Source organism: Thermoanaerobacterium butyriciformans, assembly GCF_017874545.1.
Taxonomy (GTDB): domain Bacteria; phylum Bacillota; class Thermoanaerobacteria; order Thermoanaerobacterales; family Thermoanaerobacteraceae; genus Thermoanaerobacterium; species Thermoanaerobacterium butyriciformans.
On the sequence record NZ_JAGGLT010000027.1, the window covers coordinates 1 to 47,319 of the forward strand.

The 47,319-nt window shown below is 33.6% G+C and carries 45 protein-coding genes and 1 other annotated feature; of the genes, 32 read left to right on the forward strand and 13 right to left on the reverse strand.

Annotated features, from left to right (window positions below; all coding sequences use genetic code 11):
• Nucleotides 1-111 precede the first annotated feature (111 nt).
• Entirely contained in the window at nucleotides 112-879 is a 768-nt protein-coding gene (locus tag J2Z80_RS11170; protein WP_209454460.1) for an SDR family NAD(P)-dependent oxidoreductase, read from the reverse strand.
• 445 nt (nucleotides 880-1,324) lie between these two features.
• Here J2Z80_RS11170 and J2Z80_RS11175 point away from each other — a divergent pair, with 445 nt between their 5' ends.
• Nucleotides 1,325-1,528: a hypothetical protein gene (locus J2Z80_RS11175; RefSeq protein WP_013297499.1), complete on the forward strand. Its 204-nt coding sequence runs from the start codon at nucleotides 1,325-1,327 to the stop codon at nucleotides 1,526-1,528.
• 68 nt (nucleotides 1,529-1,596) lie between these two features.
• On the forward strand, nucleotides 1,597-1,773 hold the full coding sequence (locus tag J2Z80_RS15395) for a hypothetical protein (RefSeq protein WP_432422722.1): 177 nt from the start codon (nucleotides 1,597-1,599) through the stop codon (nucleotides 1,771-1,773).
• A 112-nt stretch (nucleotides 1,774-1,885) separates the two neighbouring features.
• On the opposite strand, the gene J2Z80_RS15400 is transcribed toward J2Z80_RS15395, so the two are convergent.
• On the reverse strand, nucleotides 1,886-2,068 hold the full coding sequence (locus J2Z80_RS15400) for a hypothetical protein (RefSeq protein WP_432422723.1): 183 nt from the start codon (nucleotides 2,066-2,068) through the stop codon (nucleotides 1,886-1,888).
• The gene (locus J2Z80_RS11185) at nucleotides 2,058-2,303 is read right to left on the reverse strand and encodes a DUF6364 family protein (RefSeq protein ID WP_045410794.1); all 246 of its coding nucleotides are present in this window, start codon (nucleotides 2,301-2,303) and stop codon (nucleotides 2,058-2,060) included. Before J2Z80_RS11185 ends, J2Z80_RS15400 begins: the two co-directional genes overlap by 11 nt.
• A gap of 209 nt (nucleotides 2,304-2,512) precedes the next feature.
• Between J2Z80_RS11185 and J2Z80_RS11190 the strand changes: the two genes are divergently transcribed.
• From J2Z80_RS11190 to J2Z80_RS11225, 8 genes are all read left to right on the forward strand, one after another.
• Nucleotides 2,513-3,115 (forward strand): TetR/AcrR family transcriptional regulator, encoded by a 603-nt coding sequence (locus J2Z80_RS11190; RefSeq protein ID WP_209454461.1) that lies wholly within the window; start codon nucleotides 2,513-2,515, stop codon nucleotides 3,113-3,115.
• Nucleotides 3,116-3,251: 136 nt separating this feature from the next.
• The gene (locus J2Z80_RS11195) at nucleotides 3,252-3,971 is read left to right on the forward strand and encodes an ABC transporter ATP-binding protein (protein ID WP_284697880.1); all 720 of its coding nucleotides are present in this window, start codon (nucleotides 3,252-3,254) and stop codon (nucleotides 3,969-3,971) included.
• The gene (locus J2Z80_RS11200) at nucleotides 3,972-7,223 is read left to right on the forward strand and encodes an FtsX-like permease family protein (protein WP_209454462.1); all 3,252 of its coding nucleotides are present in this window, start codon (nucleotides 3,972-3,974) and stop codon (nucleotides 7,221-7,223) included.
• A gap of 135 nt (nucleotides 7,224-7,358) precedes the next feature.
• Nucleotides 7,359-7,709 (forward strand): phenylpyruvate tautomerase MIF-related protein, encoded by a 351-nt coding sequence (locus tag J2Z80_RS11205; protein WP_209454463.1) that lies wholly within the window; start codon nucleotides 7,359-7,361, stop codon nucleotides 7,707-7,709.
• Between the two features lie 12 nt (nucleotides 7,710-7,721).
• On the forward strand, nucleotides 7,722-9,206 hold the full coding sequence (locus tag J2Z80_RS11210; RefSeq protein WP_209454464.1) for a TIGR02677 family protein: 1,485 nt from the start codon (nucleotides 7,722-7,724) through the stop codon (nucleotides 9,204-9,206).
• A 17-nt stretch (nucleotides 9,207-9,223) separates the two neighbouring features.
• Nucleotides 9,224-10,360, forward strand: coding sequence for a TIGR02678 family protein (locus tag J2Z80_RS11215; protein WP_209454465.1), 1,137 nt, complete (start codon nucleotides 9,224-9,226; stop codon nucleotides 10,358-10,360).
• Nucleotides 10,353-14,525: a TIGR02680 family protein gene (locus J2Z80_RS11220; RefSeq protein ID WP_209454466.1), complete on the forward strand. Its 4,173-nt coding sequence runs from the start codon at nucleotides 10,353-10,355 to the stop codon at nucleotides 14,523-14,525. The genes J2Z80_RS11215 and J2Z80_RS11220 overlap by 8 nt, the downstream gene beginning before the upstream one ends.
• Nucleotides 14,526-15,812, forward strand: a complete 1,287-nt coding sequence (locus tag J2Z80_RS11225) for a TIGR02679 family protein (protein WP_209454467.1) — start codon at nucleotides 14,526-14,528, stop codon at nucleotides 15,810-15,812. It begins immediately after the preceding gene.
• 62 nt (nucleotides 15,813-15,874) lie between these two features.
• On the opposite strand, the gene J2Z80_RS11230 is transcribed toward J2Z80_RS11225, so the two are convergent.
• A complete protein-coding gene (locus J2Z80_RS11230; RefSeq protein ID WP_209454468.1) occupies nucleotides 15,875-16,702 on the reverse strand; it encodes an Rpn family recombination-promoting nuclease/putative transposase in 828 nt (275 codons plus the stop codon).
• 251 nt (nucleotides 16,703-16,953) lie between these two features.
• Between J2Z80_RS11230 and J2Z80_RS11235 the strand changes: the two genes are divergently transcribed.
• From J2Z80_RS11235 to galU, 6 genes are all read left to right on the forward strand, one after another.
• On the forward strand, nucleotides 16,954-18,324 hold the full coding sequence (locus tag J2Z80_RS11235; protein WP_209454469.1) for a phosphomannomutase/phosphoglucomutase: 1,371 nt from the start codon (nucleotides 16,954-16,956) through the stop codon (nucleotides 18,322-18,324).
• A gap of 156 nt (nucleotides 18,325-18,480) precedes the next feature.
• Nucleotides 18,481-19,044: an antiterminator LoaP gene (gene loaP, locus J2Z80_RS11240; RefSeq protein ID WP_209454470.1), complete on the forward strand. Its 564-nt coding sequence runs from the start codon at nucleotides 18,481-18,483 to the stop codon at nucleotides 19,042-19,044.
• Nucleotides 19,045-19,125: 81 nt separating this feature from the next.
• Nucleotides 19,126-19,809, forward strand: coding sequence for a YveK family protein (locus J2Z80_RS11245; protein WP_209454471.1), 684 nt, complete (start codon nucleotides 19,126-19,128; stop codon nucleotides 19,807-19,809).
• Nucleotides 19,810-19,822: 13 nt separating this feature from the next.
• A complete protein-coding gene (locus J2Z80_RS11250) occupies nucleotides 19,823-20,545 on the forward strand; it encodes a CpsD/CapB family tyrosine-protein kinase (RefSeq protein ID WP_209454472.1) in 723 nt (240 codons plus the stop codon).
• The gene (locus tag J2Z80_RS11255) at nucleotides 20,545-21,321 is read left to right on the forward strand and encodes a tyrosine-protein phosphatase (protein ID WP_209454473.1); all 777 of its coding nucleotides are present in this window, start codon (nucleotides 20,545-20,547) and stop codon (nucleotides 21,319-21,321) included. Before J2Z80_RS11250 ends, J2Z80_RS11255 begins: the two co-directional genes overlap by 1 nt.
• Nucleotides 21,322-21,375: 54 nt before the next feature.
• Complete coding sequence (gene galU / locus J2Z80_RS11260; RefSeq protein ID WP_209454474.1) at nucleotides 21,376-22,290, forward strand: UTP--glucose-1-phosphate uridylyltransferase GalU; 915 nt, start codon at nucleotides 21,376-21,378, stop codon at nucleotides 22,288-22,290.
• Here galU and J2Z80_RS11265 read toward each other — a convergent pair.
• The 4 genes from J2Z80_RS11265 to J2Z80_RS11280 all read right to left on the reverse strand — a co-directional run bounded on the left by J2Z80_RS11265 (nucleotide 22,276) and on the right by J2Z80_RS11280 (nucleotide 25,508).
• Nucleotides 22,276-22,473 carry a hypothetical protein gene (locus tag J2Z80_RS11265; RefSeq protein ID WP_209454475.1) on the reverse strand — a complete coding sequence of 66 codons (198 nt, stop codon included), beginning with the start codon at nucleotides 22,471-22,473 and terminating at the stop codon, nucleotides 22,276-22,278. The genes galU and J2Z80_RS11265 overlap by 15 nt on opposite strands.
• Before the next feature lie 50 nt (nucleotides 22,474-22,523).
• Nucleotides 22,524-22,709: a hypothetical protein gene (locus J2Z80_RS11270; RefSeq protein ID WP_209454476.1), complete on the reverse strand. Its 186-nt coding sequence runs from the start codon at nucleotides 22,707-22,709 to the stop codon at nucleotides 22,524-22,526.
• A 252-nt stretch (nucleotides 22,710-22,961) separates the two neighbouring features.
• Nucleotides 22,962-23,534 (reverse strand): hypothetical protein, encoded by a 573-nt coding sequence (locus J2Z80_RS11275; RefSeq protein WP_209454477.1) that lies wholly within the window; start codon nucleotides 23,532-23,534, stop codon nucleotides 22,962-22,964.
• Between the two features lie 60 nt (nucleotides 23,535-23,594).
• On the reverse strand, nucleotides 23,595-25,508 hold the full coding sequence (locus tag J2Z80_RS11280; protein ID WP_209454478.1) for an S-layer homology domain-containing protein: 1,914 nt from the start codon (nucleotides 25,506-25,508) through the stop codon (nucleotides 23,595-23,597).
• Between the two features lie 345 nt (nucleotides 25,509-25,853).
• Between J2Z80_RS11280 and J2Z80_RS11285 the strand changes: the two genes are divergently transcribed.
• The 3 genes from J2Z80_RS11285 to J2Z80_RS11295 all read left to right on the forward strand — a co-directional run bounded on the left by J2Z80_RS11285 (nucleotide 25,854) and on the right by J2Z80_RS11295 (nucleotide 30,416).
• Nucleotides 25,854-26,909 carry a YkvI family membrane protein gene (locus J2Z80_RS11285; protein ID WP_209454479.1) on the forward strand — a complete coding sequence of 352 codons (1,056 nt, stop codon included), beginning with the start codon at nucleotides 25,854-25,856 and terminating at the stop codon, nucleotides 26,907-26,909.
• 92 nt (nucleotides 26,910-27,001) lie between these two features.
• The gene (locus J2Z80_RS11290) at nucleotides 27,002-27,655 is read left to right on the forward strand and encodes a DUF2225 domain-containing protein (protein ID WP_209454497.1); all 654 of its coding nucleotides are present in this window, start codon (nucleotides 27,002-27,004) and stop codon (nucleotides 27,653-27,655) included.
• Nucleotides 27,656-27,719: 64 nt separating this feature from the next.
• A complete protein-coding gene (locus J2Z80_RS11295; RefSeq protein WP_209454480.1) occupies nucleotides 27,720-30,416 on the forward strand; it encodes a calcium-translocating P-type ATPase, SERCA-type in 2,697 nt (898 codons plus the stop codon).
• A gap of 2 nt (nucleotides 30,417-30,418) precedes the next feature.
• On the opposite strand, the gene J2Z80_RS11300 is transcribed toward J2Z80_RS11295, so the two are convergent.
• Genes J2Z80_RS11300 through J2Z80_RS11310 form a run of 3 tightly spaced genes read right to left on the reverse strand, consistent with a single transcriptional unit; the run spans nucleotide 30,419 to nucleotide 32,632 of the window.
• Nucleotides 30,419-30,751, reverse strand: a complete 333-nt coding sequence (locus J2Z80_RS11300; protein ID WP_209454481.1) for a hypothetical protein — start codon at nucleotides 30,749-30,751, stop codon at nucleotides 30,419-30,421.
• A gap of 54 nt (nucleotides 30,752-30,805) precedes the next feature.
• A complete protein-coding gene (ndk, locus tag J2Z80_RS11305) occupies nucleotides 30,806-31,222 on the reverse strand; it encodes a nucleoside-diphosphate kinase (RefSeq protein ID WP_209454482.1) in 417 nt (138 codons plus the stop codon).
• The gene (locus tag J2Z80_RS11310; RefSeq protein ID WP_209454483.1) at nucleotides 31,223-32,632 is read right to left on the reverse strand and encodes an MFS transporter; all 1,410 of its coding nucleotides are present in this window, start codon (nucleotides 32,630-32,632) and stop codon (nucleotides 31,223-31,225) included.
• Nucleotides 32,633-32,799: 167 nt separating this feature from the next.
• Here J2Z80_RS11310 and J2Z80_RS11315 point away from each other — a divergent pair, with 167 nt between their 5' ends.
• The 4 genes from J2Z80_RS11315 (at nucleotide 32,800) to J2Z80_RS11330 (ending at nucleotide 36,770) form a co-directional block, all read left to right on the forward strand.
• Nucleotides 32,800-33,609 carry a lipid II flippase Amj family protein gene (locus J2Z80_RS11315; protein ID WP_209454484.1) on the forward strand — a complete coding sequence of 270 codons (810 nt, stop codon included), beginning with the start codon at nucleotides 32,800-32,802 and terminating at the stop codon, nucleotides 33,607-33,609.
• Between the two features lie 82 nt (nucleotides 33,610-33,691).
• The gene (locus J2Z80_RS11320; RefSeq protein WP_209454485.1) at nucleotides 33,692-34,168 is read left to right on the forward strand and encodes a ribonuclease H-like YkuK family protein; all 477 of its coding nucleotides are present in this window, start codon (nucleotides 33,692-33,694) and stop codon (nucleotides 34,166-34,168) included.
• Nucleotides 34,169-34,316: 148 nt separating this feature from the next.
• On the forward strand, nucleotides 34,317-35,504 hold the full coding sequence (locus tag J2Z80_RS11325) for an FprA family A-type flavoprotein (protein WP_209454486.1): 1,188 nt from the start codon (nucleotides 34,317-34,319) through the stop codon (nucleotides 35,502-35,504).
• A 78-nt stretch (nucleotides 35,505-35,582) separates the two neighbouring features.
• Complete coding sequence (locus tag J2Z80_RS11330; protein WP_209454487.1) at nucleotides 35,583-36,770, forward strand: NAD(P)/FAD-dependent oxidoreductase; 1,188 nt, start codon at nucleotides 35,583-35,585, stop codon at nucleotides 36,768-36,770.
• Between the two features lie 18 nt (nucleotides 36,771-36,788).
• Here the strand turns inward: J2Z80_RS11330 and J2Z80_RS11335 are convergent, their stop codons facing one another.
• Nucleotides 36,789-37,652, reverse strand: coding sequence for a phosphatase PAP2 family protein (locus J2Z80_RS11335; protein ID WP_209454488.1), 864 nt, complete (start codon nucleotides 37,650-37,652; stop codon nucleotides 36,789-36,791).
• Nucleotides 37,653-37,816: 164 nt separating this feature from the next.
• On the opposite strand from J2Z80_RS11335, the gene J2Z80_RS11340 reads away from it, so the two are divergent.
• From J2Z80_RS11340 to larC2, 6 genes are all read left to right on the forward strand, one after another.
• Entirely contained in the window at nucleotides 37,817-38,287 is a 471-nt protein-coding gene (locus J2Z80_RS11340; protein WP_209454489.1) for a GNAT family N-acetyltransferase, read from the forward strand.
• A gap of 83 nt (nucleotides 38,288-38,370) precedes the next feature.
• Nucleotides 38,371-38,886, forward strand: coding sequence for a CDP-alcohol phosphatidyltransferase family protein (locus tag J2Z80_RS11345; protein ID WP_013297527.1), 516 nt, complete (start codon nucleotides 38,371-38,373; stop codon nucleotides 38,884-38,886).
• A gap of 68 nt (nucleotides 38,887-38,954) precedes the next feature.
• On the forward strand, nucleotides 38,955-39,782 hold the full coding sequence (larE, locus tag J2Z80_RS11350; protein WP_209454490.1) for an ATP-dependent sacrificial sulfur transferase LarE: 828 nt from the start codon (nucleotides 38,955-38,957) through the stop codon (nucleotides 39,780-39,782).
• Nucleotides 39,772-40,524 carry a nickel pincer cofactor biosynthesis protein LarB gene (gene larB, locus J2Z80_RS11355; protein WP_209454491.1) on the forward strand — a complete coding sequence of 251 codons (753 nt, stop codon included), beginning with the start codon at nucleotides 39,772-39,774 and terminating at the stop codon, nucleotides 40,522-40,524. The genes larE and larB overlap by 11 nt, the downstream gene beginning before the upstream one ends.
• Before the next feature lie 4 nt (nucleotides 40,525-40,528).
• Nucleotides 40,529-41,260, forward strand: a complete 732-nt coding sequence (gene larC, locus J2Z80_RS15195) for a nickel pincer cofactor biosynthesis protein LarC (protein ID WP_209454492.1) — start codon at nucleotides 40,529-40,531, stop codon at nucleotides 41,258-41,260.
• 35 nt (nucleotides 41,261-41,295) lie between these two features.
• Nucleotides 41,296-41,700: a nickel pincer cofactor biosynthesis protein LarC2 gene (gene larC2, locus J2Z80_RS15200; protein WP_280953191.1), complete on the forward strand. Its 405-nt coding sequence runs from the start codon at nucleotides 41,296-41,298 to the stop codon at nucleotides 41,698-41,700.
• A gap of 30 nt (nucleotides 41,701-41,730) precedes the next feature.
• Here the strand turns inward: larC2 and J2Z80_RS11370 are convergent, their stop codons facing one another.
• A complete protein-coding gene (locus J2Z80_RS11370) occupies nucleotides 41,731-42,297 on the reverse strand; it encodes a biotin transporter BioY (protein WP_245301289.1) in 567 nt (188 codons plus the stop codon).
• 141 nt (nucleotides 42,298-42,438) lie between these two features.
• Nucleotides 42,439-42,639, forward strand: a binding site (T-box leader).
• Nucleotides 42,640-42,690: 51 nt separating this feature from the next.
• On the opposite strand from J2Z80_RS11370, the gene J2Z80_RS11375 reads away from it, so the two are divergent.
• The 3 genes from J2Z80_RS11375 to J2Z80_RS11385 are packed head-to-tail and all read left to right on the forward strand — an operon-like array spanning nucleotide 42,691 to nucleotide 47,227.
• On the forward strand, nucleotides 42,691-45,327 hold the full coding sequence (locus J2Z80_RS11375) for a valine--tRNA ligase (protein WP_209454493.1): 2,637 nt from the start codon (nucleotides 42,691-42,693) through the stop codon (nucleotides 45,325-45,327).
• A 28-nt stretch (nucleotides 45,328-45,355) separates the two neighbouring features.
• Nucleotides 45,356-45,892, forward strand: coding sequence for a GNAT family N-acetyltransferase (locus tag J2Z80_RS11380; protein WP_209454494.1), 537 nt, complete (start codon nucleotides 45,356-45,358; stop codon nucleotides 45,890-45,892).
• Nucleotides 45,893-45,949: 57 nt separating this feature from the next.
• Complete coding sequence (locus J2Z80_RS11385; protein ID WP_209454495.1) at nucleotides 45,950-47,227, forward strand: bifunctional folylpolyglutamate synthase/dihydrofolate synthase; 1,278 nt, start codon at nucleotides 45,950-45,952, stop codon at nucleotides 47,225-47,227.
• Nucleotides 47,228-47,319 lie beyond the last annotated feature (92 nt).

Here is a 47,319-nt window from a genome sequence, read left to right on the forward strand (position 1 = left end):
TCTGTGCCGTACACTCTAATTATACCACGATTCCTACTGTCTATCGTGATAGTTTTCGTTTATCGTGATGCTGTCAAAGCATGATGTTTATTTTGAATTTTTGAGTATTATTTATGCAGTCATTCCGCCTACTACTTCTAAAGCAATTCCTGTGATGAAAGAAGCTTTTTCTGAAGCTAAAAATAGTACTGCTTCAGATACATCTTTAGGCTCACTATAGCGACCTAGAGGAACTGATTTAGTTAAAAATTCTTTAGCAGCTTGCGAATCTTCTGGATTAAATTCTTTTTCTAAAGATCTCATCATGCGTGTATTAACTAATGCAGGGCATACAGCATTGACGCGTATTCCAAGACCTGCATATTCTATTGCAGCTGTTTTTGTGAGAGCTATGACGGCAGCTTTTGATGCATTATAAGCACTTGTATTAGGCATACCTTTTAAACCTGCAATAGAAGACGTATTTATAATTGAACCGAATCCTTGCTCTTTCATGACACGCAATACGTACTTTAATCCGTAAAAGACGCCTTTTATGTTTACATCAATGATTAAATCAAGTGAATCCGATGGGTAATCTGTTATTGGCGCAACTTTTCCTTCTACACCTGCATTGTTAAAAAACACATCAATCTTTCCAAAATGATCTTTTGCTTTTTTTACATATTGTTGAACTTGCTCTTCTTTGCTTACATCTGCACATATTAGAAGGTAATTTTCTTTTTGTAAATTCAGATCTTGTGCTGCTTTTTCAAGGGCATCCATGTTTAAATCAACTAAAGCTAATTTAGCTCCCTCTGCAGCAAATGATTTAGCGGTTTCTTTGCCTATTCCACCAGCAGCTCCTGTAATCAATACAACTTTATCTTGAAAAGTCATTAGTAAATTCTCTCCTTTTAAAATTAATTTGCAAAATCAATACTATACAATTTTTTCTAATTTGTCAATAGATGTTTAGTGTTATGGTAAAGATAATCGATACCTTGCGTCGATATGGCGTGACAGCAATAATGTGTGGATTAGACTATCTGGAAGAGTTGAATTTTCAGATGATGTAAATTTTCAGGTCAGCCGCTTAAGCAATATACACTTTGATTAATGTAATGATAAGTTATGTGGCATTTTAAAAGATGCCTTGTAACTTATCATTATTGATGCTTGATAGATTGGATGAATGGTAAGTTGTACTTTACAAGATAGACTTTAGGTGATGACTTAATTTGACCATTGCATATGTTATAATATTAATATAAGTATAAGGATGCATTTCGACTGTGTACATTGATAGTAAATAATTTAGATTGTGGGTTAGGAGGAATTGCCAATGAAGTACGGTATTAGAAAACCAAGCCTTAAAAAGAGCATTGCAGCAAGGACAAGTGTAAAAAGATTTATAAGGCATAATCTTGGCATAAAGGCTCCAAGAGGATATGGATGGTTGACAAATCCTAAAAAAGCAGCATATAATCGGATATATAATAGAACTAGCATAAGTTTGTTTAAGCTCTTGAAAAGTATTTTTAAATAAATTTTTTACATATCAGTTATTAACTTTTGGGAGACTAGCGTGTATATTGGCTTATCGCATGGGACAATTTGGCCTTAAAGCCTGCTGCAGGCTATATAGTTGTAAGTCCATATTACAAAAATGGATTTACAACTTTTACTTTATCAAAATACTGCCCAGAATTTAAATTTTCGATCCATATTATACTGCAATCAAGATTTATAGCACTGCAGACTATAAGAGAATTCCAAAATGAAATCATATAACGCTGACTTATTTGGATCGCATCAAGTATATCCTCGACATTCGATGTATCTAGTTTTCAAAGTCCAAGATCTGAGATAATTTGTGACGCTTGCGAAGGAGATAATGGTCTTTTTACTTTTTTGTAATAGTTACATAAAACTCTGATAAAACTTGAGTGCCCAGACAGCCATTTCTCGTATTCCACAAATCTTTTAATAATTTTTTAGCAATTTCATGTTTTCTGCCGGCAGATATGTCGTGGGAACAGACCAAAATATTCGTATCAACAAATTGCAAACCAATATTATCTTTCATATAAATCCTCTCTATTCCATGTTGTTTTACCTTCTGTGCCTAAATCAATGTTATTTTCTAATATGTCAATATGGTGCAATCTTGCTTTTTCATACAAATCCTCTTTTTTAACTATTTCTTCTAATGTCTTAGTTAGAAGACCAGATACAGATGTTTGTTTATTTATAGCTATATGCTTTATCTTCTGTAATAAATCTTTAGGTAATGATAATGTAATGTTTTGTGTCTTGTTCAATGATATCACCTCCACGTAATTTAGTATAGCACATATTTACGTGTATATTAATGCATTCATTTATCAATGGTTATTTAAAAATACTTAGATTTATGTCATTTCGCAATAGTTTTTAAAATTATTCAGATATTATTGTATTTTATGAATTATTGAATGCCGCATTTCGGTATGATATTATAATTTTAGATTTTAAAGAAAGAGTGAATATTATGAATAGCGAACAATTAGAGACAAAAGAAAAAATACTTAATGCGACGATTGATATAGTTGGCATGAAAGGCGAGGCTACTATTAGGGAAATTACCGAAAAGGCAGGTGTGAATGTAGCATCCATAAACTACTATTTCGGCAATAAAAATAATTTGCTAAAGGAAGTGGAAAATTACTATGCCGAGAAACTCTTAAAGTCTGGATATGATATTTTAAGGGATGACAATTTAAAATCTAAAGACAAACTTTTTAAATGGGCCTTAAATTTAATAGAGTACATGTATAAATACCCTGCATTGATTGCAATCATAGTAAAACTGACAAATGATGATAAAAGCTATAATCCGGTAATGATAAAAAAGATATATTTTAATGATGAAATACGTGAAATAATAGAGGATATAATAAAGGAGATAACAAAAATAGAAGATAATAGAATCTTAAATTTTAAATATCTACAACTTTTTTCTGGTATTTTAGGTACAGTTATAAACCATGTCGTTGTAAAAATATACGGAGATAAAAAAAGCGTTTTGAATATAGAAAACACGGATGAACTGAAGCAGTACATAAAGCTTTTTATAGACAGTATTTTAACATAAATAAACTTTTGTGTTTTTTTTTGTCTTTTAGCATAAGATAATTAAAAGATTGTTATTGCGATTATGTTGACTCATTAATTTTAATATGCTAAACTTAAAACAAATATTTAAAACAATTGTTTAATTATAATTGTAAATGGAGATAGATAAGATGGGAAGCTTTGTAGAAGTAAAGAATATTTCTAAAAGATATAAGATGGGTGAAATTATAATTACTGCAGTTTCAGGTGTAAGCTTCAATATAGATAAAGGGGAATTTACAGTTATAGTAGGTGAAAGCGGTGCTGGTAAGACGACGATTCTTAATATGCTTGGTGGAATGGATACATGTGATGAAGGACAAATAATTGTAGATGGAAATGACATAAGCAAATACAATCAGCGACAGTTGACGACTTACCGCAGGAAGGATATTGGGTTTGTGTTTCAATTTTATAATTTGGTCCCCAATCTTACTGCTTTAGAGAATGTAGAGCTGGCAACGGACATCTGCGATAATCCAATGGATCCTGTAGAAGTTCTTAGAGATGTAGGACTTTCTGAAAGACTGAATAATTTTCCATCACAGCTATCTGGTGGAGAACAGCAAAGGGTTGCTATAGCCAGAGCACTGGCAAAGAATCCTAAATTGTTATTATGTGATGAACCAACAGGGGCTCTAGATTATAAGACTGGAAGGGCAATTTTAAAGTTGCTGCACGAGACGTGCAGGAGATTAGGAATGACAGTCATAATAATAACCCATAATAAGGCTATAACTCCGATGGCAGATAAGGTTATAAGCCTTAAAAATGGCAGTGTTGAAAATATAGTTGTCAACGATTCTCCAGTCCCTATAGAAAGGATAGAATGGTAAATGGGAAAATCTCTATTAAAAGATATATTTAAAGAAATTGCCAATACAAAAAAGAGATTTTTATCTTTGTTCTTTATTGTTTTGATGGGTGTTGGAGTTTTCGGTGGAATAAAAGCAGCAAGCCGAGATATGAAACTAACTGCTGACAAATACGCTGATGACTACAATCTTTTTGATGTGCAAGTTTTCTCAACAATGGGGCTGACAAAAGGCGATGCAGAGAGCATAAGCAAGGTAAAAGGTGTTGCGGCTGTCAATCCTTTTTATACGGTTGATGCGGTTGTAGATAAAAATAATAAGGGCTTTGTCATCAAAGTCATAAGTATAGATCCTTCAAAAATAAAGAATGATAAAAATTATGTAAATAAACCTAAGCTTCTTAAAGGCAGATTTCCTGAAAACAATTCTGAATGTGTTGTAGAGACGAAATTTCTAAAAGATCTTGGCTTTTCTATAGGTGATACTGTAACTATAAATTTGGATTCTCAAAATAAAGACAATATAAAAAGCAAAAAATTTAAAATAGTTGGAGTTGCTGAAACGCCTTATTACATCTCAAGAGACAGAGGTTCCAGCAATGTCGGAAATGGGCAGATACAGGCTTTTATGATGGTACCTCAATCTGATTTTTCAATGGATGCATATACAGAGATAGATGTGCTAGTAGATGGCGCAAAGAAATTTTCTACTTTTTCAGATGAATACTACAATTTTATTCGTCCCGTAAAAGATGATTTAACAAAATTAGGAGAAACAAGAAGCAAAATTAGATATGAAGAAATTAAAAATAAAGCCCAGAAGGAAATAGACGATGCTAAGAAAGAGCTTGAAGACAAAGAAGCTAAATATAATAAAGAATTGGCTGATGCTAAAGCAAAGCTGGATGAAACAAGTGTTATGCTTTCAAATTCAAAGATACAATTAGATAAAAAACAAGCCAGTTTTAATGAGCAGATGGCTTTAAATCAGAAAAAAATTGATGATGGAAAAAGGCAGATTGCAGAGACACAGGCGAGTATATTACAGAATGAAATAGATTTAAATAATGCAGAAGCTGAGATACAGGCAAAAGAAAAAGAATTAAATTACGATGAAAACATGAAAAAATTAAGTTCGACATACGACGAACTTAATAGTTCGCTAAATCAATTGAATTCAGAGATAAACAATAACCCATCTTTGAAAGATCAGTTAAAACCAAAGATAGATGAATTAAATGCACAAATCGCCAGTGTATCTAAACAAATAGATACACTTAATGCAAACAAACAGGCATTAGACTTAAACTTGGCGCAGTTAAATGAGAAAAGGTCTCAGCTTGAAAGTGCCAAAGCGCAATTAGCTGTGTCAAAGGATAATATAGCGAAACAAGAAGCTGCACTTAATAAAGCTAAGATTGATGGTCAAAGACAGCTTGACAGTGCAAGAGAACAATTAAATAATGCTTTAAAAGAATTGACTGATAATGAGAAAAAGTATCAGGAAAACAAAGCAGAGTTTGACAAGCAGATAAGTGATGCTAAAGAAAAAATAGCATTTTCTGAAAAGAAACTTAATGACTTAAAAAAGCCTAGCTGGTATGTTTTAGATAGGAAATCAAATATAGGCTATGTAGAGTATGGAGAGGAAGCAGATAGGATAAAGGCGCTGGGAAATGTATTTCCGACCATATTCTTCCTTGTTGCAGCACTGGTAAGCTTAACATCCATGACTAGGATGGTAGAAGAGCAGCGTACGCAGATGGGCATATTGAAAGCATTAGGATACGGCAAGTTTGCCATAATGTTGAAATTTTTAATATATTCATCAGTTGCAACAATCTTAGGTGGTCTTGCAGGACTTATCTTAGGCTTTAATATACTGCCAAGAATAATATTTAATGCATACAGCATGATGTACACACTGCCTTCGGTTATAACAGAATTTAATATCTATTATGCCGTTGTGGGAATTGTTGCTGCATTGATATCTACTACAGCCGTAACTGTTTTGGTGTGCCTTAGCGACTTAAGAGAGACTCCTGCATCTTTAATGAGACTGAAATCACCTATGGCAGGGAAGAGAGTTTTGCTGGAAAAAATAAATTTTATTTGGTCACGACTTGATTTTATGCAGAAGGTAACTGCTAGAAACATATTTAGGTATAAGAAAAGATTTTTCATGACTGTAATTGGCATAGGCGGCTGTACGGCACTGCTGCTTACTGGTTTTGGAATTAGAGATTCCATAAATATCATTGTAGATAAACAATTTAATGATATTTTTAAATATCAGATGGTTACGACCTTTAAGAGTGATGCTTCTTCAAATGACATAAAAGAGCTTTCTGTAGCTATTAATAATGACAAAGATATAAAGGAAAGCATCATGGTTAATCAATCCAGCGTAGATGTTACAAAAGGTAAAATTAAAAAAAGCGCATTTCTAGTTGTCACTGGCGATAAGGAAAAATTTAAAGATTTTATAGTCTTAAGAAGCAGAACTACTGGTGATAAAATACCATTGACAGACGAAGGAGTTGTCGTAACTGAAAAGCTTGCAAATATGCTTGGAGTGAGGAGTGGCGATTATATCTACTTAAACATCGGTGATGGCAGGAAAGCAAAAGCAAAAGTTATTGGCATAGCAGAAAATTATTTGCAGCATTATATTTATATGAGTTCTTCTTTGTACGAAAAGCTATTTGATAAAAAAATAGCTTCAAATGAGATATTGTCGAAGATTACTAGCAGTTCAAATTCAATAGAAGATAAGCTGTCTCAAAGAATATTGAAATCAAAAGCAGTAATGACCATTAATTTTATATCATCTGTTAAAAAGACACTTCAAGACGTCGTAAACAATTTGTTGTCAGTCGTATTAGTCTTGATTGTATCTGCAGGAACACTTGCTTTTGTGGTCCTTTATAATCTGACTAATATAAATATAACAGAGAGAATAAGAGAACTTGCTACGATGAAAGTGCTGGGATTTTACGATGATGAAGTTTCTATGTATGTAATGAGAGAAAATTTCATACTTACTGTCATCGGAATTTTATTAGGATTTGTGATGGGAATTTTCCTGCACAGGTATCTTATGACGACGGTAGAAGTAGAGATTCTCATGTTTGGACGCAATATTGAACCGATGAGCTTTTTGTATTCTGCACTTATCACAATGGGATTTTCTATCCTTGTAAGCATTGTAGTGCACTTCCAGCTTAAGAAAGTCGATATGGTGCAGTCATTAAAAAGTCCAGAGATTGATTAATGAATAGTATTGTGCTATCATTTAATGAAGATTTCAATGATAGCACAATATTTTCTATTTTTATTGATGAATTCTGCACATTAATTTATAATGTTAATAAGTTATTAAATCTTTATAATCAAAGGAGTGGGTTATATGCCGATAATCAATTCAATAACAAAGGAAAAATTAAGTGACAACGTAAAAAATGCTATAAAGACAGAATTTGCATCTATGATGATGGATGTGGCTGGTAAAAGTGAAAATTGGCTTATGGTGAGATTTGCAGAAGGTGACGACATATACTTTCACGGAGAACCTTTAGATAAAGGGGCAATCGTTGAGATACAGTTAATAGGGAAACTGACTAAGGAACAAAAGGAAAAAATTTCAGCGAAAATCTGCGATATTTTTGAAAATAATTTAAAATATCCTAAGGACAATGTATACATAGTCATTCAAGAATTTACTGGTGAAAATTGGGGATACAATGGCAGCACATTTTAAAGGTGAAAAATTATGTCTGATAAAATAAATTTTAATGTTATAAAGCCTATTGATGAGGCAAGATATCTTACTGCTGAAAATGCATCAAGGTATCGCCTCATCATGCGATATTTTTACCAGAACTATGAGCAGCTTAGATACTGGTTATCTAAAGAGGATGTATATAATTATGTAAAAGGTTTTGATTTGTTTTACGATTATACGATGGAAAAGTGTGAGCAGGATTTAAAGTCTCTGACAGAGTGGAAAAACTTAATAGCTGAGCAGGACACTGGAAGAGCTCAATCTGCAGAAGAATTTAAAAATAAGAAATTTAGATATATGCTTAGCGAGTATTCGATAGAGATAGAAAGGATGACAATTAATCTAGAAAAAATAAAAGGCTATGGTGGTTCCCTAGATCCATCTTTATTTCAGAGATTGTATGAAAACTTAAAGAAAATTGATGATATATCTAAAAGCGATGACTTAGAAGCTGTGTACCGCTGGTGGAAAGATTTTACTTCTGATTTTGAAAATATTTATCACAATGCTATAGACTACATTGCTAGTTTGCAAAGTTCAAATGCAGATGAACTCATGAAGACTGATGCTTTCTTAATATACAAAGACAAACTTACTGAGTATTTAAGAGGATATATAAAGGATCTACAGAGATTCTCTCAGGTTATTGTATCGCTTTTAAATAAGATTGATAAAAAGTCATTAGATAGTATCGTAGAAAAATTGCTGCTTTATGAGGAGAATATACCGAGGTTGGATAAAGACTTTGATATTAATGACGTCAAAGAAAATATATTAAGCAAGTGGGAGAACATAGTATTTTGGTTTAGAGGAAATGGCGATGAAGATAGTGAGGCATATAGGCTTCTTGAGATATCAAATGAGATAATAAGAAAGATTACAATGTATGCAGCTAGAATTTCTGAAAACAGGTTAAGGACTGCCAGCAGGAAAAGTGAATATATAAAGCTTTCAAAGATATTTGCAAATACCGATGATATAGGATATGCACATAAGCTTTCATCAGCCGTATTTGGAGTTTTTCACACGCGACATTTGTACGGCGATTTTGACAAAAGGACTGAAAGCATAAATGAAAGCGTATGGGATGATGTGCCATGTAAATTCTTGATAAGGCCTAAGACGAGAAGTTATACACAATCCACAAAGACAAATGCTATAATAGATAGGGTAGAAGAAAAAGAGATGTGCTTAAGGCAGTACCTTGAAGAAAGACACAGTGAGATTGAGGAAATATCAAAGTATATTATTGACGGAAAGATAGTTTTAAAAGAGTTACCAATAATTAAGCCTTTTATAAGGACAACCCTTTTAAATTGGATAAGCAAATCCTTAAATCAGCCTAAAAATATAGCTAAATCAGAAGATGGCAGGACATACAAAGTCAGCATTTCAAGGAACAAGACGATAACTTTAAATTGCACAGATGGTGTCCTTGAAATGCCTGATATAACGATAGAGTTTTTAGATTGATACGGTGGTGTTTTTAGTTGGAGGAACTTAAAATACTTTTAGAGAACTTTTGGGTTACAAAAGATGATACAGAAATTTTTAATAGAATACGTGACAATGAAAAGAAATTAAGATTATTTGTAGAAGATAAGTTAGGATATCGGCTTATTGTGAATCCGCTTCTTATAAAGTTGGAGAAGATACCGAGCGATGCTGAAGAGTGGATGGGGATCGAAGAATTTCAAAGTCCTATGGACTATGCGTTTTTATGCCTTCTCCTTGCATTTTTAGAGGATATGGGCATAGGTGATCAATTTATACTATCAAATATAACTGAGTATATCGAGATGCAGTATGATGGCATAGAAAGCGTTGACTGGACCCTTTTTAAGCATAGAAAGTCCCTTGTAAGAGTACTTAATTTTGCAGAAAAAATGGAAATGATAAAAGTCGATGATGGAGAGCAGGAAAGATTTACTGATAATCGTGATATAGAGGTTTTATATGAAAATACAGGACTTTCTAGGTATTTTATGAGAATTATGAACAGCGAAATAGGCGAAGAAATGACGATGAAAGATTTTATGAAGGACGACAGGTATGAAGACAACAAGGTTCTTGAGAGAAGGCATAGGGTTTACAGAAAACTTCTTTTATCACCAGCCGTTTACTATGAAGGACCTGACGACCAAGATTTTATCTACATAAAAAATTATAGAAATACGATAGAAAAAGATTTTGACGATTATCTCGATGCGAAGCTGCACATTCATAAAACATCTGCATATATAATTTTCAATGAAAATAAGTTTGCAACATCTTATTTCCCAGACAATAAAAATATATCTGATATAGTGCTTCAAATCGCCTATGTTTTAAGAGAGATGATAGATTCAGGCAATTTAAATATAGGAGTAGATGACACCATTGAAATTACAGAAGGACAATTTATGAATATCATATCTGATGTGAAGAATAGGTTTAAAAGCGGATGGAGCAAGATATACGCTGATATGAATGATGATAAATTATTTAGTGAGATTACAGAATTTATGAAAAGCTGGAAAATGGCGATATACAATGATGATACACACTCATATACTTTGATGCCGATCTTAGGAAAGTTTATTGGCGAATATCGAAGTGATTTTAAAGGAGCAATTCAAAATGGATGATAGATGGATAATTAATAGAGCTGGTCTTCTTAACTTTTGGTATTATGATGATGAAGTATTTGAGTTTTCTGGAGGAAGGCTTCTTCTAAGAGGTTCCAATGGTTCAGGAAAATCTGTAACTATGCAGAGCTTCATACCTCTTCTTTTAGATGGCAATAAAAGCCCTGAAAGATTGGATTCATTTGGTTCAAGGGCTAGAAGGCTTGAAGACTATCTCCTAGGTGAAGAAGATGTAAATGGAATTGACGAGAGAACTGGCTATCTTTATATGGAATTTAAGAGGGAAAATAAGGATAATTATATCTCTATAGGCATAGGCCTTAAAGCAAAAAGACATCAAAGTATGGATTTTTGGGGATTTATTATTAAAGATGGACGGCGTATAGGCATTGACATATTGCTTTACAAGTTAGAGACAGGAATGGATGGGAAAAGAGTCAAAATACCTCTATCCAAAAAAGAGCTTAAAAATTGCATTGGAAGTGGAGGAGAAGTAGTTGACACACAAAGAGAATACATGGAATTAGTAAATAAAAATATATTTGGCTTTTCAAGCATTGATGATTATGATGAACTTATAAAGCTTTTAATACAGCTTAGAAGTCCAAAGCTTTCTAATGATCTAAGACCAACGCATATTTACGACATATTGAATGCGTCTCTTTCACCTTTGACAGATGATGATTTAAGACCTATGTCTGAAACGATAGAAAATATGGATCAGATAAAGCTGCATCTGGACTCGCTGAATAAAAACATGAAATCTTTAAAAAAGCTGAAAAATGAATACGACAGGTATAATAAGTTTATGCTTTATTATAAAGCAGAGAAACTTTTGATGCAGAAAAATGAGCTTTCTAAAGTGCAAAAACAAAGCGAGGAAATAAAGCAAAGCATCGAAAAAAATAATCAGGATGTTTTACAAGGAGAAGGTAAAATATCGGAACTTGCAAGCGAGCTTCAGGCATTGAAAAATAAAGAATTTCAATTAAGGAAAAATGATGCTTTTAATACACAAAGAGAACTTGTTGAAGAAGAAAATATTTTAAAACAATATAGAAAAGACAAGGATTTAAAAGAGATTCAGCTTAAAAAGAAACAAGAGAGATATTTTGAAATAGAAAAAGAATTAAAGAATCTTGAAAACAGAGAATATTCAATTGATAAAAATATAAAGGACAATCTTGAATGTATGGCATCCATATCTGAAGAAGTTAATTTTGATGAGCACAGTTTCTCAGAAGAAGAATTGAAGAAGTCGTATGGCAAAGATTTTGACTTTGACTTTTGGAACAACTCACTAAAAGAGTATACAGGAAAAGTGAGAAAGGCATTAGATGCCATAAATGAGGAGGCAGAGGCAAATCAAAGGTACAATGATGCATTGTTAGAAGAAGATAGATTGAGAAAGGCAAATGAGGATTTAAAGCGAAAAGTCAATGAAATTGAGATTTTATTTGATGAAGAAAAGAACAGGTTTATCGATAAAATTTATGATTGGTCAGATACGAATAAACTTTTGAAGCTTAATAGAGAGGACATTGAAAAACTTGCTAGGCTTGTACTGTCATATGGTGAGACAAGCGTCTACGAAGATCTGATATCATCTATAAGGAAGCCATACGATGATATCAGGGGAAGACTACAGATGGATATGCTTAAAGTCGAAAATGAGTTGGACTTAAAAAATTCCCAGCTTGATGAAAAAGAAGAGGAACTAAGAAAATGGAAAGAGATGGAGGATCCTGAGCCAGAGCGCAATACAGAAGTTTTAGAAAACAGAAAAAGACTGGATAAAGCAGGAATAGCATATGTACCCTTTTATAAAGCGATTGATTTTAAAAATGATATAGATGATGATACAAAGGGGAATATCGAATCAGCTCTTATAGATATGGGAATCTTGGACGCACTTATTGTTTCAAGAAGTGATTTAGACAGAGCAATGAAAATGGATAAGGGCATGGCAGACAAGTATATTGCTCCGGGGACTTTTAACATGAAGCTTAATGTATTGCAGTATTTTAATGTTGTCGATTCAAATAGCGGTGTCAGCTTAGATGAAATTTCAGATGCCTTAAGCAACGTATTTATCTATGAGGAAGAAAATGCAACATATATAAATGATGATGGTACGTATGGAATAGGGATTTTAAAGGGGAAAGCAGCAGGAAATTTAAAGTCAAGATATATAGGTTTTGAATCGAGAAGGCGCTTTAGAGATGAAATGATATCATCAATAGCCAAGGAAATAAGCGCCATAAAAGATGAAATAAGAGAACTAAACGATAGACAATTGTCGATAAAGTCCCAATTAAGTGACCTAGATATTGAATATAAAAATTTTCCAAAAAAAGATGATTTGGAAGAAGCGCTAAGAGAATTGAAAGAAGCACAATCGAATCAAAAATTTACTGAGATTAAGTTGAACGATGCAATACTTACTGCTAAAAAGTTTTTTGATGTGCTTCAAGAAAAGAGAGCAGTTGTAAGGAAATTGACATCGGGAATTGGCATACATGTAGATGTGAAATCTTACGAAGATGCTTTAGGCGAATTAGATGAGTACAAAAATCTTCTACAGAAATTACAGATAAATTACAATAGCTATATTACTGTTTTAAGAAGCATAGAGACTAGAAAAATGCAGAAACAGGATATCGAGTATGACATTGATAATTACAAGTTTGAGATTGATGTATTAGATACGAAGATAAAAAACAGCGTAGAAAAGATCAATGTATTAAAAGAAACCATTGAAAAACTTGGTATAGAGGACCTTCAAAATGAACTTTCACAGTGCATGAAGAGGATTGACGATATACCAAAGGAAATAAATGATTTAACTGCTAAAAATGCTGCTCTTAAAGAGAGAGTAGTCCTGCAAGAAAAAGAATATGAAAGATTGAGAGAAGAACTAAGAAAAAACCAGGATATTCTAAACATATACGATAAAGGATTAAAAGGTGAAATAGCGCTGGGATTTATTGATGAGTTTACAAATCTAGATGATATGTATAAAGCAGCGAAGACCATTCAATCACAGTACAAAGAGATGTTTGCAAAGTTTGATAAAGATAGTGCAACAGAAAAGCTTAGAAATGCATTTTACGTTTGTATAAATGAACTTGTGGAATTTGGTCTTTCATTAGATGTAGTAGAAAATGAACAAAGTGATGTTGGTATTGATAATTATCAGGAAATATATAAAGATTTAAGAAGATATCAGATAACAGCAAAAGTAAATGACAAAAAGATATCTCTTTATGGGCTGTACAACATGATCGATGAAGATATAAAGATAAACGAAAACCTTATGAAGGAAAAAGATAGGCAGCTTTTTGAGGACATAATCATGCACAATGTAGGACGCAAGATTAGAAGCAGAATCTTTAAAGCAGAAGAATGGGTTAAAAAGATGAATAACTTAATGTCTCAACGTGATACTTCAAGCGGTCTTAAGTTTCAATTAGAATGGAAGCCAAAAGCTGCTACAAATGAGCAAGAACTTAATACGAGGGAGCTTGTGGAACTTTTGAAGCTTGATGCAGATATGATGAAAGAAGAAGATTTTAATTTAGTAGTTAATCACTTTAGATCAAAGGTTGAAAGTGCAAAGAAAATATATGAAGAAAACAGCAGCAGTGATACATTCCACCAAATAATGAAGAGCATTCTCGACTATAGAGACTGGTTTGAGTTTAAGCTGTATTTCAAAAAAGAAGGGGAAAATCGCAAAGAACTTACAAATAATGCCTTTTACAAGTTTAGCGGCGGAGAGAAAGCCATGGCTATGTACATACCTCTTTTCTCAGCCGTGTACTCAATGTATCAATCAGCGTCATCACAAGCTCCAAAGATTATATCACTTGATGAAGCTTTTGCGGGAGTGGACGACAACAACATAAGGGATATGTTTAAGCTTATAGAAGACTTAGGATTAAATTTCATCATGAACTCTCAAGTTCTGTGGGGAGATTATGATACGGTGCCAGAGCTATCTATATACGAGCTTATAAGACCTAAAAATGCAAGTTATGTGTCTTTGATAAAGTATAAGTGGGATGGAAAGATTAGGCATTTAGTTACTGGAATTGAAGAAAATGTTGAAGAAGCAGATGATTTTTCATATGATGAGGTTGCATTTACAAGAGTAGGTGAGTAGATGAAAGCTGAAGACATAGATTTCTTTAAAAGAAACAAAGGGTATAAAAGGATATTTAAAGCTATTAGGGATAAGTATAAAAGCATAGGAAGGATAGGCGGTGTAATCAAACTCGATGATTTGACGGATTCGGAAAAAGAAATTTTGTCTAGTCATTTTAAAAAAGACTTTAGCAAGCGAAAATCGGTAAATATCGAGGTCAATAAATTTGCAGAGACATTTTTAAATACGAGATTTGAAGAGTACAGCTTGATTGATATATTAGAATCATATTTTGATGAAAAGCTGACCAGCAAAAAAGATGATATGTACCAGTATGCAAATGAAAAAGAAAAGTTCTTTAATAGATTTTTGTCTGATTATGAGGGGTCAAAGTGTTGGCAATGGTTGAAATCTGTTTATGAAAATAAGGCTGTAGGAGCAAGAACGATAAACCAAAGATATGATAGTGATCGCACTTTGTTAAGCAGAGATATAAAATACGTTTGTGATGCATTGAATAGACTTCCAGTTTATGAAGGAAAGAAGCTAAGGTTGCCGGTCTTTTCATCGTATATCACTAGAGATCCGCATGGATTTGATGTAAACACTGACTGCGGTAAAATGCTCATAAATGCATTGGCTACGATTTTTGGAGTTACTGATATAAAAAATTCCGAGGAAGTTGCTGAGCTTTTTTATAGAGCTGGCATCGTGATTGATGAGATATCGAATTTTGTGACGCTTAAAGGGCTTTTGGCTTATAGTACAGACGAGTGTAACAAGGTATTTAAAGCAGCGTATGAGTGCAATGAAGTTTTGCAAGTACCGCTTTACAATCTTAGTGAGATGGACAGGGTTGAGAGTCCCTCAAAAAAAGTATTTGTGTTAGAAAATCCAGGTGTTTTTTTGTCCGTATGTGACTTTATAAAGAAACCTGTTCCACTTGTCTGCGCATATGGCCAGCCCAGATTATCACTGCTTGTCCTCTTAGATATGCTATATAAAAATGGTACAGACATATATTATTCAGGTGATTTTGACCCTGAAGGAATACAAATAGCGCATAGACTTTTCAAGAGATATCCTGACAGATTTCATTTTTGGAGGTATGATGTTGAGGACTACATAAAAGCCTTGTCAGATAAGACATTGACGGAATCAAGGCTTAAAATGCTAGATAAAATCGATACGGCTCAATTAAAGCCTTTAGCAGACAAAATGAGATTATTGAAAAAAGCTGGATATCAAGAGCTTATTCTTGATGATATTATTAAAGATGTATTGTCTATAAATTCATTATTTTAAGTGTATAATAAAAAATGAGCATAACATTTAATTTTATGGATTGCTATGCTCATTACTTATTTTTAATTTATCAATTTTTTTATTTCTTCTTTTGCTAATTCTGTAATCTTGGCTATTTTATCAATGTCCATACCTTCTTCTAATAATTTTTTTGCTATTGCAATTTTTTCTTCTTTTGCGCCTCTTTCAATACCTTTTTCAATACCTTTTTCAATTATCATTTTATACGTCTCAGATTCTTCAATTCTAAACATTCTTACCACCTCCGAAAAAACTTTCTCAATAATTTCTCTTTTAAAAACTATACCTGATAATATCTCTGCCTTAAATGCTATGTCCTTCTTTTTGTTTATGTCCAAAGGAATGTCTTTTATGGCTTCAAGACATCTTTCCAGATATTTTTCCCCTTCTTCTTTCCTTCTATTTTGGTCCATCAATGGAAGAAGTGAATATAAGTCATAATAATCTGTTTCTACGACATCAGTATATTTTATTTCACCAACGTTTATGATCTTATATCTATAGTCTAATGTGTTTTGTTCTCCAAAGTCGTAACTTAAGCTATTTGCCATTTTCACATTGTTTTTTCCTATATAAACGACTATCTGATACGGTAAGAGATTGTGCTTTTCCATTATCTCAAGCGAATATCGAAGCATCCTATAAGGCATTTTTTCGTCATTATCTGATTGAAACTCTATATGCACAGCTACATTTCCTTTGTCTGTAGTACATTTGAATATCATGTCGCTGTCTCTCCGTTCAACTCTTGCAAATTCTATATTAAGTTCATCGATTTTTGTATATTGCAATCCGAGAAAATAGCTCATTATGTCATCAGCCATATCAGAAAAAATATTTTTCATCGTTATATCGTATTTTTGGCTCATATTTCTTCCTTCCGTTTCTCTTTTTATTATAAATATTATATCATATAGTTTTATAAAAAGACATGGTTAAGAAATGACAATGAAATATAATATCACAGTTATAGCATTAATTACGGGCTTTTTGATAATAATGAACAAAATTTATAGATAATTCAAGGTTAATTTGATAAAATTTTAATGATGCGACTTGTGAATGTAATATTTTAGTATATAATATTATATGAAACGCTAATTTTAAAGGAGGGAGTTTTATGGCTCTAAATCAAAACATGTTTAGGATGTACGATATACGTGGTGTATGGAATGATGACCTTACCGAAGAAACAGCAGAGCTTATTGGTAAAGCCTTCGGTACATATATTCAAAATGAAAAAGGCATAAAAGACGTAATTGTAGGCAGGGACAACAGGATATCATCAAAGCCTATAAGGAATGCAGTAATCAATGGACTTGTCTCTACTGGCTGTAATGTGCTGGATATCGGTGTTCTATCGACGCCTGCTTTTTATTATTCACGTATACTATTTAATTACGATGCAGGGCTTATGATAACAGCAAGCCACAATCCACCGCAGTTTAACGGATTTAAAGTTGCATTTGGACCATCAACTATTTACGGCGATGAGCTTAAGAAACTATATCATATTGCGGAAAAAGGCGATTTCAAGACAGGGACAGGTTCTTTGAAATACGCATATCCCATACAAAGCTATATTAAGATGATACAGGACAAAGTAAAACTTGGCAATAGAAAGCTTAAAGTTGTTGTAGACTGCGGAAACGGTACATGCTCAAATATATATCCTGATATTATATACGGCCTGGGGTGCGAAGTATACCCTCTGTACTGCGAATCAGATCCAACATTTCCAAACCATTTTCCTGACCCAGTCAATGCAGACAATTTGAAAGATCTGATAAAAGAGGTTAAAAGACTTGGTGCAGACGTTGGCATAGCTTTTGACGGCGATGGAGATAGGATTGGCGTCGTTGACGAAAAAGGCAATATAATATGGGGCGATATGCTGATGGTGCTTTACTGGAGAGAAATCATGAAAAAGCATCCTGGTGCAGATGCCATAGTTGAAGTAAAATGTTCAAAAGCATTACCTGAAGAGATAAAGAAACTTGGTGGTAATCCAATCTTCTATAAGACTGGCCACAGCCTCATAAAAGCTAAAATGAAAGAAATCAATGCTGTCTTTACAGGTGAGATGTCAGGCCACATGTTCTTTGCAGACGAGTATTACGGCTATGATGATGCGGCATATGCTGCAGCAAGGCTTTTAAGAATACTTTCCAATACGGATAAGACATTATCGGAGCTTCTTTCTGATGTTCCAAAATATCCGTCAACGCCGGAATTGAGATTGCACTGCGATGATGAAAAGAAATTTGATGTTGTAAAGGGCGTGACAGAGTATTTCAGAGAAAAGGGATATGATTTAATAGATATCGACGGTGCAAGAGTTATGTTTGACGGTGGATGGGGACTTGTCAGAGCTTCAAATACAGGACCTGAACTGATTGTAAGGTGCGAAGCTGATACAGAGGAAAGGTTAAGTGAAATAAAAGGTGAACTTGCAGAGGTATTGAAGAAATACGGTGTTGAGCTTAAGTAGATATAAATGGAAGGGACAGTGCTTTTAATGAGATACCTGTCCCTTTTACAATGGGAAAGTTTCTAAAAAAATTGTTGTAAACGGTCACTAAAGAAGGAATTTCAGCAGATAATGTCGAATACATTCTAGAAATGCATAAAAAAGGAGGCAGCATATGTGGAAGATGGTGAAAAATGGTACGTCATATACACAAGAACGGGGGAGGAATTAAAGGTAAAAAGGTTGATCGAATTATTATTTAATAAGCTCAATAAGAAATCTATTAGAGTATTGATACCTAAAAGAGCGATAATTGAAAGGAAGGGTGGAAAGCGAGTAGAGAAGATCAAGTTTTTATTTCCTGGATATGTCTTTATTAAAACTAATATGTGCTTTGAAATATATTATGAGATTTCAAAGTTACCTCATTTTTTGAAATTCTTAAAAGATGATATAGAACCTGCGGAGGTTAGAGATGACGAAATAAGAATTATACTTTCACTTATAGGTGATTCTGACATCGTTGGATTTTCAACAGGAATCAAGATAGGGGGGAAAGTTAAGATAATCGATGGACCGCTTAAAGGCTTTGAAGGCCTCATTGAAAAAATTGACAGGCGGAAAGGAAGGGTAAAAGTAAGGCTAAATGTATCTGGCAATGCTAATCTAGTGGATTTAGGTATACATATTGTAGAAAAAATAGACGATGGTGAATTTAATAAGTTATCTGAAGTGTCGTAGAATCGTAATCAGTTTATAAATTTTTATGGGGTTGTTTTTAAATTGAAAAGATAAATTAATAGCAAAGGGGAGAAATAGACTATGAGTGAGGAAGAAATAGATTTAAGGGAGATTTTGGCAATTTTAAGGAAGAAATTATGGCTTATACTAGTTATAACGATAATAGCGGTTGTGATTAGTGGAGTTTTGTCTTTTTATGTAATAAAGCCGACATATCAGGCTAGTACATCGCTAATTGTAAGCAAATCCCAAACAGCACAGTATAGCAATGGACAAATTCAGTTTCAGGATATTCAGACCAACAGACTTCTAGCAGCAACATATGCGGAAATTGCAACAAGCAGATCGGTACTACAGGAAGCTATAAATAAGTTGAATTTAAATATGACGACAGAACAATTGAAGAAAAATATAGATGTGGCAGAAGAGGGAGACACAGAAGTAATAAACATAAGTGTAAAAGATAATGACCCAAAGACTGCAGCAGATATAGCTAATGCAGTTGCAAATTCATTCGTCGATAATATAGTAAAAATAATGAAAGTTGACAATGTAAGTGTGATTGATGAGGCTATACCTCCTACAACAAAGATAAGTCCAAAGCCAACTCTTAATATGAGTATTGCTGCAATACTGGGCATTATGGTAAGCATATTTATAATATTTCTACTTGAGTATTTTGACAAGACATACAAAAGTGTTGATGATGTAAAAAAATATCTTGATTTGCCTGTATTAGGTGTAATTCCTGAACTTAAAGACTGAGGGGGCTATACAATTGATTGATGCAGATAATAATGTATACAAGAACAATGTTGTTAACTCAAAGACGACAGTTTCAGAAGCTTTTCGTTCATTGAGGACAAATCTACAGTTTACAAGTGTTGATAAAAAAGTAAAAAGCATTTTGATAACAAGTTCGTTGCCAAATGAAGGGAAAAGCACGATTCTAAAAAATCTAGCATATGCATTAGCTATGACTGGCGTTAAAGTGATTGTTGTTGATTGCGATTTAAGAAATCCTACTGTACATCAAATGTTTAAAATACCAAATATGAGTGGATTAACGAATATAATTGTGGAAGATGATAGGTATGAAAAGTATGTTATATCAGATAAAGAGTTTGATAATTTGGGTATAATAACGTCTGGCCCAATACCGCCTAATCCGTCTGAGCTAATTGGTTCAAACAGAATGAAAATTTTTTTAGATAAGCTTAAAGAGAATTATGATTATGTTTTGCTTGATGCACCACCTGTTTTATTGGTAACAGACCCTACGGTACTTGCGCCAGTAGTGGATGGGGTTATTTTAGTTATTCAAGCAAATAAGACAGAAATTGAAGCAACCAAAAGAGCAAAAGAAATTCTTACAAATGTGAAAGCTAATATTCTTGGAGCTGTTTTAAATAAAGTAAAAGAACAAAGAAGTGGCTATTATTATTACTATTATTATAATGATGACGGAAGCAAACATAAAAGGAAAAGAAGGAAAAAATAATGGTTGACATTCATTGCCATATACTACCGGGAGTTGACGACGGAGCAGCCGACATTGATACATCTTTAGAAATGGCACAAATAGCCCAAAAAGATGGTATCAAAACGATAGTAGCAACTCCACATTATATAGAATACGAAAATGAAATAAGTAAAGACTTTATAAAAAATAAATGTGACTTATTAAACAATTATTTTTTGGAAAATGGTATTGATATAAAAATATTGCTGGGCTGTGAGGCATATATTTCCCATATGTTGCCATCAAAATACAAAGAGGGTAGCATTATGTCTATTAACAATGATGGTAAATATATATTGGTAGAACTTCCGATGGTGGAATTTCCCAGCTATGTAGAAGACGTGATATTTGAATTTAAATTAATGGGCGTTACGCCTATAATTGCACATATAGAAAGATATAAATACGTCGACGATAATTTTGATTTAGTGCATAAGCTCATTAAAAAGGGAGCATTAATGCAGGTTAATTCCACCAGCGTAACTGGACTTTTTGGAAGCAAGATTGCGAAGAAGGCTGTTCAGCTAACCAGATTAAATATGGTGCATTTAATAGCATCGGACGCTCATACTGCGAAAGGGCGATCTCCGCATATTGCTGATTCGCTATTAATATTGAAAGATAGCGGAATTGATCATGAAGTTATTGATTATATTGTTGAAAATGGATACAAAGTGATAAATGGACTTGAAATAGATGTTCGCGAACCTGTTTTAAAGAAAAAAGGCATATTTTATAAACTGTTTAAAGCTTAAAATATGCTAAATAAATCATGATTACAAACGCCATGAAATAATGGAGGAATACATATGAAAATAAGAAAAGCGATAATTCCAGCGGCAGGACTTGGAACTAGGTTTTTGCCTGCAACAAAAGCACAGCCAAAAGAAATGCTACCAATAGTTGATAAGCCCACTATACAATATATAGTAGAAGAAGCTGTAAACTCTGGCATAGAAGATATACTCATAATAACAGGAAGAAACAAAAGAGCCATAGAGGACCATTTCGACAAATCTGTAGAATTAGAGTTAGAATTAAAGAAAAAAGGAAAAGAAAATCTTTTAAATCTTGTTGAAGATATAACAAATATGGTGGATATACATTATATAAGGCAAAAAGAGCCGAAAGGACTTGGCCATGCCATTTATTGTGCACATACATTTGTAGGAGATGAGCCATTTGCAGTTCTTTTAGGGGACGATATAGTTGATGCAGAAGTACCCGTATTGAAGCAGATGATAGAACAGTACGAAAGATACAACTGCTCTATAATAGGCGTACAAGAAGTGCCAAAAAGTGAAGTAGACAAATACGGCATAGTAGATGCCAACATGATTGATGACAGGCTGTATAGAGTAAACAACCTAGTAGAGAAGCCAAAAAAAGAAGAAGCACCGTCAAACATGGCCATACTTGGAAGGTATATAATATCACCAAAGATATTTGATATACTAAAAGACTTAAGGCCTGGAGCAGGTGGAGAAATACAGCTTACTGATGCACTTAAAGTCTTATTAAACTATGAAGCAATATATGCATATAATTTTGAAGGAAAGAGGTATGATGTAGGAGATAAATTAGGGTATCTTAAAGCAACTGTTGAATATGCTTTGAAAAGAGACGACTTAAAAGATGACTTTATAAAATACTTAAAAACTCTAAATTTAGCTAGCTGTGATGCTTTGGAAGATGTTGCGATTTCTGGTTTAGATGTAAAATAAGATTTGGTCTAAGGATATTTCCCATTTATTTCTGCCATCATTTGACTTATACGTTATTACATGGTTTACGGTTTTATTGTTAATAAGCTCCCTATACTCTACAGTAAATGTGTAATTTTTGCCACCTACGAGGACAGGGACATTTGCAGACATGACGTAGTATTTTTTGTAACTTTTCGGCACTGGTAATAAAATTTTTGACCACGTTTTTCCTCCATCAGATGTTTTATATATTACAGTTTCCATTTTTCTACAGATACTGTATTTTTATTTTTTTCGATGTTTAAATCCGGCTTTTCGCTACTTGTGGCATGTTTAGCAGTAATTTTACTTGTTATGTTTAGACTATTCTTATTATCAAGTTGACAACTGCTTAAAAGCAGTGTTAATGCTAAAAATATCATTAACAATTTTTTCAATTGATTTTCCTTCCTTGCTTATATTTAACAATATTATACATTTTAATGTTTACTCATTCATTAAATAAATATTAAAAATGATTAAAAGTTTTTAAATTTTTGATTTTCCACTTTATAGGGAATAACATTTTTTGGGATGAATGTTATTAATAAAATAAAAATAAAAATAAGAGTAAAAAATGTATTTTTTTACTCTTATCATGCACATATAAAATTATGCAGAATAATATGGTATTACAGATAATAAAATAGCTACTTATTTCCTGCTAAATAGTATTTGTGATATAATTCTTTGATTCTTTCGATTTCAGCAGGAGAAAATTTTGAATAGGCGATGTTTTTGGCCTTTTCTTTTTCTTCAGGTGTTAAACCACCTTTTGAAAGTGACATTAAATATTGAATATCACTAGCACTGAGTTTTGATGTTATCATTTTTACAATTTCGGCCTTATCAGAAAAAGAAACTGAATTTTCAATTTGTTTAATAGTGTCTTTTGTCACAGTGGAATTAGTTGATGCCTGTGTTTTATTGCTATTATTGTTTGAGCTTTTAGTTGAAGAACTGCTGTTTTTATTGCCCAAAGGATTGTTGTCTTCATTTTTTGTATTTTCATCGTTTTTTTGATTGTCACTGTTTATTTTATCACTGTTGATGTTTTTAGTCTCATGTTGATTGTCATTTAAAGAATTTTCAGTGCTATTTTTCAATACCATGTTTGACAGTAAATTTGATGAAATTTTGTTAAATGCGTAGTTAATTCCCACATATGTTAAACCTGATATGATCAATATTGATATTGATATAATAATTATTGCTTTTTTCATACTCTACCTCGCAATAATAAATGTAGAGGGGAAGAGATTTATCTTCCCCACTTTATATTTTTACTGCATGTCAAATAATCTGCTTATTACGGCAATTGCTTGTGCTCTTGTTGACGTTGAAAGTGGACTGTAGGTAACTTTTGTCATCCCATTCATGATATTATATTTGACAGATGCAGCAACAACTTCTTTTGCCCAACCTGATACATCTTTAGCATCTTTATATTGTGCTAAAAATTTTGTCACTTCGTCTTGGCTGATGGCAGTATCTTTACCCATATATTTCAACGCATTAATAGCCATTGCAGCCATCTGCTCTCTAGTTATATTATCATTTGGAGCAAATTTGTCAGTTGCAACACCTTTTACCAATCCAATATTGTACGCTGTTGTCACGTCATTGTAATACCAATCACTACTTTTTACATCTGTAAATGGTGTTGCTTTCGTCTGGTATGGTATATTTAGAAGTCTGATTAGAAATGCGACAAATTGTGCTCTAGTTACATTTCCATCTGGATTAAAAGTATCAGATGTTATACCGTCTGCTATATGTTTAGACGCCATATATTCTATATCGTCTTTTGCCCAATGATTTGATATATCTTTGAATGTTTTATTGTAGTACATAAGCGCATATGTACTAAAACCATATAGCTTAGTTGTTATAGTATTTGTTGTTTTGTCATATTTGCCGCCTTTATATATAGCAGTATCGTTGTCAATCTTAAATAAGCTTATTTTTCTTGGATCGTATTTTGTCGTATCTATACCATTTAACGACAACTTAACTGTTATTGGTTTGCCAAATGTTGTAATGTATGTATCTTTTCCATCTTTTGTAACTTTGAAGTAGAATTCATATACTTTGCCGAGAAGTGTAAGTGACGCTGTATTTACTTTATCAGCGATTGCCTTAGCTTGTGTATCATCAAGGACATTTACAGAAACTTTAAGTGTTGAGCCATCGTTATTAGATATTACCCCTGCAGGTATATCGAGGCTTATTGCATTGTCTGAGCTAGTAATGGTTGTTTCTTTTGTCAAGTCTACATTAGATGATGCAACAGGTGTACCAACTTCAGTAACTTCTGTTCCACTGCTTGATGAACCACCGCCGCCGATTGCACCACCTCCGCCTCCACCACTGTTGTTTCCACTACTATTAGATGGTGTGTAATTTTGAATACCGTATGCATTTAATACTGCTCGCAAAAGGTTTTGATTATCTATCGACAATCCTTTTGCGGCACTAGAAAAGCTATCTGCAGCAGTGACAATATCGTCTAGAGTTAAATTCTTACCCATATCTTTTAAGAGATCATTAGCTATTTCTTTAAGTGTTGAATTATTGTTTATATAATCTAAAGAATATACAGTGTCTCCTAAAGCGTAGTAAACTTTAAAATTATCGTCTATCCTTAAGTTATTGTGATGTTCTTGAATTAAATTTAACAAACTGCCTGTTTGAACATTGTCTATTAAGAAATTGATGACATTGTTGTGTTCATCATTAAAAGTACTTAATGCATCTTTATTTATGTCCTCTGGTTTTAATGTGACATTTGTTATAGTACCACTTTCAATTTGATTTAGTATAGATTGGCGCTTATCTGATGTTATGAATGTCTTCATTGCATACGCTAAAGATACGATATTGTCTGCAGTTATATTGTAATTTGTTGTATTCATACTAGACAAAGTAGTTGCTATTTCATCTAATAATTGCTTAGTAGTGTTGCTTGTACTCCCATTCACAAAGTTTCTAACTTTTTCTATGATTGGATCTTTTATACTTGAATCTAAATTTGCAAAAGTTGTAGCTGCTTGTTCAATAAATGGGTTTACAATATCAAGTTGAGTATCACTGATAGTAACTGAATCTGCTAATGCTGTAACATTTAAGTAAGGGAAAATAAGTGTTAGTGACAATACAAAAGCTAAGATGATTTTTGACAGAGAAAATCTTTTCAACTCCTTCACTCCTTTACTATAGTATTTTATTGGAATTAATAACAATTATTAATAATCCACCTCCTGTCTATGTAAAAATTTCATCTTTATTATATGACTGTGGAAAAATATAGTCAATATAATTTCGGCAAATTTTCAAAACTTCTGCTAAAATTGTGATTTTTTTTGATATAAATCGACATACTATTTAAAATTTTTTTAAGTACTTCATTTTTAATCTTTCAGTGTTTCGCTATTTTTCACATTATACATCAAATGGAAGACAAAGTAAAAAGCAAATATATAAATAAAAACTTTTTTGGGGAATATATATATTAATGAAATAGCATTGGGGAGGCGGAACTTTTGGGCAAAAAAGAATTATCGGTGTTTTCTATCGCTGCAACATATATAGGTACTGTCGTTGGTGCGGGTTTTGCATCTGGACAAGAAGTTCTTCAGTTTTTTGGATATCATGGCATAAGAGGTTTTATAGGCCTTTTTGTTGCAGCTTTTATATTCATTGTCTATGGGTATTTTATTTTATTACTGGGAAATAGACTTAATGCTGTTTCACATTATGAAGTCATTATGAAAGTTGGTGGACCGATATTTGGAAAGATAATAGATTACGTAATAATATTTTTCTTATTTGGAGCTTTTACAGCCATGTTGGCAGGGACAGGAGCTATTTTCAAAGAACAGTTTGGACTACCTACACAGATTGGATCTATAATGATGGCTGTAATATCTGTTATGACTGTATTGACAGGAATAGCGGGTGTAATCTCTGCTATTTCTTTTGTTGTCCCGATTTTGCTGATTGGCGTGTTTTTAGTAAGCGTACTAGCCATCTTTTATGCACCTGATATTGCGGTAATTGCTGGTATTTCAATGCCGTTTGATGCAGCAGTCAAGAACTTTTTCATTTCTGGAATCATTTATGCATCATACAATTTATTGATGTCTGTTGCAATACTAGCACCACTTGGAAATCAAACATCAAAAAAATCAAATTTAAAGCTAGGTGCTTTATTTGGAGGAATAGGCTTATGGCTAGGTGCTACAATGATTTTGATTGCTATTCTTACAAATATGCCGAAGGCAGCCCAGTATCAAATACCTATGCTGTATATAGCAGGAAAGTATTCTGAAACATTGAAGCTTATCTACAGCTTTATTTTGATTGCAGAAATTTACACGACGGCAGTTGGAAATCTCTACGGCTTTGTTGCAAGGCTTACAGATACAAAAAGCATAAAATACAAGATTTATACGATTGTAACTGGCGGTATAGCACTCATTTTAAGTAATTTTGGTTTTTCAAAACTTGTACACTATATGTATCCGGTAGCAGGTTATGCAGGAATTGTTATGCTTATTGGCCTTACATACGGGGTAATTAAGAAAAAAACTATTTAAAATTGACTATTTGGCTAATTTTTTTTATTTAAGGTTCGAAATATATTATGTATAAGAATTTGTTTGAAGCAGCTATAGACGGGAGTGAAACTATGAATACGTATTTATACGACGTAAAAATAAAATGCCCAGTTTGTGGTAGGGAATTTACTCATACTAAGGTTAGGATGTCACATCTTAAAGTGTTGGAGATAAGAAAAGATTTGTATACTAAATATGAGGGGATAGAGCCTTTTTTTTATGATCCTATCGTTTGTCCAAATTGTGGATATGCAGCTTTAAGCGATATTTTTAACAATATTAGCGACGAAGGTAAAAAAGAAATATTATCAAAAATCACTATCAATTGGACTAAAAGGAAATTTTCAGGAGAAAGGACACCACGAAAAGCGCTTGAGTCATATCTTTTGTCCCTTTATTGTTCAGAACTTAAAAATGATAAGGATATTATTTTTGCGAAGACATGTCTTAGAATAGCGTGGATATACAATATTTTAGGTGATTATGCAAACGAAAACAAATATCTAAAAATCTCATTAGATATGTATAAAAAGGCATATGAAGGCTTTGAAGCATATGATGGAGAGATACAGCTTATATACATGATAGGTGAGTTAAACAAGATATTAGGTTATAGAGACGAAGCACTAAAATGGTTCAATAAAGTTATAAATCATCCTGATAGAAAAAATCATTCTCTGATTGTGAATTATGCGAAGGATGAATGGCAAAGCTTAAAAATATGAGGTCATGTTTTTACATGTAACCTCATATTTTTATATGAAGAGAAATGTACAAAGGGGGGTACAAATGTTTCAAACAAAAAAACCTGAAAATGGAGCAATTTATTTTTTTAACAATGAGGCAGATAAAAAAGGACTGAGGGAAGAGGAAGCACGAAAGAGATTGTTAAAATACGGGCCTAATGTTCTTGAAGAAGGGAAAAAGTTGACAGCATTAGATATTTTTTTAGATCAATTTAAAGACTTTATTGTGATGGTTCTCCTTGCCGCAACGCTTATTTCTGCTATTATGGGAGAAATTGCGGATGCAGTTACAATTACCATAATAATTATATTGAACGCCATCTTGGGTTTTATACAGGAATACAGGACAGAGCAGTCTTTAGAAGCACTAAAAAAACTTTCGGCTCCATCGTCAAAAGTATTAAGAGATGGGGTTATAAAGGAAATTCCGTCAGAAGAAATAACGGTTGATGATGTGATTATACTTGAAGCTGGTGATAGAGTACCTGCAGATGCTGTCGTTTTTGAATCATATAATCTCAAATTAGATGAATCTATTTTAACAGGCGAATCTGTTCCGGTATCGAAAGAGCCCACGGAGATAGGAAATAGAAGGACTGTACAGAAAAAAAGCATTATATACATGGGGACAGTAGTCACAAGTGGAAGATGTAGGGCACTTGTTGTGGATGTCGGCATGAGGACAGAGATGGGCAAGATTGCAGGCATGATTAAAGAAATTGACGACAATATGACACCACTTCAAAAGAGGCTGGACAAATTGGGTAAAGTTCTCGTAACAGGATCATTATTGATTTGTGCCCTTGTGACAGTGCTAGGCATAGCAAGGGGGGAGTCCATATATTATATGTTTTTATCAGGTGTAAGCCTTGCTGTTGCTGCTATTCCAGAAGGGCTGCCGGCAGTTGTAACGGTATCCCTTGCAATAGGCGTGCAGAGGATGTTAAAAAGAAATGCCATTGTAAGGAAACTTCCAGCCGTAGAGACACTTGGATGTACCAATGTTATCTGCACTGACAAGACAGGTACGTTGACAGAAAATAAAATGATTGTAAAAAAGATTTTTGCCAATGATGATGTAGTAGAAATCGAAGGAAAAGATCTTAAGAGCAGATTTGTATCAAGAGGAATAAAAATAGTTCCATCTCATGATGCAACAATAAGAAGACTTTTGGAGATCGGTGCTGTATGCAATAACTCTGATGTGAAAATAGACAGGTTTAAGGTTCGTAATGAATTTGTTGATGATGTTAAATATTACGGCGATCCTACAGAGGCAGCTATTTTGTATGCATCTATTTTAGGTGGTATATCAAAAGAGTCTGTAGAGCGAAAGATAAAGCGCATTGAAGAGATTCCATTTGATTCTGACAGAAAAAGGATGAGCGTCGTAGTTGAAGAAAATGGCTTGATGTATGCATTTACGAAGGGTGCCCCAGATGTTATAGTCCAACTATGCACTAAGGTTTTAAAGGACGGAAGGGAAGTTCCGATCAGCTCTTTTGAAAAAAAGAAAATACTTGAGGTGAATGAAAGGTTCAGCAGAAGTGCTCTTAGGGTTTTGGCATTTGCATATAGAAGGCTGCCGAAAGGCATTAGATATGATTCAACAAATATTGAAAGAGACTTGGTTTTTGTTGGATTAGAAGGAATGATAGATCCCCCAAGAAAGGAAGCCTATGAAGCTGTTTTGAAATGTAAACTGGCAGGAATAAAGCCAATTATGATAACAGGCGATCATAAACTGACTGCTGCTGCAATTGCAGATGAATTGAATATACATAGCAAGACAGAAAATATCATGACAGGTGACGAAATGGACAAAATAGATGATAAAACACTCTGTGAAGCAGTGGAAAATACGACAGTATATGCTAGAGTCTCGCCAAAGCATAAGCTGCGCATTGTCAGAGCTCTTAAGAAGAGGGGCTATACTGTTGCAATGACTGGAGATGGAGTAAATGATGCACCTGCTATTAAGGAAGCTGATATTGGAATCTCAATGGGGAAAAGCGGTACAGATGTAGCAAAAGAGGCGTCATCAATGATTTTGACTGATGACAATTTTGCAACTATAGTTGCGGCTATTGAGGAAGGCAGAATAATATACGACAACATAAGAAAATTTATAAGGTATCTCCTTTCTTGCAATATTGGCGAAGTCATTACTATGTTTATAGCGGCTTTGACATCGTTAGAGCTTCCACTTATACCTATTCAAATTTTAATGGTGAATCTTGTAACAGATGGCTTACCAGCTCTAGCTTTAGGTCTTGATCCTGCAGATAAGGATATAATGAATTTAAAGCCGAGAAAAGCTGGTGAAAGTATATTTTCAAATGGACTTGGTATTAGAATAGGCGTTGTGGGGTTTTTGATGGCTATTTGTACTTTATCTTCCTATGTATTTGCATTGACATACGGCACTTTGGATAGAGCAAGGACCATCGCTTTTTCTACCCTTGTCATGGTTGAGCTTATACACTCTTTTGAATGTAGGTCTGAGAGGCATTTGATATTTGAACTTGGTGTGTTTAGCAATAAATATCTTGTAATTGCCTCTACTACATCGTTTTTGCTATTTGCCTCCACCATATACATACCTTTTTTAAGTAATGTCTTTAAAACTGTACCACTAACTTGGTTTGACTGGCTAATAGTAGTGTTTTTCTCATCGATAGAGTTCGTATTTAACAACTTATATACAGCATTTGTACTGCCAAAAAAAGAGGCGAAGTGAAATTACTTCGCCTCTTTTAAGACTTTTAATGAGTACCTAAGCTCCAGGTAGTTTACAAGTTTTTTTATTAGTTCTTTCTTATCGCTGTTTAAAATATTCCACTTATGCCTATAATCGGCTATGACTGATTCCTTAACAGTATTTTGGTTCAATGTATCTACATTAACTTCTTTGTAGACGAAAAGCCTTGAGACTCTTCCGCTGCCTTTTGCTAATGTATTTGGATTGATGCCATAATCTACAATATCATCTTGTACTAAAGCATACCACTTGTAGCTGTCTATTTTTCCGTATATTATTCCGTATTTATTTGTTTTACTGTACACCTTTATCATAGAGAGAATTCTCCTCCAATAGAAATTCATTCTATTAGAGTTTATTACTTTGTCCTAAATTTTATTCATGTATTCAGGAAACCATAAAAGAATTTCTCTTTTTGCACTTTCCACGCTGTCGGAACCGTGAACTATATTAAATGTCGTATTTGTGCAGAAATCGCCTCTGATTGTCCCTGGCTGAGCATCTTCAATCTTTGTAGGGCCATTTAAAAGCCTTACCATTTTTACTGCATTATCACCCTCCAGAACCATAGCGAAAACAGGACCAGACGACATATATCGGATAAGGTCATCGTAAAAAGGCTTATCCTTATGCTCTTCATAATGCTTTTGAAGCAAGTCTAAAGATGGTGAAATGACTTTTGCAGCTACAAGATTAAGCCCTTTGTTTTCGTACCTTTTTAATATTTCCCCTATAAGGCCCCGTTTTACCCCGTCTGGCTTCACCATAGCAAATGTCTTTTCCATTTACACTCCATCCTTTTCTAAATTATTCTTTTTATTAATTTTATCCCTAACAAGTGATGTTAATGCACAAATAATGGAAAGTACTCCAGCTACAATGTACGCATCTCTCAACCCAAATAAAAATGCATTATTACTGCTTATCTTCAGAGATTCATAAAACATTTCTCTGTTGGTAAATATAGCACTGCCTATTGCAATACCCAGAACCATTCCAGCATTTCTCATTGTTGCTAAAAAGGCGGATGCGATACCAAGCCTGTTTTTAGATACGCTGCCCATTACAGAGCTGTTGTTTGGTGTCTGAAATATACCATTGCCAATGCCGAAAAGCCCCAGTCTTAACATGATTGATGACATTGAAGAATGCAGATTTAATGTGGACATTGAAAAAAGTGCTATAGCTGTAATTAATGCACCGATTGTTGATAGAATTTGTGCGCCATATCTATCTGATAAAATTCCGCTTAAAGGCGCAACAACAAGCATTATTAGAGGAAAAGACGTCATGATTATACCTGATAGGTCTGTAGAATACCCTATTCTTTGCAAAAGGAAAGGAGTCAGAAATGTCATTGTGTTTTGAGCCATGAAGTTTATTAAAGTGCTGAGATTTCCAAATGTAAACAATCTGATTTTAAACAGGCTTAAGTCAAGCATTGGAAACTCCAGATTATTTTCGATCATAATGAAGATTATGAAAAACACTATAAATGTTGCAAGGGAAATCATGCTGGGGATTGAAGTCCATCCCCAAGTTCCTCCTTCAGATATAAACAGAAGCAAACCTGTAAGAAATAAAAATGCAGACATGGCGCCTAACGGGTCAAATTTTTCTGGTACTCCTTTGTTGTCAGGTACTACTACTTGAGCCCAGATAAAACCGATTATTCCTATTGGTATATTTATATAAAATATAGATCTCCAGCCAAGGTATGTAAGCAAAAAGCCACCTAATGTTGGTCCTATAGAAAGTCCTATTGAAACTGCCATTGCATTAAAGCCTAATGCCTTGCCTCTTTCGTTTGGAGGAAACGTTGCTGTTATTATTGCTGGAGCCATAGACATAAGCATACCTGCGCCAATAGCCTGAAAAGCTCTTACAACGATCAACATATAAATATTGTTTGACATACTCAATATGGCAGATGTAACGGAAAATGTTATTAAGCCGTATTGATAAAGTTTTTTGTAGCCAACCATGTCCCCAAGTCTTCCAAATGTAAGCATCAGACTTGATAGCATTAATAAGTATGTCATGGAAATCCAGCTTGTAGTTGTTATATCTGTGTGAAATATTTTTGCAAGTTGTGGCATTGCTATATTTGTTACACTGCCGTCTATAGGTCCCATTACGGTACCTATTAAAACAGCCGATAAGATTATCCATTTATTAGTGCGAAGTTTTTCCATATAGACAATTCCCTTTCCTGATAAATATAGCTTAAAGTTATTATAACATAAATCTCCATTAGAAACTAAATGGACTGTGAAGTTAAGGCATCACCCAGTATTGCTTTTTTAGACATATTTGTCTATAATTTAACTTGTATTATTTTAGCGGAATAGGATGTGTACGGATGGTAGATATTAAAAGGCTTTTAATTGTTTGCTTTTTTACGATGGTAATAAATTTAATAGATACGTTATCATATTCTATAAGACCATCTGGTGTAAGGACAAAAAAGCTTGCAGTTTCACTATCGCTTTTCAACATTATGGCTGTAATTTCAAGGCTATCAAACATGATACAGGGACCATTTCTTGGGAGTTTAGTTGACATATCGATAAAATACAATATGGTTTCACTTCTTGGTTTAAACATGAGACTTGTATTATTGTCGGCAACAATGGGTGCAGTCATTGGAGCGCCTCTTATGCCAACGTTTGTATCTGTGTTCTCTGCAGCAATCAATGGTATGGAGACTGCAGGTTCTGTGCCTAAGCTTATATTGATGTCTTTAAAATGGGAGAATATAAAGAGGATACGAAGCAAGATAGTTTTGCCTAGGCTTAGCATGCTTAAAGGCATTAAAGAGACTAATATACCAAAAAGCTTTTTGATTTACAATGTCATAATAACGTCTATTTATACAACGGGTATAATTTCGTCATTGTATGCTGGAGCACTTCTTCCTGAATTTCGCACAACTGCTAGCCTTCTTTCAGGAATAGTTAACGGATTCGCTACTATTCTCTTAACAGTTATCGTTGATCCTGTTGCAGCACTGATTACAGATCAAGCACTTGCAGGGAAGAGAACTCAGAAAGATGTCAATACTATGGTTGTATTGCTGGTATTTGGCAAAATAATTGGTACATTGCTTGCACAAGTCGTGTTTTTGCCGGCATCTCACTTGATTCTTTTTGTCACAAAATTAATTGTTTAATGAAAATTTAACACAGAGTTAATAAAAATGGTGTATAATATTATAAAAATGATACTTATGTAATCAAAGGAGATGGATAGCCTTGAATTTTATAAATCCCACAAAAGGCCTTTTAGATCTTGATAAGATGTTTGATGATATTATAGAGTTTATAAAAGATGACAAAGATTCCAGCTACAAACTTATGATAGGAACCGATTCGCAGCCTGGTAGAGTTATATGCTTTGTTTCGGCTGTTATCATATATCGCGAGGGAAAAGGCGCTAGATATTATTATAGAAAATTTCAACATAAAAAAATTCCATCTCTTAGGCAAAGGATTTTCATGGAGGCCAATTACAGCATAGAACTTGCAAATCTTTTATCAGCTAAATTTGAGAAGATGGGCAAAACTGATTTCAATATAGAAATACATCTTGATGTTGGTGAAAATGGGAAGACGAAAGATATTATAAAGGAAGTAGTTGGAATGGTTACAGGTTGTGGCTTTGACGCACAGGTAAAACCTGATTCGTATGGAGCAAGTAAAGTCGCTGATAAGTATACAAAATCCATGTAATTTTGTTTAGGGTATAAAAACCTCTTTTTGAGGTTTTTATTTTTAAATAATTTTCACGCGACTATTGCAATAATGGAATTTAGTGGTATAATATAAGTAAAGATAAAAGATATTAATTAATAATTATTATAAATTGCGAGGTGAGATTATGGATAAAGTTGTTAAAATAAAAAATGATGTTTATTGGGTAGGAGTATTAGATCCTGATCTTGAGTATTTTGACATAGTATGGAGGACGCCATGGGGAACGTCATATAATTCTTATTTAGTAAAAGGCAACGAAAAGATTGCTTTGATTGAAACGGTTAAAGAGCCATTTTACGATGAATATATTGATAAGATAAAAAGTCTTGTTGATTTAAAAGACATAGATTATATAATAATGGATCATACGGAGCCCGATCATTCAGGTGCACTGCCGAGACTTCTTAAAGAGGCTACAAATGCAGAGGTCATTGGTAGCAGGACGGCTATCACATTTTTAAAAGGCCAGATAAATCGTGATTTCAATTCAAGAGTTGTAAAAGACGGCGATTTTATTGATTTAGGTGGAAAGACTTTGAGATTTATTATGGCACCTTTTCTGCATTGGCCTGATACCATGTTTACGTATTTAGTAGAAGAAAAAATTTTATTTACATGTGATGCTTTTGGCTGCCATTATACTCCTAAACATTTATTTAATGACCTTGAAGATGATTTTTCTGACGCATATAAGCTGTACTTTGATTCTATCGTAAGTCCTTTTAAACCGAAAGTTTTAGAAGCTATAGAGAAAATTAGAAATTTACCAATCGATGTGATAGCGGTAGGTCATGGGCCAGTATTGAGAAAAGATATAGAAAAATACGTTGAGACATATAAAAAATGGAGCACATATGATACAAATGCAAAGAAGAAAGTGCTGATATACTATGTTTCTGCATACGGCAATACTAGAAAGATGGCAGAAGAGATAAGCAATGGCATCAAAGATTCTGGGGTTATAGACGTGGATATATACAATGCAAAGGCAGTTAATTTAGATGATGCAAGGGATAAGATTGAAAAAGCAGACGGGCTGCTGTTTGGTTCGCCGACGATTACTGGTGACGCTGTTGAACCCATCTGGGATGTTATAGATAGGATAAATCCTATAAAAAATAAGAATAAGCCTGCTGCAGTTTTTGGCTCATATGGATGGAGTGGCGAGGCGATACCTTTGATGGAGGAAAGGCTTAAAGGGTTAAAGCTTAATTTGGTTGAGCCAGGTCTTAAAATTAATTTCATTCCAAGTGATGATGATTTAGAAAAATGTAGGGATTTTGGAAGAATATTTGCATCATCACTTGTGTAACATAAAAGTGTTATATGCATCTTGCATATAACACAAATTAATTTTTTACATATATAAAATTTGAAAGGAATGATCGTAATGGATTTTGTTATAATAGGTAACGGAATTGCTGCATTATCAGCTGCTGAAAGCATTAGAAAAAATGATAAAGAATCTAAAATAACGATGATTACAAGGGAACCGTACAATACATATTTCAGGATGAAATTGTCTCATTTATTGGGACATGAGTACGAATTAGAAAAACTATACGTTAGACCGGAGTCTTGGTACAAAAGCAATAATATTGATATTATGCTAAAGTGTAGTGTAGTGTCTTTAGATACAGACAAAAAAATTATACACTTAGATAGTAGTGATAAAATTAAATACGATAGGCTTATAATTGCAACTGGAAGCTATAGTTTTATTCCGCCGGTTAAAGGAAGAAACAAAAATGGTGTTTATGCAATAAGAAGTCTGTATGATGTTAATAATTTAAACAAATATATAAAAGACAAGAAAAGAGGAATTGTAGTTGGAGGAGGATTATTAGGGCTTGAAGCTGCATGGTCATTAAAACAGGCTGGATATGATATAAATGTTATTGAATTTTTTCCGAGACTGTTGCCTAAGCAATCTGATGAAGAAGGCTCAAAGATTATTGAGAATATTATAGAAAACAGTGGAATCAAACTCATACTGAATGCAGAGGTAGCAGAGATAACTGGCGATGATGCAGACGGTGTAATATTAAAAGATGGGAGAAAAGTCCAAGCTGATTTTGTGATATTTTCAGCAGGAATCAGACCTAATGTAGATATAGCAAAAGATTCTGATATAAAAATCAACAGAGGGATTTTGGTAGACGATTTCATGAGAACGAATGTGGATGATATATTTGCAGCAGGAGATGTTGCAGAATATAATGGCAAAATATATGGTCTTTGGACTGTTGCAATGGCGCAAGGCAGAAATGCAGGGTTAAATGCGGCAGGCCTTAGGACAAAATACAAAGAAGTCATTCCATCAAGTACATTAAAAATAACGGGCGTTGATGTATTTTCGTCTGGCGATATATCTGGGGAAAAATCCACTACATACAGTTATAAGGATGGAAATATTTATTATAAGCTGTTTATAAAGGATAACAAATTAGTCGGTGCAATTCTTATTGGCGATATAAGCAGCTCTACTAAAATCAAAAAAGCAATTGATTTTGGATATAATTTAAAAGAGATTTTGGATTCCTCAAAAGATGCTAAAAGTATACTTGAAACTTTATAATACTTGGATTTCCAAGTATTATAAAGTTCTCTTATTGAGTTTAAGTTTATTGAATGTTAATGGTGCACCAATTGAAAGCCATAACCCGCATATGAGATATCTTACAATATTAAACACATTTGTATAAGGCAAAATATATTTTAAACCATTTTGTAAGGCCAAGAAAATTAATGCACCTATCATAATCTTGTATATCTGTTTTTTAATTGAATTACTAACTGTAAAAGCGTAGTATTTTTCATCAACAAAATATCCTATCAAAATACCTGATACCAGTCCCATGTATTCAAAATTTTCAGTATATGGAAACAGAATTATTAATGCAGTAGGGACAATAATTGCTAAGATTACTTTATAGGCAAGTTGTATATCAAATTTACTTTCGACTATGATGCTATCCACAAGTTCACCGATAATTATTATTAAAACGGCAATTAATATGCCTCCAATTATGTCTACAGGCCAATGAACTCCTAAATACAGCCTTGATAGGGAAACGAGAACTATAGAAGCTATTCCTAAAACATTGATGCATTTTCTGTTGTACTTAACCATCAGTGTTCCCCAAAAGGTAGTTGTTCCCTGCGCATGACCGCTTGGAAAAGAGTATCCGCCGGCAGATTGAGTAAAAATCGATCTTATGCCTGGATAGCCAATTGGCCTTTGAACCATTGTTACATTTTTTACTACAGTATTGACATAAACAGATGACAAAAGAATTATACCAATTTTAAGTCCAAATCTCTTATCAACGCACCAATAAAATATAGGCAATACTAAAAAATAAAAGTAAGAGCTGCCCATCATGGTAATACCGATAAAAATATAATCTAAAATTGGATTTGATAAAAGCTGAATATCTTTTATAATAGCTGCTTGCATTTTATCACCTCAATATATATATTCTACAATTTTAGAATTCTTCCTTCAATAAAAATCAATTTATTTTCTCGATTAGTTATAATTAAATTTGTCGAAAATTATTTCCTGTTGGCAAGAAGGATTTTTTTATTTTATAAAGAATAATATATATAGGTGGTGTTAATGTGAAACCAGAAAAGATATTTTTGAGAGATATGGAGAAAAGGGATAAAAGGACATTTTCGATGTGGCTTAGAGATGTTGATGTAGTGAAGTTTCTTATAGATATGTTCAGGGTATCGAGAAAAAGCGAAAATGTATTAAATATCCCGTTTGGGAAAAATAGAAAAATATTTATTTTGCAGACCAATGATGGAGATAATATAGGCTTTTGTGGACTTTATAATATTAATTGGCAATTGAAAAGATGCAGTTTGTATGTTTATATTGATGATTGTGAAAATGTAAGCGATGATGTTATAAATGATGCTATGAATTCAATAGTAAAAAGCATATCCCTGCTTAGCAAGTTTAAAATATTGGAAGTTCACGCGAAAGCTGATATATTGAAAAAATATATGAATAATATGAATAACGCAAAAAAATGCAACAATGAGTACATTTTTGAGATAGGATTAAATGGGAAAATCGTATAAAGGCCTTTTAAGGCCTTTATTTACTTTTTATCAAATAAATAATATAATACAATACAAGTGATTCTTATTTAAGAGGTGCTTTTATGAATATACCGAATATCTTAACGATGATTAGATTTGTGTTGATACCCGTATTTGTTTACAGTTTTTTTTACATAAACAATGGCAATATATACGCTGCAGTTATATTTATAATATCTGGATTGACTGATGTTCTTGATGGATATATTGCCCGTCATTACAATCAGATAACAAAAATAGGCATATTGATGGATCCATTGGCAGACAAGCTGATGATAATAACAGTGCTAGCAAGTCTGTGGATAAAGGGAATAATACCCTTTTTTATAATATTGATTGTAATTGTAAAAGAGGTTACCATGATCATTGGCGCATTTATTCTATACAGGAAAAAAGACATTGCAATACCTGCCAATAAATTTGGGAAAGGGGCAACACTACTTTTTTACATCGCAATAATTTTTTCAATTTTTGATTGGCCTTATGGTCTTACGTTAATGATAATAGCACTGCTACTTGCGCTTATAGCTTTCTTTATTTATTCAGTTGAGTTTAAATTTTACAATTATAAACAATAGATTGTTTTATAATTTTGCAGTTTTGATTTTTGGAATTTTTATGTTATATTTTTTGAGGAGGTATGGTTATGAGACTAGAAGAAAAATATGAGAATTTAAAAAAGTATATAAAGGAACTTGGAAGTGCTGTCATAGCATTTTCAGGTGGAGTTGATAGTACTTTTCTTGCGAAAGTTTGCAAAGATGTGCTAAATGATAGATGTTTAGCTGTTACGGCCACATCATCTACATATCCGGAAAGAGAATTTAAAGAAGCTCTGGAGCTTGCAAAGGAGATTGGTATAAGACATAAAATAATAAAATCTGAGGAACTTGAAATAGAGGGATTTTCTAAAAATCCTATAGATAGATGTTATTACTGTAAAAGCGAATTGTTTTCTAAGCTTAAAAAAGTTGCTGATGATGAAGGAATGGAGTATGTTTTAGATGGAACAAATGCTGATGATACGGGAGATTTTAGGCCTGGGAGGCGTGCGGCAAAAGAATTAGGTGTCAAAAGCCCTCTTTTAGAATGTGGCTTTACGAAGGACGATATAAGGGAGATGTCAAAGAATTTAGGTCTTCCTACATGGAACAAACCTGCTTATGCCTGTCTTTCATCCCGCTTTCCTTATGGACAAGAGATAACAAGTGAGAAATTGTCGATGGTTGAAAAATCAGAAGAATACCTTTTAAAATTGGGCTTTGTGGGATTTAGAGTGAGGCACCATGGCGATATTGCCAGAATAGAACTTAATCCAGATCAGATTAATATGATGTTGGATGAAAACATCAGGAAAAAAGTTGTATCAAAATTGAAAGAAATAGGCTTTAAATATGTTTCACTTGATCTTGAAGGTTATAGAACAGGCAGTATGAATGAAGCAATATCGGAGCTGATAAATAATGTACGATAACGTAATAAGGGATGTTCTTAAAAAATATGAAAATGGCTATATAGGATTAAATGAGGCAGTTGATATATTAAAAAAGCTTCCATACGAAGATTTAGGTTTTGCAAAGATTGACTACAATAGAGAAGTTAGACGAGGTTTCCCTGAAGTCATTTACTGTGAAGGTAAGACGCCTGAACAGGTTAAGGAAATAGCGCTTAGGATGTATGAAAGGGGAAGCAATGTTTTAGGTACTAGGGCGTCTATTGAACACTTTGAAGCATTGAAGGAGGTATGCGATAAGGCAGTTTATTACGATGTGGCGAGGATTATATCGATTAAATCAGAAGAGATAATGCCTACAAAAGGTGTTATCGGTGTTGTGGCAGCAGGTACATCTGACTTGCCTGTTGCAGAAGAAGCTGCTGTAACGGCAGAACTTATGGGGAATTCTGTAAAGCGTATATATGATGTAGGTGTAGCTGGAATACACAGATTAATGAGCAAAGTTGAAGAATTGAGAAAATTTAGAGTCATAATATGTATAGCAGGAATGGAAGGTGCACTACCTACTGTAGTCGGAGGGCTTGTGGCTTGTCCAATTATCGCAGTTCCAACAAGCGTGGGATATGGAGCTAATTTTCATGGACTTTCTGCACTACTTGCTATGCTTAATTCATGCTCCAGCGGTGTCAGCGTAGTAAACATCGACAATGGGTTTGGTGCAGCTTATTCAGCAAGTTTAATAAATAAGATAGGAGAGTAATGATATGAGATTTCTATACTTTGATTGCTTTGCTGGAATTTCTGGCGATATGACTATTTCATCTCTTCTTAGCCATAGTATCGATATTGATAAATTTAAAGGCGAATTAAGTAAATTGCCACTTGATGGATATGATTTAGAATTTGGAAGCGCAAAGAAAAATGGCATAACTGCAAATACTTTCAAAGTTAATTATGATGACCATCACCATCATCATAGAACTATGAAAGATATAGAGAATATCATAAATCGAAGTTCGCTGAATGATGATGTAAAAGAAATGAGTCTTAAGATATTTCGCAATTTAGCGGATGCTGAAGGCAGAGTGCATGGGATGTCGCCTGAGGAAGTTCACTTTCATGAAGTCGGTGCAGTTGATTCTATAATCGATATAGTTGGGACATCTGTGCTTATAAATATGATTGCACCAGACAAGATAATTTTTTCAAAACTTCCTGTAGGATCAGGTTTTGTAAATAGCCAGCATGGTGTGATACCTGTACCTGCACCGGCAACAGCTGAGCTTTTAAAGGGTATACCGGTGTATGACAATGGAATAAGTGGAGAGCTTGTAACGCCTACAGGTGCAGCTATAGCAAAAACAATAGCTGATGAATTTGGAACGATTCCAGAAGTGAAGATCGATTCAATAGGATACGGTGCTGGATTTAAGGACTTTGAGATTCCAAATGTTTTAAGGACGATGATAGGCACGATAGATGTAAAAAAAAAGTAGAAAATCTTACTGTTCTTGAAACGAACATAGATGACATGAGTCCGGAATATTATCAATATATATTTGATAGACTTCTTAAAAACGGAGCTTTGGATGTTTATATTACTCCAATATTTATGAAAAAGCAAAGACCTGCAAATATGCTTTCTGTGCTTTGTAAAGAAGAGATGGCAGATTTACTGCGAAAGATAATATTCGAAGAAACATCTACATTTGGCATAAGAGAGTATAAAGTAAATAGATATGCACTTCAAAGGGAATTTAAAACTATAAAGACACCTATTGGTAATGTAAGAGTTAAAATGGGTTATATGGATGGCAAACTCATAAAATCACATCCTGAATCAGACGATGTAAAAGCTATTGCTGAAAAAACCGGGCTTTCTATATTATCAGTTTTGAAAATTTTAAAAGATTATGAAGATGAAAATATCACGTAAAAATACTGAAAGTACTAGCTTTCAGTATTTTTACTTATCTGTATACATTTTTAAAACAGGTCTTAATTTTAGAGATAGATATGAAGATATTAAAACTTTTATAAAATCACCTAATAAGTATGGTACTGCTCCTAATAGGACTGCTTTTTTAATTTCCAACCCAGCCACAACACTTAGCTGCAAAACGCCTAGCGCATATACAATCAATATACCGCCAATAATATTTGCCAATATTAATTTAAAAAAGTTGATGTTTCCTATTCTCACAAGTAAAGATATGACAAAAGAAGTTATTGGCATAGCAATTAGGTAACCGCCTGTAGGACCTAACAGTACGCTAATACCGCCATGAAATCCTGCAAAAACAGGAATACCAATCGCACCAAGTGCAAGATAGATAATCATGCTGAATAATGACGTGATAGGATCTAATAGGCTTCCAGACAACATTAATGCAAATGTTTGGCCTGTTATAGGCACTGGCGAAAAAGGCAGCGGTATACTTATAAAGCTCATGACAATTGTGATAGAAGCAAACATAGATGCAAGTGTCATCTTTTTTAATGAAAAGATAGAATTGTCATTATGTACTATCAAATTATTCACCTCGCCTTTGCAAATTTATTTATAATTATAAATGATATAATCTATATTTGTCAACTTAAATTTTATAGTTGGTTAACAAATAGTGATATTGACAATTTGCTGGTTAATGTATATATTATATATTAATAACATATTCTTGCCATGATAGTGAGGAGTAAATGTATCAGATAAAAGAGAGGGATTCCCTAAGGCTGAAAGGTTTCCTTATCGTTAGGTACATTGAAGGTAGCACTGGAGCATGTAAGCTGAAATGTAAGTAGGCTTAAACGGGTTTGCCCGATATAGCTTAAGTTATAAAATAAGGTGGTACCGCGGAAAACCTTCGCCCTTTTGGGAAAGGTTTTTTTATTTTACTTAAAAATAAAAACTTGAAAGGAGATAAAAATGGATATTGCAAAGACGTACAATCCAAAAGAATTTGAAGATAGAATATACAATGAATGGATGGAGAAAGGGTACTTTACCCCAAAAATTGATTATAGCAAAAAACCATTTACAATAGTCATACCACCGCCTAACATTACAGGGCAACTGCACATGGGACATGCACTGGACAACACTATGCAGGACATAATCATAAGGTGGAAAAGGATGCAGGGATATGTTGCTCTTTGGATACCGGGGTCGGATCATGCCAGTATTGCAACAGAAGTAAAAGTTCTTGATAAAATAAAAGAAGAGACAGGACTTACTAAAAGAGATATAGGCAGGGAAAAGTTTTTAGAAAGGGCATGGCAATGGAAGGAAAAATATGAAAACCGAATTTTGGATCAGCTAAAAAAACTAGGTTCTTCTTGTGACTGGACGAGAAAAAGATTTACGATGGATGAGGCTTTGTCAAAAGCGGTCAGAGAAGTTTTTGTTGCGCTTTATAAAAAAGGGCTTATATATCGTGGAGACAGGATAATAAACTGGTGTCCTAGCTGTAAAACTGCATTATCAGACGCTGAAGTAGAACATGAAGATGAGTCTGGACATCTTTGGTATATCAGGTATCCTGTAAAAGGTGAAGATGGATATGTTACGATCGCTACTACAAGGCCTGAAACTATGCTGGGAGATGTGGCAGTAGCTGTAAATCCTAATGATGATAGGTATAAAGGATTAAACGGAAAAAAACTTATTCTCCCGATAGTAGGAAGGGAGATTCCTATAATTGAAGATGACTATGTAGATCCTTCATTTGGAACAGGTGCTGTCAAGGTGACGCCGGCCCATGATCCAAATGACTTTGAAATGGGAATAAGACATGGTCTAGAATTCATAAATATAATGAATGAGGATGCTACGATAAATGAAAACGGCGGTGAATATTCAGGTCTAGATAGGTATGAAGCTCGTAAAAAGATTGTTGATGAACTTAAAGACATGGGACTTCTGGAAAAAGTAGAAGACTTAAATCATAGTGTAGGGCACTGCTATAGATGTCACACGACTGTTGAGCCGTTTTTATCAAAGCAATGGTTTGTAAAGATGGAACCGCTGGCGAAGCCTGCACTTGAAGCAGTAAGGACAGGTAAAATTGAATTCATACCTGAAAGATTTGAAAAAATATATTTCAATTGGCTTAACAACATAAAGGATTGGTGCATATCAAGGCAGCTTTGGTGGGGTCATAGGATACCTGCATGGTATTGCGATGATTGTGGTTATGTCACTGTTTCAAAAAATGATCCAACTTGTTGTGAGCAGTGCGGTAGCAAAAACATACATCAAGACGAGGATGTGCTGGATACGTGGTTTAGCTCAGCATTATGGCCTTTTTCAACGATGGGATGGCCTGATGAAACGGAAGACTTAAAATATTTCTTCCCCACTGATGTGCTTGTTACAGGATATGACATAATATTCTTCTGGGTAGCTAGAATGATTTTCATGAGCCTGGAATTTATGAAAGAGGTGCCTTTCAAGCATGTTTTAATACATGGGCTTGTTAGAGATTCTCAAGGCAGGAAAATGAGTAAATCGCTGGGAAACGGCATTGATCCATTAGAGATTATAGAAAAGTATGGAGCTGATACGCTTAGGTTTACTCTTATTACAGGTAATGCACCAGGAAATGATATGAGATTTAGCGATGACAAGCTGGAAGCTAGCAGAAACTTTGCAAATAAGTTGTGGAATGCATCTAGATATGTAATGCTTAATCTAACAAGTGATGATACAACGCTTTATTTAGAGAATCTAAATCTTGCAGACAAATGGATTTTAACTAGATTAAACAATGTTGTAAAAGAAGTGACGGAAAACCTTGAAAAATATGAATTAGGAATAGCTGCAGCAAAATTATATGATTTTCTCTGGAGCGAGTTCTGCGATTGGTATATAGAACTAAGCAAGCCTGTGCTTTATGGTGATGATTTAGAGGCAAAGAAAATAACGAAGTCTGTATTGAGGTATGTGCTTGATAATACATTAAGGCTTTTACATCCATTTATGCCATTTATAACCGAGGAGATATTTAAAAACATACCACATGATGGCGAAACGATTATGCTTAGCAAATGGCCAGAATACAGAGAAGATTTGAATTTTGAAAAAGAGGCAAAGGATACAGTCCTTATAATGGATGCTATAAAAACCATAAGGAATCTAAGAGCAGAAGCATCTGTATCACCATTAAAAAAGGCAAGAGTGATAATAAACTCAGATAGGGAAGATGTTATAAAAATTTTTAAAGATGGAGAGAATTATATTACTAAACTTGCCGGAGCTAGTGAAGTTATATATGAAAGAGACAAAGATAAACTTCCACAAAAGGCTATGTCTGGGTCAGTTGAAGGCACGTTGATTGTTATGCCTTTGGAGGATTTAATAGATATAAAAGTTGAAATAGAAAGATTAAGAAGCGAGAGAGAGCGTATAATTAGCGAGTTAAAACGCGCAGAAGGCATGCTTAAGAATGAAAAGTTTATAAGTAAGGCACCAAAGCATGTAGTGGATGCAGAAAAGGAAAAGTACGAAAAGTATACTGAGATACTTAAAAATTTAGATGATAGGATTGACTACTTAATGAAATGATTTTGATGCCTCAATAGGAGGTTATAGGATGTTTACACTATTCAAGAAGGTAGAAAAAAATCCAACTTTAACGATAAGAGAAGCAAATGTGAGAGATGCCAAAGGAATAGTGAAGCTGCTTGATAGCGTCGGGAAAGAAAAAATATACATGGTTTCAGAAAATTTAGGGTGGTCAGAAGAAGAGGAAAAACAATTGATAAAGCGACTTGACCGAGGGAAAGACCTGATTCTGGTAGCTGATTATGGAGGAAATATTGTAGGCTGCCTTACTCTTTTTAGGTATTATGGCGGCAGATCGCCTAAAGTTCAACATGTAGGTGAAATCGGCATAAGCATAGATGCTAAATACAGGAATGTCGGCATTGGGTCGAAACTTTTTGAATATACGATTGATTGGGCTAGAAAAAGAAACTATAAAAAATTATGTTTGAGTGTTTTTAGTTCCAATACAAAAGCTATCCATCTGTATAAAAAATATGGATTTGAAGAAGAAGGGCGTAGAAGGAAACAATTTAAAATCGGAAATGAATATGTAGATGAAATACTGATGGGATTATTTTTGTAAAACATCCCCAGACAAGACATTTATTGTCTGGGGTTTTGAATTTCGGAGGATGAGAATATGAATTATCAAGATGCTATAAATTACATTCATAACACACACAAGTTTGGAATGAAACTAGGCCTTGAAAATATAAAACGCTTGCTTATACATATGGGAAATCCACAGAGCAATTTAAAATTTATTCATGTAGCTGGGACAAATGGAAAAGGTTCAACATGTGCTTTTATAAATAGTATTTTACTTGAAGCAGGTTTTAAAGTAGGTCTTTATACATCTCCATATTTAGAAGAATTTGAAGAGAGGATGAGGATAAATAATCAAAATATTCCAAAAGACAAGTTGATATATTACGTTGAATACATAAAACCTATTATAGAAAAGATTGTTGATGAAGGATATAACCATCCTACAGAATTTGAGATAATCACGGCAATTGCATTTAAATATTTTTGCGACGAAAATGTTGATTTTGTTGTGCTAGAAGTAGGGCTAGGAGGGCGTTTTGACGCTACAAATGTCATAGAAAGATCGCTAGTATCTGTAATAACAACAATTGATTATGACCACATGGATAAGCTTGGAGATACTTTAGAAAAGATAGCATTTGAAAAAGCTGGCATCATAAAAGAAAATGGGACAGTCGTTAGTTTTTATCAAAAAGATGAGGCACTTAAGGTAATAGAGGAAGTTTCTAGGCTTAAGAATGCATCCCTATCTGTTATGGATACAAATGATGTTAAAATTAAAGAATCTGACAGCAATCATCAGGTATTTGACTACAAAAATTACAAAAATCTTAAGATAAGCATAATTGGAAAGCATCAGGTTTACAATGCTTCACTGGCTGTTATGGCTGTAGAGAAGCTAAAACAATATGGTATAAGTTTTAGTGAAGATGTGATAAAAAGGGGACTTATTAATGCAAAGTGGCCAGGAAGAATCGAAGTTATCAGTAAGTTACCATTAATCGTAATAGATGGTGCCCATAATCCCCAAGGCATGGCTGTATTAAAGGAAGCTTTGAATTTATTCACATATAATAGATTGATACTTGTCATTGGCATGCTGAAGGACAAAGATACAGATAGTATGTTAAAATTGATAGTTCCTGAAGCAGACCTTATAATAACAACAAAACCCATAAGCGATAGGGCTTACACTGCAGAAGAATTATCACAAAAAATTGCATATGATGATGTATTGCATTTTGAAAACATAGATGATGCAATAAATGAAGCTTTAAAACGTGCAGGAAAAAATGATTTAATATTATTTTGTGGTTCCATTTACATGATAGGGTATGTCAGGATGTATTTAAAAAATGTAATAAAATGATTAAGGTGTCAAAAGTATTTTTTTCATCCAAGTTTAGATGAAATATGGTAAAATAGAAATATAAACAAAAGGAAATAGAAGGAGCGATACAT

Bases quoted from the DNA above. Each gene is read 5' to 3' on its own strand.
- J2Z80_RS11170 (WP_209454460.1), bottom strand. From the start codon at position 879: ATGACTTTTCAAGATAAAGTTGTATTGATTACAGGAGCTGCTGGTGGA.
- J2Z80_RS11175 (WP_013297499.1), top strand. From the start codon at position 1,325: ATGAAGTACGGTATTAGAAAACCAAGCCTTAAAAAGAGCATTGCAGCA.
- J2Z80_RS15400 (WP_432422723.1), bottom strand. From the start codon at position 2,068: ATGAAAGATAATATTGGTTTGCAATTTGTTGATACGAATATTTTGGTC.
- J2Z80_RS11190 (WP_209454461.1), top strand. From the start codon at position 2,513: ATGAATAGCGAACAATTAGAGACAAAAGAAAAAATACTTAATGCGACG.
- J2Z80_RS11195 (WP_284697880.1), top strand. From the start codon at position 3,252: ATGGAGATAGATAAGATGGGAAGCTTTGTAGAAGTAAAGAATATTTCT.
- J2Z80_RS11200 (WP_209454462.1), top strand. From the start codon at position 3,972: ATGGGAAAATCTCTATTAAAAGATATATTTAAAGAAATTGCCAATACA.
- J2Z80_RS11205 (WP_209454463.1), top strand. From the start codon at position 7,359: ATGCCGATAATCAATTCAATAACAAAGGAAAAATTAAGTGACAACGTA.
- J2Z80_RS11210 (WP_209454464.1), top strand. From the start codon at position 7,722: ATGTCTGATAAAATAAATTTTAATGTTATAAAGCCTATTGATGAGGCA.
- J2Z80_RS11220 (WP_209454466.1), top strand. From the start codon at position 10,353: ATGGATGATAGATGGATAATTAATAGAGCTGGTCTTCTTAACTTTTGG.
- J2Z80_RS11225 (WP_209454467.1), top strand. From the start codon at position 14,526: ATGAAAGCTGAAGACATAGATTTCTTTAAAAGAAACAAAGGGTATAAA.
- J2Z80_RS11230 (WP_209454468.1), bottom strand. From the start codon at position 16,702: ATGAGCCAAAAATACGATATAACGATGAAAAATATTTTTTCTGATATG.
- J2Z80_RS11235 (WP_209454469.1), top strand. From the start codon at position 16,954: ATGGCTCTAAATCAAAACATGTTTAGGATGTACGATATACGTGGTGTA.
- J2Z80_RS11245 (WP_209454471.1), top strand. From the start codon at position 19,126: ATGAGTGAGGAAGAAATAGATTTAAGGGAGATTTTGGCAATTTTAAGG.
- J2Z80_RS11255 (WP_209454473.1), top strand. From the start codon at position 20,545: ATGGTTGACATTCATTGCCATATACTACCGGGAGTTGACGACGGAGCA.
- galU (WP_209454474.1), top strand. From the start codon at position 21,376: ATGAAAATAAGAAAAGCGATAATTCCAGCGGCAGGACTTGGAACTAGG.
- J2Z80_RS11275 (WP_209454477.1), bottom strand. From the start codon at position 23,534: ATGAAAAAAGCAATAATTATTATATCAATATCAATATTGATCATATCA.
- J2Z80_RS11290 (WP_209454497.1), top strand. From the start codon at position 27,002: ATGAATACGTATTTATACGACGTAAAAATAAAATGCCCAGTTTGTGGT.
- J2Z80_RS11295 (WP_209454480.1), top strand. From the start codon at position 27,720: ATGTTTCAAACAAAAAAACCTGAAAATGGAGCAATTTATTTTTTTAAC.
- J2Z80_RS11300 (WP_209454481.1), bottom strand. From the start codon at position 30,751: ATGATAAAGGTGTACAGTAAAACAAATAAATACGGAATAATATACGGA.
- ndk (WP_209454482.1), bottom strand. From the start codon at position 31,222: ATGGAAAAGACATTTGCTATGGTGAAGCCAGACGGGGTAAAACGGGGC.
- J2Z80_RS11310 (WP_209454483.1), bottom strand. From the start codon at position 32,632: ATGGAAAAACTTCGCACTAATAAATGGATAATCTTATCGGCTGTTTTA.
- J2Z80_RS11315 (WP_209454484.1), top strand. From the start codon at position 32,800: ATGGTAGATATTAAAAGGCTTTTAATTGTTTGCTTTTTTACGATGGTA.
- J2Z80_RS11325 (WP_209454486.1), top strand. From the start codon at position 34,317: ATGGATAAAGTTGTTAAAATAAAAAATGATGTTTATTGGGTAGGAGTA.
- J2Z80_RS11330 (WP_209454487.1), top strand. From the start codon at position 35,583: ATGGATTTTGTTATAATAGGTAACGGAATTGCTGCATTATCAGCTGCT.
- J2Z80_RS11335 (WP_209454488.1), bottom strand. From the start codon at position 37,652: ATGCAAGCAGCTATTATAAAAGATATTCAGCTTTTATCAAATCCAATT.
- J2Z80_RS11345 (WP_013297527.1), top strand. From the start codon at position 38,371: ATGAATATACCGAATATCTTAACGATGATTAGATTTGTGTTGATACCC.
- larE (WP_209454490.1), top strand. From the start codon at position 38,955: ATGAGACTAGAAGAAAAATATGAGAATTTAAAAAAGTATATAAAGGAA.
- larB (WP_209454491.1), top strand. From the start codon at position 39,772: ATGTACGATAACGTAATAAGGGATGTTCTTAAAAAATATGAAAATGGC.
- larC (WP_209454492.1), top strand. From the start codon at position 40,529: ATGAGATTTCTATACTTTGATTGCTTTGCTGGAATTTCTGGCGATATG.
- larC2 (WP_280953191.1), top strand. From the start codon at position 41,296: ATGAGTCCGGAATATTATCAATATATATTTGATAGACTTCTTAAAAAC.
- J2Z80_RS11375 (WP_209454493.1), top strand. From the start codon at position 42,691: ATGGATATTGCAAAGACGTACAATCCAAAAGAATTTGAAGATAGAATA.
- J2Z80_RS11380 (WP_209454494.1), top strand. From the start codon at position 45,356: ATGTTTACACTATTCAAGAAGGTAGAAAAAAATCCAACTTTAACGATA.
- J2Z80_RS11385 (WP_209454495.1), top strand. From the start codon at position 45,950: ATGAATTATCAAGATGCTATAAATTACATTCATAACACACACAAGTTT.